51 protein-coding genes and 1 pseudogene (2 of these 52 only partly in view) are annotated in these 57,391 nt (G+C 58.1%); 32 read left to right on the plus strand and 20 right to left on the minus strand.

The window, feature by feature from the left end:
* The 6 genes from QZ862_RS18915 to QZ862_RS18940 all read right to left on the minus strand — a co-directional run.
* Positions 1-319 carry the 5' portion of a molybdopterin-dependent oxidoreductase gene (locus QZ862_RS18915; RefSeq protein ID WP_296101358.1) on the minus strand. Its footprint begins 176 nt before the window's first position, so the window shows 319 of its 495 coding nt (coding positions 1-319); the start codon lies at positions 317-319; the stop codon falls past the left edge of the window.
* 404 nt (positions 320-723) lie between these two features.
* A complete protein-coding gene (locus QZ862_RS18920) occupies positions 724-1,605 on the minus strand; it encodes a ferric iron reductase (protein ID WP_296101359.1) in 882 nt (293 codons plus the stop codon).
* Positions 1,605-3,581 carry a Fe(3+)-hydroxamate ABC transporter permease FhuB gene (fhuB, locus tag QZ862_RS18925; RefSeq protein WP_296101443.1) on the minus strand — a complete coding sequence of 659 codons (1,977 nt, stop codon included), beginning with the start codon at positions 3,579-3,581 and terminating at the stop codon, positions 1,605-1,607. Before fhuB ends, QZ862_RS18920 begins: the two co-directional genes overlap by 1 nt.
* Positions 3,582-3,591: 10 nt before the next feature.
* Entirely contained in the window at positions 3,592-4,464 is an 873-nt protein-coding gene (locus tag QZ862_RS18930; protein WP_296101444.1) for an ABC transporter substrate-binding protein, read from the minus strand.
* A 78-nt stretch (positions 4,465-4,542) separates the two neighbouring features.
* Positions 4,543-6,714: a TonB-dependent siderophore receptor gene (locus QZ862_RS18935; RefSeq protein ID WP_296101361.1), complete on the minus strand. Its 2,172-nt coding sequence runs from the start codon at positions 6,712-6,714 to the stop codon at positions 4,543-4,545.
* A gap of 212 nt (positions 6,715-6,926) precedes the next feature.
* Positions 6,927-7,808, minus strand: coding sequence for an AraC family transcriptional regulator (locus tag QZ862_RS18940; protein WP_296101362.1), 882 nt, complete (start codon positions 7,806-7,808; stop codon positions 6,927-6,929).
* 170 nt (positions 7,809-7,978) lie between these two features.
* Between QZ862_RS18940 and QZ862_RS18945 the strand changes: the two genes are divergently transcribed.
* A complete protein-coding gene (locus tag QZ862_RS18945) occupies positions 7,979-8,794 on the plus strand; it encodes an ATP-binding cassette domain-containing protein (RefSeq protein ID WP_296038583.1) in 816 nt (271 codons plus the stop codon).
* Positions 8,795-8,947: 153 nt separating this feature from the next.
* Here the strand turns inward: QZ862_RS18945 and QZ862_RS18950 are convergent, their stop codons facing one another.
* Positions 8,948-10,555, minus strand: coding sequence for a DHA2 family efflux MFS transporter permease subunit (locus tag QZ862_RS18950; RefSeq protein ID WP_296101363.1), 1,608 nt, complete (start codon positions 10,553-10,555; stop codon positions 8,948-8,950).
* 25 nt (positions 10,556-10,580) lie between these two features.
* Positions 10,581-11,735, minus strand: coding sequence for an HlyD family secretion protein (locus QZ862_RS18955; protein ID WP_296101364.1), 1,155 nt, complete (start codon positions 11,733-11,735; stop codon positions 10,581-10,583).
* A 186-nt stretch (positions 11,736-11,921) separates the two neighbouring features.
* Here QZ862_RS18955 and QZ862_RS18960 point away from each other — a divergent pair, with 186 nt between their 5' ends.
* Both QZ862_RS18960 and QZ862_RS18965 read left to right on the plus strand, forming a co-directional pair.
* On the plus strand, positions 11,922-12,950 hold the full coding sequence (locus tag QZ862_RS18960; RefSeq protein ID WP_296101365.1) for a four-carbon acid sugar kinase family protein: 1,029 nt from the start codon (positions 11,922-11,924) through the stop codon (positions 12,948-12,950).
* Between the two features lie 2 nt (positions 12,951-12,952).
* Positions 12,953-13,711 carry a FadR/GntR family transcriptional regulator gene (locus tag QZ862_RS18965; RefSeq protein WP_296019649.1) on the plus strand — a complete coding sequence of 253 codons (759 nt, stop codon included), beginning with the start codon at positions 12,953-12,955 and terminating at the stop codon, positions 13,709-13,711.
* 43 nt (positions 13,712-13,754) lie between these two features.
* On the opposite strand, the gene QZ862_RS18970 is transcribed toward QZ862_RS18965, so the two are convergent.
* Genes QZ862_RS18970 through QZ862_RS18980 form a run of 3 tightly spaced genes read right to left on the minus strand, consistent with a single transcriptional unit; the run spans position 13,755 to position 17,021 of the window.
* Positions 13,755-14,867, minus strand: a complete 1,113-nt coding sequence (locus QZ862_RS18970; RefSeq protein WP_296101366.1) for an iron-containing alcohol dehydrogenase — start codon at positions 14,865-14,867, stop codon at positions 13,755-13,757.
* A gap of 5 nt (positions 14,868-14,872) precedes the next feature.
* Entirely contained in the window at positions 14,873-15,829 is a 957-nt protein-coding gene (gene pdxA / locus QZ862_RS18975) for a 4-hydroxythreonine-4-phosphate dehydrogenase PdxA (RefSeq protein WP_296101367.1), read from the minus strand.
* A 1-nt stretch (position 15,830) separates the two neighbouring features.
* Entirely contained in the window at positions 15,831-17,021 is a 1,191-nt protein-coding gene (locus QZ862_RS18980) for an exo-alpha-sialidase (RefSeq protein WP_296101368.1), read from the minus strand.
* 332 nt (positions 17,022-17,353) lie between these two features.
* Here QZ862_RS18980 and QZ862_RS18985 point away from each other — a divergent pair, with 332 nt between their 5' ends.
* The 5 genes from QZ862_RS18985 to QZ862_RS19005 all read left to right on the plus strand — a co-directional run bounded on the left by QZ862_RS18985 (position 17,354) and on the right by QZ862_RS19005 (position 23,339).
* Positions 17,354-18,865, plus strand: a complete 1,512-nt coding sequence (locus QZ862_RS18985) for an ABC transporter substrate-binding protein (protein WP_296080451.1) — start codon at positions 17,354-17,356, stop codon at positions 18,863-18,865.
* A 96-nt stretch (positions 18,866-18,961) separates the two neighbouring features.
* On the plus strand, positions 18,962-19,876 hold the full coding sequence (locus QZ862_RS18990) for an ABC transporter permease (protein ID WP_296101369.1): 915 nt from the start codon (positions 18,962-18,964) through the stop codon (positions 19,874-19,876).
* A 12-nt stretch (positions 19,877-19,888) separates the two neighbouring features.
* Entirely contained in the window at positions 19,889-20,812 is a 924-nt protein-coding gene (locus QZ862_RS18995; RefSeq protein WP_296019633.1) for an ABC transporter permease, read from the plus strand.
* The gene (locus QZ862_RS19000; RefSeq protein ID WP_296101370.1) at positions 20,805-22,424 is read left to right on the plus strand and encodes an ABC transporter ATP-binding protein; all 1,620 of its coding nucleotides are present in this window, start codon (positions 20,805-20,807) and stop codon (positions 22,422-22,424) included. Before QZ862_RS18995 ends, QZ862_RS19000 begins: the two co-directional genes overlap by 8 nt.
* Positions 22,425-22,448: 24 nt before the next feature.
* A complete protein-coding gene (locus QZ862_RS19005; protein ID WP_296101371.1) occupies positions 22,449-23,339 on the plus strand; it encodes a dihydrodipicolinate synthase family protein in 891 nt (296 codons plus the stop codon).
* A gap of 139 nt (positions 23,340-23,478) precedes the next feature.
* Here QZ862_RS19005 and QZ862_RS19010 read toward each other — a convergent pair whose 3' ends face one another.
* From QZ862_RS19010 to QZ862_RS19020, 3 genes are read right to left on the minus strand one after another with little or no spacing between them, the layout of a single operon-like run.
* Complete coding sequence (locus QZ862_RS19010) at positions 23,479-24,120, minus strand: ThuA domain-containing protein (RefSeq protein WP_062442427.1); 642 nt, start codon at positions 24,118-24,120, stop codon at positions 23,479-23,481.
* Between the two features lie 17 nt (positions 24,121-24,137).
* Positions 24,138-25,238, minus strand: a complete 1,101-nt coding sequence (locus QZ862_RS19015) for a Gfo/Idh/MocA family oxidoreductase (protein WP_296101372.1) — start codon at positions 25,236-25,238, stop codon at positions 24,138-24,140.
* Between the two features lie 37 nt (positions 25,239-25,275).
* Entirely contained in the window at positions 25,276-26,475 is a 1,200-nt protein-coding gene (locus tag QZ862_RS19020) for an ROK family transcriptional regulator (protein WP_296101373.1), read from the minus strand.
* 203 nt (positions 26,476-26,678) lie between these two features.
* Between QZ862_RS19020 and QZ862_RS19025 the strand changes: the two genes are divergently transcribed.
* From QZ862_RS19025 to ugpC, 4 genes are all read left to right on the plus strand, one after another.
* Entirely contained in the window at positions 26,679-27,980 is a 1,302-nt protein-coding gene (locus QZ862_RS19025) for an extracellular solute-binding protein (RefSeq protein ID WP_296101374.1), read from the plus strand.
* A gap of 71 nt (positions 27,981-28,051) precedes the next feature.
* A complete protein-coding gene (locus tag QZ862_RS19030) occupies positions 28,052-28,990 on the plus strand; it encodes a sugar ABC transporter permease (protein WP_296038597.1) in 939 nt (312 codons plus the stop codon).
* Positions 28,983-29,831 carry a carbohydrate ABC transporter permease gene (locus QZ862_RS19035; RefSeq protein ID WP_296101375.1) on the plus strand — a complete coding sequence of 283 codons (849 nt, stop codon included), beginning with the start codon at positions 28,983-28,985 and terminating at the stop codon, positions 29,829-29,831. The genes QZ862_RS19030 and QZ862_RS19035 overlap by 8 nt, the downstream gene beginning before the upstream one ends.
* A 13-nt stretch (positions 29,832-29,844) precedes the next feature.
* Positions 29,845-30,918, plus strand: a complete 1,074-nt coding sequence (ugpC, locus tag QZ862_RS19040) for a sn-glycerol-3-phosphate ABC transporter ATP-binding protein UgpC (protein ID WP_296019613.1) — start codon at positions 29,845-29,847, stop codon at positions 30,916-30,918.
* A gap of 732 nt (positions 30,919-31,650) precedes the next feature.
* On the opposite strand, the gene QZ862_RS19045 is transcribed toward ugpC, so the two are convergent.
* The gene (locus tag QZ862_RS19045) at positions 31,651-32,634 is read right to left on the minus strand and encodes a YiiG family protein (protein ID WP_296101376.1); all 984 of its coding nucleotides are present in this window, start codon (positions 32,632-32,634) and stop codon (positions 31,651-31,653) included.
* A gap of 466 nt (positions 32,635-33,100) precedes the next feature.
* On the opposite strand from QZ862_RS19045, the gene QZ862_RS19050 reads away from it, so the two are divergent.
* Positions 33,101-34,357 carry an arsenic transporter gene (locus QZ862_RS19050; RefSeq protein ID WP_296101377.1) on the plus strand — a complete coding sequence of 419 codons (1,257 nt, stop codon included), beginning with the start codon at positions 33,101-33,103 and terminating at the stop codon, positions 34,355-34,357.
* A gap of 374 nt (positions 34,358-34,731) precedes the next feature.
* Here QZ862_RS19050 and pcaQ read toward each other — a convergent pair whose 3' ends face one another.
* Positions 34,732-35,664: a pca operon transcription factor PcaQ gene (gene pcaQ, locus QZ862_RS19055; protein ID WP_296101378.1), complete on the minus strand. Its 933-nt coding sequence runs from the start codon at positions 35,662-35,664 to the stop codon at positions 34,732-34,734.
* 85 nt (positions 35,665-35,749) lie between these two features.
* Here pcaQ and pcaD point away from each other — a divergent pair.
* The 11 genes and pseudogenes from pcaD to aroQ all read left to right on the plus strand — a co-directional run.
* Positions 35,750-36,535, plus strand: a pseudogene (gene pcaD / locus QZ862_RS21365) (3-oxoadipate enol-lactonase); the annotation flags it as partial.
* Positions 36,524-36,961 carry a 4-carboxymuconolactone decarboxylase gene (gene pcaC / locus QZ862_RS21370; protein ID WP_363315952.1) on the plus strand — a complete coding sequence of 146 codons (438 nt, stop codon included), beginning with the start codon at positions 36,524-36,526 and terminating at the stop codon, positions 36,959-36,961. The pseudogene pcaD and the gene pcaC, both read left to right, overlap by 12 nt.
* Before the next feature lie 47 nt (positions 36,962-37,008).
* Complete coding sequence (gene pcaH, locus QZ862_RS19065) at positions 37,009-37,698, plus strand: protocatechuate 3,4-dioxygenase subunit beta (protein WP_296076533.1); 690 nt, start codon at positions 37,009-37,011, stop codon at positions 37,696-37,698.
* A gap of 1 nt (position 37,699) precedes the next feature.
* Positions 37,700-38,320, plus strand: coding sequence for a protocatechuate 3,4-dioxygenase subunit alpha (gene pcaG, locus QZ862_RS19070; RefSeq protein ID WP_296038605.1), 621 nt, complete (start codon positions 37,700-37,702; stop codon positions 38,318-38,320).
* Positions 38,321-38,325: 5 nt separating this feature from the next.
* The gene (locus tag QZ862_RS19075; RefSeq protein ID WP_296101381.1) at positions 38,326-39,414 is read left to right on the plus strand and encodes a 3-carboxy-cis,cis-muconate cycloisomerase; all 1,089 of its coding nucleotides are present in this window, start codon (positions 38,326-38,328) and stop codon (positions 39,412-39,414) included.
* Positions 39,415-39,731: 317 nt separating this feature from the next.
* Positions 39,732-40,400, plus strand: a complete 669-nt coding sequence (locus QZ862_RS19080; protein WP_113180454.1) for an amino acid ABC transporter permease — start codon at positions 39,732-39,734, stop codon at positions 40,398-40,400.
* 10 nt (positions 40,401-40,410) lie between these two features.
* A complete protein-coding gene (locus tag QZ862_RS19085) occupies positions 40,411-41,061 on the plus strand; it encodes an amino acid ABC transporter permease (protein ID WP_296101382.1) in 651 nt (216 codons plus the stop codon).
* Between the two features lie 91 nt (positions 41,062-41,152).
* On the plus strand, positions 41,153-41,992 hold the full coding sequence (locus QZ862_RS19090) for a transporter substrate-binding domain-containing protein (protein ID WP_296101383.1): 840 nt from the start codon (positions 41,153-41,155) through the stop codon (positions 41,990-41,992).
* 11 nt (positions 41,993-42,003) lie between these two features.
* The gene (locus QZ862_RS19095) at positions 42,004-42,762 is read left to right on the plus strand and encodes an amino acid ABC transporter ATP-binding protein (RefSeq protein ID WP_296101385.1); all 759 of its coding nucleotides are present in this window, start codon (positions 42,004-42,006) and stop codon (positions 42,760-42,762) included.
* Positions 42,763-42,818: 56 nt separating this feature from the next.
* The gene (locus QZ862_RS19100; RefSeq protein WP_296038614.1) at positions 42,819-43,688 is read left to right on the plus strand and encodes a shikimate dehydrogenase; all 870 of its coding nucleotides are present in this window, start codon (positions 42,819-42,821) and stop codon (positions 43,686-43,688) included.
* Positions 43,685-44,122: a type II 3-dehydroquinate dehydratase gene (aroQ, locus tag QZ862_RS19105; protein WP_296038615.1), complete on the plus strand. Its 438-nt coding sequence runs from the start codon at positions 43,685-43,687 to the stop codon at positions 44,120-44,122. The genes QZ862_RS19100 and aroQ overlap by 4 nt, the downstream gene beginning before the upstream one ends.
* On the opposite strand, the gene QZ862_RS19110 is transcribed toward aroQ, so the two are convergent.
* Positions 44,100-44,795, minus strand: coding sequence for a TetR family transcriptional regulator (locus QZ862_RS19110; protein WP_296038617.1), 696 nt, complete (start codon positions 44,793-44,795; stop codon positions 44,100-44,102). The genes aroQ and QZ862_RS19110 overlap by 23 nt on opposite strands.
* Positions 44,796-44,913: 118 nt before the next feature.
* Here QZ862_RS19110 and QZ862_RS19115 point away from each other — a divergent pair, with 118 nt between their 5' ends.
* Entirely contained in the window at positions 44,914-46,815 is a 1,902-nt protein-coding gene (locus tag QZ862_RS19115; protein ID WP_296101445.1) for a bifunctional sugar phosphate isomerase/epimerase/4-hydroxyphenylpyruvate dioxygenase family protein, read from the plus strand.
* 252 nt (positions 46,816-47,067) lie between these two features.
* On the opposite strand, the gene mhpT is transcribed toward QZ862_RS19115, so the two are convergent.
* Together mhpT and QZ862_RS19125 are read right to left on the minus strand one after the other, a co-directional pair.
* The gene (gene mhpT / locus QZ862_RS19120) at positions 47,068-48,300 is read right to left on the minus strand and encodes a 3-(3-hydroxy-phenyl)propionate transporter MhpT (RefSeq protein ID WP_296101386.1); all 1,233 of its coding nucleotides are present in this window, start codon (positions 48,298-48,300) and stop codon (positions 47,068-47,070) included.
* A 193-nt stretch (positions 48,301-48,493) separates the two neighbouring features.
* On the minus strand, positions 48,494-48,946 hold the full coding sequence (locus QZ862_RS19125; protein ID WP_296101387.1) for a MarR family transcriptional regulator: 453 nt from the start codon (positions 48,944-48,946) through the stop codon (positions 48,494-48,496).
* A 134-nt stretch (positions 48,947-49,080) separates the two neighbouring features.
* On the opposite strand from QZ862_RS19125, the gene QZ862_RS19130 reads away from it, so the two are divergent.
* The 4 genes from QZ862_RS19130 (at position 49,081) to pobA (ending at position 54,182) form a co-directional block, all read left to right on the plus strand.
* Positions 49,081-50,493, plus strand: a complete 1,413-nt coding sequence (locus tag QZ862_RS19130; RefSeq protein WP_296101388.1) for an aldehyde dehydrogenase — start codon at positions 49,081-49,083, stop codon at positions 50,491-50,493.
* 51 nt (positions 50,494-50,544) lie between these two features.
* Positions 50,545-51,384 (plus strand): p-hydroxycinnamoyl CoA hydratase/lyase, encoded by an 840-nt coding sequence (locus QZ862_RS19135; protein ID WP_296038623.1) that lies wholly within the window; start codon positions 50,545-50,547, stop codon positions 51,382-51,384.
* 31 nt (positions 51,385-51,415) lie between these two features.
* Positions 51,416-52,912, plus strand: coding sequence for an AMP-binding protein (locus QZ862_RS19140; protein ID WP_296101389.1), 1,497 nt, complete (start codon positions 51,416-51,418; stop codon positions 52,910-52,912).
* Between the two features lie 61 nt (positions 52,913-52,973).
* Positions 52,974-54,182: a 4-hydroxybenzoate 3-monooxygenase gene (pobA, locus tag QZ862_RS19145; RefSeq protein WP_296101390.1), complete on the plus strand. Its 1,209-nt coding sequence runs from the start codon at positions 52,974-52,976 to the stop codon at positions 54,180-54,182.
* On the opposite strand, the gene QZ862_RS19150 is transcribed toward pobA, so the two are convergent.
* Positions 54,162-54,923, minus strand: a complete 762-nt coding sequence (locus QZ862_RS19150; RefSeq protein WP_296101391.1) for an IclR family transcriptional regulator C-terminal domain-containing protein — start codon at positions 54,921-54,923, stop codon at positions 54,162-54,164. The genes pobA and QZ862_RS19150 overlap by 21 nt on opposite strands.
* A 130-nt stretch (positions 54,924-55,053) precedes the next feature.
* On the opposite strand from QZ862_RS19150, the gene QZ862_RS19155 reads away from it, so the two are divergent.
* The 3 genes in view from QZ862_RS19155 to pcaF are tightly spaced (at most 10 nt apart) and all read left to right on the plus strand, a layout consistent with a single transcriptional unit that may run on beyond the window.
* Positions 55,054-55,776: a 3-oxoacid CoA-transferase subunit A gene (locus tag QZ862_RS19155; protein ID WP_296101392.1), complete on the plus strand. Its 723-nt coding sequence runs from the start codon at positions 55,054-55,056 to the stop codon at positions 55,774-55,776.
* Positions 55,773-56,474, plus strand: coding sequence for a 3-oxoacid CoA-transferase subunit B (locus QZ862_RS19160; protein ID WP_296078572.1), 702 nt, complete (start codon positions 55,773-55,775; stop codon positions 56,472-56,474). The genes QZ862_RS19155 and QZ862_RS19160 overlap by 4 nt, the downstream gene beginning before the upstream one ends.
* A 10-nt stretch (positions 56,475-56,484) precedes the next feature.
* A protein-coding gene (gene pcaF, locus QZ862_RS19165) for a 3-oxoadipyl-CoA thiolase (RefSeq protein ID WP_296101394.1) crosses the window boundary here: on the plus strand, positions 56,485-57,391 show its 5' portion. 299 nt of this gene lie beyond the right edge of the window; the window shows 907 of its 1,206 coding nt (coding positions 1-907); its start codon is at positions 56,485-56,487; the stop codon falls past the right edge of the window.

The following is a 57,391-nucleotide window of genomic DNA, read 5'->3' on the forward strand; positions in this document are numbered from 1 at the left end:
AGATATCAGCACCAACCGCATAGTCATTCAGAGCGATGATTTGCAGCTTGGTCCCGGTGACCTGCAAGGTCGCCAGAAGGTCTTTCAACAATACGCCGCTGAATCGCGTCACGCCATTATGCCACGGCGTCGTGGTTGAAAACTCAGTCTGCGGCATCTTGTCCATCATCGTCAGGTCAAGAACAGTCGAGGTTTTCTCGCCGGAACTCAAACTCTCCACCTTCAGGATCGGCTCTGCCGATAGGGCGCTAGAGTTCGAAAAATTACCAACAACCAAAAGTCCTGCCAGGGACTGAATGAACAATCGACGTGTTTGCATGTAGAGGCCTCGAGTTTCCCTTAGCAATACCGTTTAGATTTCGGCGATCAACTCAATTCGAATATGCATTTATGTTATGAGAAATAATGATTTAACGTCGTGCCTTAGTAGAATTAATTTTAGCGATTCAAACTGCTTCCCATTACGTGTTGTGCGACGCGCTTACTAGTTGAGTACATCATCAGTTCGCTAGACTGAATTGAAGGTATTTGGAGGCATCGAAGCATAGTTGCGCCTTACTTCAAGCTTAGTCGCTGACGCAAGATTGAAACGCTTCGACATCGAGCACTAAAACTAAAAACGACGTGCGATCATCGACAATAGGAAGAGCAGACCATTGCGATGGCCGGAGTATTCTTGAACGAATGTCGCAGCTCCAGGATAAAATTTGATGAACGGATAAATCAAACAATGCCAAGCTGGTCGCGTACTGCTTGGCGCAGCTCCTCGTCTCGATCTGCGGGGGCTTTCAAAACGCAGGTAGTGCAATACGCACCACCTTCCACGCAGTAAAACCGGCAGCAGCCGCCGCGTTGCTGAAAGGTTGCGGAAAACTCCTTTTGATGCCGGTCGAATATGGTGACGTCGAAATACTGGAGTTCGCGATTGGTAAGGGGCGAGCCAGGCACTTTTAGAATGCGCATCGCAGCTGCCTTGGCCGTTTCGACGATCCCGAAATGGCGCCCGGCGTCAAGAAAGCGATCGGCTATCGCGTCGCCTGCGAGACGCCAGAGGGCTGCACGCGAGAGGCGCGTCGTTGCGTGAATCCGGTCGACCACGGGGCGAAGATGCGTCTCGATTTCGCTTCTGAACCTCTCTCCGTCTTCAGGATCGCTTAAATGACCATACTGGAACCCGCGCTCGACGAAGCGGACATTGGCTCGCCGCGCTCGGTATACCTTGCCTTCGTGCCGTCGCTCGGTCGTGTAGAACTTAAGGGCGACGGATGAGAGTGACAGGTCCGGAATGAGGCCGAAGCCAACGAACAGCGGTACGGTCGTGGCAGACAGGATGTAACCGTAATCGTTCATTATGAACGCACCGGCTGTCTTAGCATCGACGCCTTCGTATCGTGATTGCTCGAAGGCGATGAAATCATCCAGAGCTGCGTCGCTGGCCCAAAATGTCTTGGAACTCGTCCAATCAGCGCTTGCCGGTCCAATCTCTGCGCGCATTTCAGGAACATAGGCTGACTGTGCTTCAAGCGCCTGCGTAAGCAAGGCCCGTTTCGGGTCCGAACCTGGTGCCGTTGCGCTCGCTCGCGATGGATTGTCATCTCTTGCCATCAGACCGAAGCCTCCCGGCGTGCAAGCAGCCATAGAAGATAAGGCCCTCCAATCAACGCCGCGAAGAGACCAGTGGGTATCTGGTAGGGATAGATGACAATGCGCGCCAACCAGTCCGCTGCCATCATGACGATAGCGCCCAAAAAGACCGTTGCCGCAAGTTGGTGATGCGTTTTTCGAAAACCGAGCAGCCGCGCAAGATGTGGTGCGACCAGCCCTGTCAGGCTTAAAGGACCAACGAGGAAAGTGGAAACGGCCGTCATCAGGGCCGCGAGAATGGCAAGTATCATGCGCGAATGTGTGAGGCTAAGGCCTACGCTGCGCGACAATCCGGTCCCGAGCGGCAGGATGGTCAGCCATCGCAACATCAGGAATAGCGGAGTTGTCAGCACCAGCAGCGATAGCATGGCGATGCTTGCCTCGAAGACACCGGCGCGGCTGGTCGATCCCGACATCCAATTGAGTAGAACATAGCTGCGCATGTCTCCTTGGGCCAACACCATGCTCACGATTGCCATGCAAAAAGCGCTGATTGCGATCCCAGCCAGCAACAGACGTTCGGCTGAAAACCCTGATTTACCTGCTATCGCAATCATCAACAGGAAGGCGACAAGCGATCCGAGCGCTATGCTGGCAAGCATCACGAAGGTGGAGGGAATTCCGGTCAGGAACAGTGCCAGCGTCAAACCAGCGCCACCGCCGCTGGAAACCCCGAGGACTTCAGGACTGGCTATAGGATTACCGGTCATGCGTTGAATGACGAAGCCAGCTGCGCCCAGCATGGCGCCTGCGCCGGCGCCGGTGATAATACGCGGCAAGCGAAAGGGAAGAAGCTCGTATAACTGCTGACCGGTCACAATGGTCCATCCGTTGTGTGTGGGACCGACCATCAGCGCCAAGCAAAAAACTAAAGCAATTCCACCAATGAGAACGGCCAGCATGAGCGCTGGTTTTCGAAGTTGTCGGGTCGTCGCGCCGGACTTGGCAGTGGTCCCGGAGAAGCTGTGGACGCGTGGTAACAGCACGAGCAATAGAGGACCACCAAGAAGCGCGGTTGCAGCGCCCGTGGGAGCCAGATCGGAGAAGCCTTGCCCGAGTAGTTGCGTAAGGCAGTCGCAAATCAACAGCATTGCGGCTCCCGTCAATGGTGCCGCCATCATGATATGTCCCGTTGTGCGCGCTCCGCAGGAACGGGCGACCGCCGGTGCAGCTAGGCCGAGGAAACCGATGACGCCAACCGCGGCTGTTACCGAAGCGGCCAGCCAGACAGATAGCAGCAAGACTGCCAAGCGCGTTCCAAACAAGGTGACACCGAGACTCCTGGCGCTGGAATCATCAAGTGCAAGCACTGTCAACGGCCGCATGAGGAGTACTGCCGCAGCAATGCCGACCAGAAGCCGCGGGGCGAGTGACAGGACGACACTCCAGTCCTGTTGGTTCAGCGCGCCAGCGCCCCAGATGTGGATCGACATAGCATATTCGCCGCGTGCCAGGATGAGCGTGACGCTCAGAGATGCCGAGATCAGCCCGACGATCATACCGGAAATCGCTACTGTGACCGGATCAAACCCACGTCGCCAACTGAGCGCCAAGACAACTGCCAGGGCTGAGAGGCCGCCAGCAAAGGCAATGAATTCGCGCGAGACTCCGAGTGAAAATGACGAAAAACTCAAAGCCAAGGTGAGAGCAAGCTGAGCTCCGGATGCGATGCCGAGCGTCGAGGCGTCGGCAATCGGATTGCGAAGGACTTTCTGCAGCAAGGCGCCCGCCAGACCAAGCGCTGCACCTGCAATCAATGCCACCGCCGCACGAGGAACGAGGCTGTTCCATAGAAGGATGTCATTAAGGCTAGCTGCATTTGGCTGGTCATTCGGCAAAAGAGGACGCGACGCCACCAGGACGATGAGGGAGACGATGCAACTGGCGAATAATCCGGCTCCATTGAGTAGCGGACGCTGTGCACCGCGTTTCGACACTTTAACGCTATCAGCCTCGGACACCGGAAAGCCCTTTTGCTAAAAATTCGGCAAAGCGGCGTGCGGCCGGAAGCGCACCGTAGGGATTAATCGAGCCCACGGTGAGCACGCGGCTTTCTCGCACGGCTGGTAGCGCTTTCCAGAACGCACTTTTCGTCAGTGCTTCGAACACGTCCTGTGGATGAGGCGGGATGAGGACGAGCCAGGCGTCTGGCATCGAGGCAAGTGTCTCTATACCGAGAGGCGCAGTCGCGGAGTAATTGGTAGCGCCTTGCCACGCATTGCTCAGCCCGAGCCGCGTCAATACCTCACCGAACATGCTGTCAGATCCGAAGACCCTGTAGTGCCGAACATCCCCAAGATTGATTGGAAGAACAGGCCTGCTTTCACCCGCTGTAAAAGCCTGCTTCAAATGATCGAGCCGCACCGCAAGATCAGTCACCAGGTCTTGCGCCGCAGGTATTGCCAGGCGCTCACCAATGGCAAGCGTTGCCTGTTCAGCGAGTGCATAAGGACTTTTGCCCGTGACATAAATCGAGTGACTCTCGACCGGTGCGATCCGGCCGATGAACGGATCGGCCCATGCGTAGAAGTTCGAGTTGAAGATCAAGTCCGGTTGGGCAAACTGAAGCGCCTCGAAATTTGGCGTGCCTCGCAGACCTATGTCGACGACGCCTGAAGGAAGGTCAGGTTTGACGACGACCTCCCTGAACTGCCGCAGTTCCGTCGCTGCGACGACATTTGCGCCAATCGCCAGGAGCGTTTCCAGAAGCGCCCAGTCGAGCGTCGCAACGCGAGGCTCCCGACCCATTGCCCGCACCTGTCCTGCTGCCGCGAGCGAGACTACGGCTGAAACAAACGTTCTGCGGGTCAGGCGTGCCAATTTCAGGTTGGTTCCAGACAGGAATGTCCTAGGGTTCAATGCGAGGATCTTCTGCAAAACTTGTGCTGAATTGTCAACTTACCATGCTTTGCCGATTTTGAACATGACCGTTCGTGCCTCGCCGTAGCCGCAGGCACCGACACCACGGCAGGACTCGACATAGGTCTTGTCGAAGAGGTTGGTAACATTGAGCGATGCGGTCCAGTTATCCTTTTTGTAGCGGATTGCTGCGTCGGCCACGGTCGATTCCGGGACTTTCAGTGTATTGGCTTCGTCGGCCCACGATTGGCCCTTGTAACGCAGACCAGCACCGATGCTCACGCCCTCCAGCAGTCCCGATGTTATGGTATAATCTGCCCAAAGCGATGCCGAATGCGCGGGAACAACGTAAAGCGATTTTCCGACAAGAACTGGGTTGGGGTCGTTCTTGGTCACTTCAGTATCCGTGTAGGCGTAGGACGCGAGCAGCTTCCAGTTTTCGTCGACATTGATCTTGCCTTCGACTTCAAAGCCACGCGATTGAACGGCGCCCAACTGGTCGGTCCATGGCGGAGCGCCGATCGCTACAGTGTTGTTCCGTTTGTTGATTTGAAAGACGGATGCCGTGACAGAAGCGTCCATAAACTCCGGCACATATTTGATGCCTGCTTCATATTGTTCGCCTTCTTCCGGCTTCAGTGGGCCTTGCAGACCGCGACCGACGAGCGGGTTGAAGAAGGTTGCGACACTTGCATATGGCGTAAAGCCGTTGTCGAACTCATATGCCAAGCCTGCGCGACCGCTCCACGCGCCATCCGTGTCATCAAAGCTGACGCCGGTTGGCATCTTATCGTTGAAATCCGTATGAACGACGTCGTAACGACCGTTCAGCGTCACCAGCCAGCCACCGCCGAACCGGACTTGGTCTTGGGCATAGAAGCCGAGCTGATTCATTGTGACCGTCTCGTTGTAGAGCGGCAAAGGCGCTGCCTGTGGCTTACCATAGACCGGATTGTTGACGTCGATCTCACCGGAACCGAAGACAGAGTTCTGGATATTGTCGATGCGATAGAGGCGGTAATCGACCCCCAACATGATCTTGTGTTCCATGCCACTTAGATCGAAAGACTTTTCGATTCGATTGTCCCACCCTAGCGTGTCAACGGCGGTGTCGCCTTCAAAGTTGATGCGATTAAGCGATGTCGATTGTGGAGCAGGCGGTGGGGGAGAAGGTACCCACAGGTAAGGATATACGAAATGCTCGTATTTGTTCAGGTGGCCGTAACGGAGATTGGAGGTCAATTTCCAGCCATTATCGAATGTATGCTCCAATTCATAGCCAGCCATTGTCTGGCTGTAACGCCCGGTGTCGATATCGGGCTCGCCCGGGAAGAAGCGGCGCGAAATTTTTCCGACGCTCGGCCAATCAACGACGGTGCCCTCGTAAGGCAGGAAGCCGTTGCCGGTGTGCAACTGATCCAGACCAGCATAGGATGCCCAGACCGTGAATTTTGTATCCGCGTCAGGTGAGATCGTCAGCTGCGGCATGATGAAGCCGCGGAAGTCGTGGGTGTAATCGGTATAGCCGTCACCGCCCCCGATCTTGCCGGTCAGGCGATACTGAATCGTACCGTCGTCATTGAGCTTGTCGGAGACGTCGAAGGCACCATATCCATTGCCGTTACTGTTGATGCCGGCCTCCGTGTAATAATAGGGAGTGTCAGTCGGCCGCTTGCTCGTCATATTGACGATGCCGCCTGCATTCGCCCCGCCATAAAGAACGGATGCCGGACCCTTCAAGACTTCGACGCGATCCAGTGCGAAAGGATCGATCTGGAAGTTGCCGAAGCCGTAGGAGAAGAGGCTGAGACCGTCGAGGTAAACGCCGCTCTGGCTCGCGTCGAAGCCGCGAATATAGTACCAGTCAGTATCCGGATCGCTGCCGAAAGGCTGGGTTGTCACGCCCGGAGTGTAGCGCAGGGCCTCATCAACCTTGTTGACGACGCCGCGGTCATCGAGCTCCTCACGACCAATGACGGAAACCGCCTGGGGGATGTCCTGGACGGGCGTGTCGCTTTTTGAGCCGGTGGACGCCCTTTTGGCGACGTAACCCTTGACCGCAGCTTCTCTTTCGCTTTCTCCACGGATGATGATTGGAGCAAGCGTCGTTGCAGCCTCTTGAGCGTATGCCGGCCATGTGCCGCAGATGGCAACCACAGCCACGCCGCACAGTTCAAGCCTCACGCCAAAGTGTCTTTCAGTCCTAGTCATTCTTGCCCCGCTACCCTAATTCTTCCGCCACACAGCGTGATGCGGCCCTGCAATAGCTGAGCAATTAACTCATATTTAGGAAAACGGCTTGGCTCGTTCTGCGACAATTGAATATTCTTGGGCGTTTTCGGAAAGGAAAAACAGATATTCACAAAACCAGCCACCCGAGCCGGACAGTCCGGATGATGATCAGGGGCAAGCTCTCCAGTTTGTCACTCCTGCCGAGCCTTACGCCAGCGAGCCGGGGTCGTGCCTACGTGTTTGCGAAAAACCTTGGTGAAATGTGCTTGGTCTGAAAAACCGGTTTCCGCTGCGATCTCTGTCAAAGGATGAGTGTTCGATGAGAGAAGTTGTTTTGCCTTTTCAAGTCTGGCTTTGGTTTGCCAGTCATGCGGGGCCATACCGGTCGAAGCCTTGAATGAATGGCTGAAATGCGATTGCGACATTCGTGTCAGTTCGGCGAGTTCGTGCAGGCGTATATTGCGCGTGCAGTTTTCCGCAATGAAATCGGTGGCCCGGCGTAGCTGCCATCCCGCAAGCGAACTCCGCTGCCGTGGCGATGTCTTCTCCAATTTCAGAACGTTGATTACAAGCGCCAGGGCGAGCCCGTCTCCGTAGAGGTCGTGCAGTGGCGCATCGTTCGTGATTTCTAAGGCGATCAGTTCAGCCAGCGCCATAACGCGCTGATCGAAGAACAAGAGTTTTGGATCGGTCAGCTTCTTCGGATCGATCTCGACCGACAGCCTGCGCACAATGGTATCCGCATCGAAATGAATATCGAGATGGCGCACATATTGCACGTCGGCAATATCGAGCCATAGCTCCATTTCTGCGGGAATGTATGAGATCGGGCTGTGTCTGTCTTGGGGTGAGCCGGATGATGTCGGAGACCACCTCATGGTCGGGCGTCCACGCCCATGTTGGTCTAGCAGAATAAATAGGCGTGGATCGCGGGCCACGTAGTGACCGCCAGCATAGGCCGCACATTCGACATCCCAGAGATCGACCGTGATGCCGTTCCAATAACGACGACGCAGTCCGCCCATGACTGAGAAGCCTTCGATTTTGTTTTCCATCCGCGGCTGGAAAGTCATAGGAGATGCTCCGCAATAAAACTTGCATCTCTTTATCAAGTTCAATATTTGCGAGCAATCCCGAACGCGTACGAGGGCGTTAGGGGGTGTTCCGATCAATTGGAGAGGCGGCTGAGCCACCGCGAAATTTGCCGGTCACGATCTCACTGAATCCCGACGGATAAAGCGCCATGCCGATACATGCAACCGGACCCCAAATAGTCGCCGCAACGTCTCCGGTTCTTTCACTCAAGGACGTCAGTTTTGCCATAGATGGACGTGTTCTGTTGCATCCGCTGACGCTTGATCTTCCCGCAGGTCAGTCTATCGCTCTGATCGGCCATAACGGTTCCGGAAAATCGACCCTCCTGAAGCTTATCGGACGTCAGCAACGCGCAAGTGGCGGGACAATCCATTTCGAAGGAAAGCCGCTGAATGGATGGGCCGATCGTGACTTCGCCCGCCGGCTAGCCTACCTGCCGCAACGGACGCCTGCGGCGCCTGGCATGCTGGTGAAAGAGTTGGTGGCTCTTGGCCGCTATCCCTGGCACGGCGCGCTGGGTCGCTTTGGCGCTGTCGATCAGGCCAAGGTCGAGGAGGCGATCACGCTTACCGGGATTGGCCCGTTCACGGAGCGCATGGTCGACAGCCTGTCGGGCGGCGAGCGTCAGCGTGTGTGGCTTGCCATGCTCATTGCCCAGGATGCCGCATGCCTGTTGCTGGACGAACCGACGTCTGCCCTTGATATCGGCCATCAACTGGATGTGCTGTCGCTTACGCAGGAACTTTGCCGCAAAAAGGGTATCACGATCATCACCGTTCTTCACGACGTAAACATGGCGGCGCGCTTTTGCGATCGCGTGGTTGCGCTCCATTCGGGGAGGCTGATCGCGCAAGGATCAGCGGAGGAGATCATGACGTCCGATCATTTGTTGCGCATTTATGATGTGCATATGGATATTCTTCGACAGCCGTCAAATGGCCGGCTGGTTGCTTTGGCGCGGTAGCCCGGAGCCGCGGAATTTATCCCGTTCGATTGTGTTCAGTGGCAAAATCGAACAAAAAATGGTTTGGCGTCCGACCGGCTACCCTAAGGCGGGCGCATGCCTTTAGGCACGGTGTGCATTATAACACACTGATTGCGGCAACTCGCCACGATGTCAGTGCATGCCTCCCAGTTTGCCATTCAAACTGACGTTGCGCAAGATGAGCGCCAAGGGCACTGCGAGCGCCGAAATGATGGCCAAGACAAAGAACACATCTATATAGGCGAGATAGCTTGCTTGAAGGCCGACCTGCTGGCCAATGAGGGCCATGGCTTGGCCTTGTGCATCAACTGTGGAGGAGCCGCGGCCCGTCAGGAAACTCTGTAAATTCTGCATGGTCTGGTGGTAGGCGGGCTCTGCGGGGTTGATATGCTCGACCAGTCTGCTCTGGTGCCACTGCTCCCGATACGCAAGCACGTTGGAGGCAATTGAAACGCCGATAGAACCGCCGGTGTTGCGCGCCGCATTGATCAATGCGGAGGCCTGATCGGTCTGGTCCGGCCTCAAGCCGTTATATGAGGCGGCAGTGATAGGGATAAAGATAAGAGGCAGGCCCAGGCCGAGAATGCATCGGGACCACACGAAGAAGCCGAAATCGGCATTTGGCGTTAGACGCGTCAGGTCATACATGGACAGGGCAATGATCGTTGCACCGATAGCGATCAGGTATTTCGGCTGGAAGCGAGAAGTCAGCTGGCCCGCCATGAACATCATGACCATCGTCACCATCCCGCCGGGAGACAGAGCCAAGCCTGCCCACGTGGCAGTGTAGCCATAATTCTCCTGTAGAACCTGCGGCACGAATTGTGTGGTGGCAATCAGGATCGCGCCGATCGCCAGCATCACGATCATACAAGAACCGAACTGCCGTGTCGCGATGAGTCGAACGTCCAACACCGGATTATTTTTTGTCAGGAGCCAGGGAATAGAGGCTGCCAGCGCTAGAAAGCAGATCGTTGACGTGATGATGATGAAAGTGGAGTCGAACCAATCCTCAATCTGCCCTCTATCCAGCACGAGTTCAAGCGAGCCGAGGAATGTCGCAACCAACACGAAGCCGACCAGGTCGAAACGAAGGCCACGCCGGCGCATGTCCTGACGTTTTTTCTCCTGTTCCTCAGATTCGTTGACAAGAAAATAGACGAGCATGAAGGCGAAGATGCCGACCGGCCCGTTAATTAGAAAACACCAGTGCCAAGAGAAGTTGTCGGAAAGCCAACCGCCGAGCGTAGGGCCGACAACTGGCGCCACCACCACCGCGATACCGAATATCGCAAATGCCTGACCGCGCTTTGCTGGCGGAAAGGCATCGGTGAGGATTGATTGAGACACTGGCACCATTCCGCCCCCGGCAAAGCCCTGGATCATACGGAACACTAGAAGAGACGGGAGGTCCCATGCCAGCCCGCACATGACAGACGCGATGGTAAACATGGCAAGGCAGACCAGATAAAATCGTTTGCGGCCATAGCGCTGTGCGATGAAGCTTGATGCGATTAGTGCGATAGCATTGGAAACGAGGTAGGTCGTGACCACCCACGACGCTTCGTCGGAGCTGACTGCCAAGCCACCAGAGATGTAGCGCAGAGCGACGTTGGCAATTGTCGTGTCGAGTACTTCCATGAAGACCGCCAACGCGACGACCACCGCCACAAGCCATGGATTGGTTGCGCGGCCACTTTCTTTCGTGCCGGTTGCGCCTGTCGCTGCTGCGCTTGCCATGTCCCGCCTCTATCTTATCTCTCGACTAGTGTCTGGGACGAACGGTGACGGTGGGCACGACCGACATTCCGGGGCCGATCGAAACGTCCTTTGGCCATTGATCGACTACGATTTTCACCGGCACGCGTTGAGTCACTTTCACATAATTGCCGGTGGCGTTCTCCGCTGGCAGCAATGAAAAGGCGGTGCCGGAGCCGGGCTGTACAGAATCGACCTTTCCATGCAAAACGTGATCGGGGTAGGCATCGATCGTCAGTTCAGCGGGCTGACCGGCGCGCATGTCAGCCAGTTGCGTCTCCTTGAAATTTGCAGTCACCCAGATCTCATCGGGAACGAACATCGCGATCGCCTGACCTGCCTGGACAAACTGGCCTTTGGCTCCGCTAATCTTGACGACGCGTCCGGGTTGAGCTGCCGTCAGCGTCGTATAGAGAAGGTTCTGGTCGGCACTTTCCTTTTGGGCCTCGGCTTGTTTCAGACTTGCCTGGGCACTTGTTCGCTGTGCCTCCGCCGCCACCTTGTTTTTCATTGCCGAACTGATGTTCGCTTGTGCCTCAGCATATGCAGCCTGAGCCTGTCGCAGGTTCGATTCCGCCTGTTGAGATGTTTGCAGGCTACCGGCACCGCCCTGCTGCAACTGCCGCTGGCGGTCGGCTTCGTCTTTTGCAAACTGAAGCGCGGCGGCCGACGATGTTTCGCGCGCCTTGGCCTCTTCGATTGCAGCGGAAGCAACGTCAATTTGCGCTGCCGCATTCGTGATCGCGGCTCTGGCGGATTCCACCTGCGCCTGCGCCTGGTCGACGGCGATCTGATAATCGCGCGGCGCTATTCTCGCGATCACCGCTCCTGCCTCCACATGCGCATTGTCTGCTGCAGCGACATCGTCGAGATAGCCGGACACCTTCGCCGCCAGGGAGAAGCTACGCGCATCGACAAATGCATCGTCGGTTGTCTCGTAGGGATGAAAATAGATGAGCCAGATGAAATATCCGCCAATCCCAAATGCGATGAGGGCGAGAACGATACCTGCTGCCCAGAACGGATGGCGCCTGATCAATGAAGGCTTTTTCTCGTCATTGTTTTGATCCTCTCCGGAGGCGTCGTTCTGACGCTGTCGATTCTCCGGATCGCCGTTTTGCTTCGCTTCGTCTTGGGGAGCGGCGCGTTGAGCTTGATCCACGATTTGCCTCTGGAAACAGTCTGAAGGGTAGCCTTAACGCAGGCCATCGGCAGATGTTCCATACCGACCCCCAACGCATACGGCGCTACCTGTTTCCAGTCAGGATTAATTTGTTATCGGATTGTTGCATCATACTGGAAAATAGACCATATTTTGAAAAAGAAGATAACAACACGGAGTATCGCAGTGCTCGTCATCATCGCCGACGATCTCACTGGAGCATTGGATACCGCTGCCCCTTTCGCGGCAAGGGGGCTTTATACGGAAATCGCCCTGACCAACGAGGCGGTCACCGGAGCGCTTGCGCTGAAGCCAGACGTGCTTTCCATAAACCTGGCATCGCGCGAGAAGCCAGCATGCGAAGCCTATAAGACAATGCGCGAGCTCATGACGTACTTGCCGCCAGCTGTGCGTCTGTTCAAGAAGGTCGATTCTCGGTTGAAGGGAAACATCTCGGCTGAGCTGGATGCAATCGAGTATCGTCGCGCCTTGGTGGCACCGGCTATTCCTGCATTCGGCCGTTTCGTCAGAAATGGTCACGTGGATGGTTTTGGCGTCGAGACGCCGATCTGCGTCGCTGACGCCCTCGGTCGCCACGCCGAACGCTCGACAATTGCCGAGGCGGGTACCCCGGAAGATTTGCTGTCTGCTCTTGACGACTGCGAAGGTAATGGAATCGACCTTTTGGTTGGAGCACGGGGCCTCGCGGAGGCTCTTGCTGATCGCATGACCCACTTCGCCAAGGCAGAGCTTGTCACACCGCCGGCTGGTCAGGGGCTTTTCGTTATCGGATCACATGATCGCATCACCGATGCGCAGGTGGAACAATTGCGGCAACTGCAGGACGTTGCCTATCTTCCCGCACCAAACGGCATTGTCGAGCCTAAAGGCTTGCTGTCATCACCAGCTATCCTCGTTCAGGCAACCACGGGGCCTTCAACGCTTAGACCTGAAGAGGTGGCTCACAACCTTGCGCAAAGTGTCCATCCAGTCTTAACCTCTGGCGCTCGGACCATGCTTTTGTGTGGCGGCGCCACCGCCGAAGCCGTTCTTGCGACAATGGGCGTAACAAGCTTTCAGCTGAAGGGCGAATGCATGCCGGGTCTTGGCCTGGCCTACGCCAACGGGCAATGTATCATCTTGAAATCCGGCGGATTCGGAGAGCCTGACACTCTCAAGAAACTCGCCGAGCAACTTTTCGACGGCAGGAACTGAGGATGGGATTGCAAAGCGGAACAGCGCGCAAAAGTTTGGCGGACCTCGTCTTCGAGCGCATGCACAGAGCCATCAAGTCGGGCTCCTATCAATCCGATGAACGACTGCCAACCGAGCACGATCTCGCGATTGAATTCGAGGTATCGCGTCCCATCATCCGTGAAGCGCTTCGACGTCTGCGGGATCAGGGCCTGATATATTCTCGCCGCGGAGCAGGAAGTTTCGTGCGCTCGCTCGGCATGAAACAGCCGCTGGGTTTCGGGCAGTTGGAGAATGTTGCAGATCTTTTGAGTTGCTACGAATTCCGTTTGACGCTCGAACCTGCTGCTGCGGAAGCTGCCGCAGCACGACACACACCGGGCACGCTTCTCGCGATCCGAGACGCCCTCGAATTGATGCGGGACGCGACGAACCGCCAGGCTCACCGCGAAGATGCCGACTTCCAGTTTCACCTTGCTATCGCACGTGCGGCAAACAACACCTACTTTTCGACGGCGATGGAAGCATTGAAAGACCACATCGCTGTGGGCATGCGCTTCCATGGTGTATCGGTCAAACGCGACAATGCCGGTCTATCCCGCGTGTTTGCCGAGCATGAAGCGATCGCTGACGCTATCGCTACAGGCAAAGGTCCGAAGGCCAAGGAACTTATGCATGCGCATTTGACGGGGTCCCGGGCGCGTCTCTTCCAGACGAGTGCGTCGCTTGCCAATCTGACCGAGGGATCGGCAGTAATTGCAAGTTCGTCCGACGCGGAATGAAAAAGGGGCCGTGATGGCCCCTGTTTCGTTGAAATATATATAATTAATATGCCGACTTGTAGATCGACAGAATATCGTCTGCGGTCATATCTGCGGGATTGTTATCCATAAGTCGGCGGTTCGCATGGGCTTCCGCTGCATATGCCGCCAGATCGGGTTCCTCCGCTCCGTGGTGCGAAAGCCGCATCTCGATGTTGAGGTCCGTGCAGAAACGCTGGCCATTCTCCAGAATACCCTCGGGAGAATTTGCAGAAAAACCAAGGGCTTCCGCGACTTCCGCAGTTTTTTCCCGGACGACCGGCTGGTTGAAAGCAAGCACATGCGGGAATACGATAGCGTTTGCCAGACCATGCGGTAGACCCAGCCGAGTGCCGAGCGGATAAGCGATGGCGTGACCGGCAGCCGTATTGACCGGACCCAGACAAATGCCACCGTAATAGGATGCGAGCATCATGGCTTCGCGCGCTTGCGTATCGGAGCCGTCCTTGACGGCGCGGGCAAGATATTTCCCGACGAGGCGAAATCCCATTCGCGCAAAGCCATCAATCATGGGATGCGCCCTCTTGTTGGTGAAGGCCTCAACGCAATGCGCCATGGCGTCGACGCCGGTGGCCGCTGTGACTGCAGGCGGCACGCTGAAGGTCAATTCCGGATCGAGAACCGCGATGTCGGCGATCATGTAAGGGCTTTCGACTGCGATCTTTGCGCCCTTGACCGGATCTGTGATCAGAGAGCGGATGCCCGCTTCCGAGCCTGTGCCCGCAGTTGTTGCCACTTGGACAAGCTGCGTGTTTCGTCCAGCGACGCGGTTGGGGCCCGCGACATCGGCAAGCGATTGTTCGCTATCCCACAAAACCGCAACCAGCTTTGCTACGTCAAGGACCGATCCGCCACCCAGACCGATGACTACCTGCGGCTTGACCCTGCGTGCGACAGTAAGTGCAGCCTCGAGCGTCGCAACATCCGGTTCTCCGGGGATGGCATCGAAGACTTCTACTTTCCCGGCAAGTTGAAGACGGTCGACAAAGCCCGCGGTGATGGGCGTCGCGATGACGAGCGTCGCCTGAGCATTGCCAACCAGACCTCCGACCTCGCCGATCGAGCCTGCGCCAACGATCAGCCTTCTGGGCTGGTGAAGCGTAATGAAAGCAGTCATCGGCATTATCCTTTTTCTGTCCGGCCATCGACCAGCTTGCGGGCATAGGCGATGGCCGAGTTCATGTTGCCATGATTTGCGATACCCCTGCCGGCAATGTCGAAGGCTGTTCCGTGGTCGACGGATGTTCGATCGATCGGCAGTTCGACGGAGACGTTGACGGCGGTATCGAAGGCGACCAGCTTGATCGGGATGTGGCCCTGATCGTGATATTGGGCGACCACCAGATCGAAGGCGCCCGAATAGGCGCGGTGGAAAACGGTATCGGCTGAAATCGGGCCATCGACGTTGATGCCCTCGGCCTTGGCAGCGGCGACCGCCGGGGCGATCTGATCGTCATCTTCCGTACCGAACAGTCCGTTTTCACCGCAGTGTGGGTTGATACCGGCGACCGCAATGCGTGGGTTCTCATATCCGATACGCTTCAAGTGCTTGTTGCCGGCGCGGATGGTGGCGAGCACGCGTTCTGTCGTCGAGCGGCGGATCGCTTCCTGAAGCGACACGTGGGTAGAAACGTGTATGACTTTCAATCGTTCGGAGGCGAGCAGCATGTATGCAGCGCTTGATCCGGTCAGACTGCGCAGCATACCAGTATGGCCGTCATAGTGATGACCAGCCGCGTTCAATGCTTCCTTGTTGATGGGGGCTGTGACGATGCAGCCAATCAAGCCGGCTTCTGCATCGCGCACAGCCCTCTCGATAAAGCGGAAGGCAGCGTCACCCGCAATTGGACTGAGCTTGCCCCAGGGAAGCGGTGCGCCTTCCACGTCTATGTCCACGACATGGGGCTCGAGATCGATGCTAAGGCCCAGCGCCTGTCGGGCAGCTTCAAGCGTGGCCAGGTTTCCGTAAATTCTGGTTGCCATACGATCTTGCGCCGACATCTCGGCCAGGGCGCGAACCGAAATTTCGGGGCCGACGCCGCAAGGGTCGCCCATCGTGATGCCGATAATGTCGCTCATGTCAGTCTCCAGTGCCTGTCCGGTCCCAGCCTGCGGGGAGGTGGACATATTTGATCGCGCGTCGATGATAGGTGTAGGCCAAGTGGAGGCTTCCATCCGGATCCGCCAGCAGCCACGGATAGGACATCTCGAAGTTACGTCCGTCGATGGAATCGTTCGACAGGCAGGTGCCCGGCCCATCTTCGATCATAATGCGTTGCGGGAAGGTCTTGCCACCATCTTCCGAAAGACAAACGCTGACCGGCGCACGCGGAACGCCCCATACCGGGACGATACCGCCTGCGGGGTCAGCATCCGGCCGGGCGTCATCTTCGCCAAGTTCGTCATAGAGCGAAGTGCGACGGTCGCTGGATGCTTCGTGGTTTACCGGATTGCAGATCAGGGCAATACGACCGTCATGAAGCGTGATCGCTGCCAGCGAGGAATTGTTGTTCGGCAGGTCTGTTGCGACGGGAACGCTCCAGCTACGCCCTTCGTCGGTACTGTCCGTCCTAAAAACGAAATCGGCCTGGCGTCGACGGAAGAAGGCAGTGAACCTGCCTGTGCCATCGGATACAGGTGACATATGTACGCAGCCAGTCGATTGCGGCAATTCCTCCAGGCGCCAGTTCCGGCCAGAATCTTCACTGATGCCGACAGCTGCCGTGTCATGGCTGCCATTCCATTTCTGGCCGGGACGCTGGACGCATCGGAATATCGGCAGAAGCCATGCGCCGTCCTTGCGGACCATCAGCGGTGCGCGAACGAAGCTACCGCGTGGCAAGTCCAGGTAGCGACCATCCGAGGCAACAAGCCGGGTTGGGTCGATGGGGTCGTTCACCACCTCCGCCATGCGAATGCGGCACTCATCCTGATTGCCGGAAGGCTGGGAGGTATGGAACAGAATGAGCCGCCCGTCGGGAGCCTGAAACAGTACCGGGTTTTGTTCTGAATGATCGGGGTCGGAACTCAAGCGCTGCGCCGGACCCCAGCTAGAGGCATTTTTCCGTAGAACGGATGCGTAGATGGAAATGTCGGATTTGCCTTCGAGAGAGCCACCGAACCAGGCACAAATCAGCGAACCTTCTGCAGTGCGATGCAGGAAAGCGGCATGGTTCTGAATCATGGGCGAAGGCAAAAAGGCAACAGTCCGCCCGTCTTCGGCTTGAGTCAGTCCACCCGTCATCTGTTGCGCTATCTCGTCTGGGGTCATGATGAGCTCCTCTCGCTTCCGGAAATCAGCCAAAATTCGAAAGTTGTCAAGTTTATTTATGTCCTAAAACAGCGAGATATTCCGATTTGCATTTTTTAAAATATTGAAAATAAATAAAAAAATAAGATTATGTTTTTGTTTTATATTTTACATCGTAATTCTATTTGACAAGATGGGGCTGTGCGTAGATGCTCAGCGCCAACCTGGTCGATGAGGGCTCAGGATGTCTGTCGGTGCGTTTCGACACATTCAAGCTTCTGGAAGGCGGATCTTGCTCGCTCATCCATGTCGTCGCCTGTCATGTATGGACTTCATCTGGGAGGAGAACAAAGATGAAAAAGACTGCTGTTTCATGTGCCTTGGCGCTAAGTACGCTGGTGATGCCCGCGGTGACGCCGGCCTATGCGGGATCTGGCCCGATCAAGGTCGTGCTGGCCGAAGAAGCGGACCTGCTTGAGCCCTGCATGGCGACGCGATCGAATATTGGCCGTGTCATCATGGAGAATGTCAGCGAAACGCTGACGGAGCTCGACGTGCGCACTGACAAGGGTGTCATGCCGCGCCTGGCGGAAAAGTGGGAGCAGAACTCCGATGGCAGCTGGCGCTTTCATCTCCGTCATGGCGTGAAGTTCTCTGATGGCTCAAGCTTCGATGCCAAGGATGTCAAGCACAGCTTCGACCGCATCATGAGCGACAAAAATGCCTGCGAATCCCGCCGTTACTTCGGGGGCATGAAGGTGACGCCTTCTGTCGTCGATGATTACACCATCGACTTCAAAGCCGATCCCGTCCAGCCGATCCTTCCTCTTCTGATGACGCTCGTCACGATTGTTCCAGAAGAGACGCCACTCGAATTTATCCGCGAGCCAGTCGGCACCGGTCCCTACAAGCTCACCAACTGGACGCCTGGCCAGCAGATCGTCCTCACCGGCCGCGACGACTATTGGGGCACCAAGCCCGAAGTGACGGAGGCCACGTATCTGTTCCGCGCCGATCCGGCTGTCCGCGCAGCCATGGTTCAAGCCGGCGAAGCCGATCTATCTCCGTCTATCTCTCAGCTCGATGCGACGAACCCGAAGACTGACTTCTCATATCTCGATAGCGAGACGGTCTATCTTCGCCTTGATCACAACATTGCGCCGCTCAACGATGTGCGCGTTCGCCGCGCGCTGAACCTGGCCATCGACCGTCAAGCGTTCCTCGGCACGCTGGTTCCAGAAAGCGCGGTGCTTGCAACGGCAATCGTCCCGCCAACCACGCTTGGCTGGAACAAGGACGTCAAGGTGTTCCCTTATGATCCCGACGGCGCCAAGAAGCTACTCGACGAAGCCAAGGCAGATGGTGTGAAGGTCGATACGCCGATCACCATCATCGCGCGCTCGGCCAACTTCCCGAACGTCACCGAAATCATGGAGGCCATTCAGCAGCAGTTGCAGGATGTCGGCTTCAAGGTTGACCTGAAATTCGTCGAAGTCGCAGAACATGAGCGCTATTATTCGAAGCCCTTCGCCAAGGATCGTGGTCCCCAGATCGTCGCTGCCATGCACGACAACTCCAAGGGTGACCCTTCATTCTCGATGTTCTTCAAATATGCTTCTGACGGCACGCAGTCGGGCTTCTCCGATCCGAAGGTTGATGATCTGATCAAGCGCGCTTCAGCTGCCGTCGGAGATGATCGTGCCAAGCTCTGGTCGGAATTGATCGCCTACCTGCATGACGACGTGGTGGCAGATGTGCTGCTCTTCCACATGGTCGGCTTTGCCCGTGTCTCTGAACGTCTCGACTTCAAGCCGACGATTGCGACGAACTCGATGCTCCAGCTCTCCGAGATCAAGATCAAGTAAGATCACATCCAGCCGGAGATGGCGGCCAGTGCCGCCATCTCGCTTGAACGACGCGCGGCAGAGTGATGCCGCTGCACAGGTTTCTTCGAGGACGCCATGCTGAGTTTCATCCGAAAAAGGGCCGTGGCCAGTCTGATCTCGTTGATCGGGCTGATCGTCATGGTCTTCTTCCTCTCTCGCCTGACCGGCGATCCCGCAGCGCTTTTCCTGCCAGTCGAAGCTTCTGCCGAGTTGAAGAACCAGTTTCGCGAATTGCATGGCCTCAACGATCCTTTGCTTGTCCAATTCGGTCGCTATGTCGGTGACGTGCTGACCGGCGACCTTGGGGAGTCGCTGCGCAAGGCGCGTCCCGCGCTGGATGTCGTGCTTGAAGCTTTCGTCTGGACCTTGTGGCTCGCCGTCAGCACCATGACGCTTGTCACGGTCGCGGCGATTGTCGTTGGCTCCTTCGCCGCCTTCCGTGTCGGTGGGTTTTTCGACCGCTTTTCGTCCATCGTCTCGCTGATCGGCGCGTCTGTGCCGGATTTCTGGCTGGCAATCGTTGCGATCGTGGTCTTCGCCGTCAATCTCACCTGGCTACCGACATCGGGTACGGGCTCAATCTGGCATTGGATCCTGCCGATCGGCGTGCTTTTTGTGCGCCCCTTCGGCATCATCGTTCAGGTTGTGCGCGGGTCCATGATCACCGCGCTGTCGTCTGCTTACGTAAAGACGGCGCGCGCCAAGGGCGTCAAATCCGGTCCGATCATCTTCATTCACGCGCTTCGCAACGCCATGCTGCCCGTGATCACGGTGCTCGGCGATCAGGCGGCAAGCTTGCTTAACGGCGCTGTGATCATCGAAACAATCTTTGGTTTCCCGGGTGTCGGCAAGCTGATGATCGATTCCATCCTGCAGCGCGACTTCAACGTCGTTCTCGCCGCCATTCTGGTCACGGCGGTCGCGATCTTCGTCATGAACCTCCTGATCGATCTCGCTTACGCGTTTCTCGATCCACGGATCCGGCATTAGGGAGGGACGACAATGACTGACGTCACGACTGCCACGGATATCGCGCACGAGCCACCCTTCTATCAGCGCATGTTCCGTATGCTTCTCGCCGACAAGTTCGCTCTCGCCGCTGCGATCTTTCTCGTCTTCATCATCATTCTGGCAGTGATCGGCCCGAGCTGGCTTGGCGATGTTGCGACGAAGCAGAACTTGCGTGGCCGAAACGCCGCACCCTTCGACTTCGAAAAGGCGTGGGTCTGGTGGATGGGCGCCGACGCGCTCGGCCGCCCGCTTCTCGCCCGCATCATCGTTGCCACCCAGAACACCTTGATGGTGGCGGCGGGTGCGGTATTGATCTCATCGATCATCGGTACCGCTCTTGGCTTGATCGCGGGTTTTTCTTCGGCAAGGGTCAATCAGGTGATCATGCGGCTCGCGGACGTGATCATGTCATTTCCGTCGCTTTTGATTGCCGTTATCGTGCTCTACATCCTGGGATCGTCGATCCTCAATCTGATGCTGGTTCTGGCGATAACCCGCATCCCTGTCTATCTGCGCACCACCCGCGCCGAGGTTCTGGAAATTCGCGAACGCATGTTCGTGCAGGCGGCACGAGTGATGGGCGCTTCCAACAAGCGCATTCTGTTTCGCCACATCCTTCCCGTCGTGCTGCCAACGCTGACGACGCTCGCCACGCTTGATTTCGCCTATGTGATGTTGGCCGAGAGCGCACTCTCCTTCCTCGGCATCGGCATCCAGCCACCAGAAATCACCTGGGGTCTAATGATAAGCCAGGGGCGGCAGTATCTCACCAACGCATGGTGGCTCTCTTTCTGGCCGGGACTGGCGATCATTCTGACCACCATGTCGCTGAACCTCCTGTCCAACTGGCTGCGCATTGCTCTTGATCCCGTGCAGCGCTGGCGTCTGGAAATGAAGGGCCACAAGAATGGCTGAACATTTACTCGAAGTTCGCAATCTCTCGGTCGAGTTCCACACCGTCAACGGTGTGGTCAAGGCGGTGCGCGACATCTCCTACCATGTCGATCGCGGTGAAACTCTGGCGATCCTTGGCGAGAGCGGCTCCGGCAAGTCCGTCTCCTCATCTGCCGTCATGAACCTGATTGACATGCCGCCGGGTCGTATCACCTCCGGCCAGATCCTGCTGGATGGCGTGGATCTTCTGACCATGCCGCCAGCCCAACGGCGCGAGATCAATGGTCGTCGCATTGCGATGATCTTCCAGGATCCGCTGAGCCACTTGAACCCGGTCTATACTGTCGGCTGGCAAATCCGCGAAGCGCTGACGACCCACGGTACCGATGATGCCAAGGCAAAGGCCGAGGCGCTCCGACTGCTTGGTCGTGTCGGCATTCCGAGCCCGGAAACCTCACTCGACAAGTACCCGCATGAATTTTCCGGTGGCCAGCGCCAGCGCGTGATGATTGCCATGGCGCTCGCCTTGCGTCCGGATATCCTGATTGCCGACGAGCCGACGACGGCGCTCGATGTCACAGTACAGGCCGAGGTCTTGGCGCTTCTCAAGGAGCTACAGCAGGAAACCGGCATGGCCGTGCTGATCATCACCCACGATCTCGGCGTTGTTGCCGAAATCGCCGATCGTGTGGTGGTGATGGAAAAAGGCGTGCTGGTCGAATCCGGCGCGGTGCGCGACGTCTACAAGAACCCGCAACATGCCTATACGAAGAAGCTGATCGCCGCTGCACCCGGCAAGGGTGAGATGCATGCGCCGCTGCCGGGTGCCGAGCCTGTGCTGAAGGTACGCAACGTCCGCAAGACTTACGGTGCTTTCGAAGCGCTTAAAGGCGTTTCCTTCGACTTGATGGCTGGGGAGACCATGGCCGTCGTTGGCGAAAGCGGGTCGGGAAAATCCACGCTCGCACGCATTCTGCTCAGGCTGGACGAGCCCGATTCCGGGGAAGCTTTCTGGAAGGGCAGGGACCTCTTCACTCTCTCGCCTGCAGAACTTTACAAGCTTCGTCGCGATCTGCAGATGGTGTTCCAGGATCCCACGCAATCGCTGAACCCACGAATGACGGTTTATCAGCTGATTTCCGAAGCCTGGGTCATTCACCCGGACATTCTGCCGAAGACGAAGTGGCGTGAACGAGTGGCGGAACTTCTAACCCAAGTCGGCCTCGGACCGGAACATATGGGCCGCTACCCGCATCAGTTTTCCGGCGGCCAGCGCCAACGCATCGCGATCGCACGGGCGCTCGCGCTCGAACCGCAACTGATCATCTGTGACGAGGCGGTCTCAGCACTCGACGTATCGGTGCAGGCGCAGGTCATCGCGCTGCTCGACAAGCTGCGCAAGCAAATGGGGATTGCCTTCATCTTCATCGCCCACGATCTTCCAGTCGTTCGCGACTTTGCCGACCACGTCATGGTCATGCAAAAGGGTGAGGTGGTCGAGATTGGCACGGTGCGTGAAATTTTCGAAACGCCGCGTCAGCCCTATACGCAGGCCCTCCTAGCCGCTGGGCTCGACCCGGACCCGGATGTGCAGGCCGCGCACCGCGCTGCTCGCCTTTCGCACGCATCCTGACTTGGAATTTAAGGAGTACCTATCATGTCTAAAAAGGCCTTCGTCGCGCTCGTCACGTGCTTCAACGAGGACGAAACCATCAATTACGAGGCCACGCGGGCGCAGGTGCGTCGCCAAGTGGCTGCTGGCAACAACATCATGTGCGCTGGCACCAATGGCGACTTTTCCGCGTTGACCTTCGATGAGAAGGTAAAGCTTGCCGAAGCTGTGGTCGATGAAGTCAATGGTCAGGTCGATGTCATCGTCAATGCCGGCATGCCCGCGACATTCGAGACGGTGAAGCTGGCACGCGAATTCGACCGGATTGGTGTCAATGCTATCGCAGTCATCACACCGTTCTTTATCGCCTGCACGCAGGACGGCCTGATCCGCCATTTCTCCACAGTAGCCGATGCGGTGAAGACGCCGATCTACCTCTACGACATCCCGGCGCGCACGCAGAACCACATCGAGCCGGAAACCGCCCGTGCTCTCTCGGCACATGGTAATATTGCTGGGATCAAGGATAGCGGCGGGGCGAAAGAGACGCTGGAAGCCTATCTATCCGTTGCCCGTGATGTGTCCGGCTTCGAAGTGTACTCCGGTCCCGATCACCTGGTGTTGTGGGCGCTGCAAAATGGAGCGGCGGGTTGTATTTCCGGGCTAGGCAACGCCATCCCTCAGGTGCTTGCCGGTATTCTCAACGGGTTCAATGCTGGTGATATTGCCGAAGCAGAACGTCAGCAGGCCTTGTTCACCGCTTTTCGGACCGATCTCTACGCTTTGGGATTTGCTCCGGCTATGGTCAAGCGTGCGCTCTACATCCAGGATGCATCTGTCGGTGCGAGCCGTCAGCCTGCGCTTTTGCCCGATCTGGAGCAGGACGCGAAAATAGCCGAAATCCTGCAAAAGCACGGGTTCATTAAGGCCCGTTGAAGCGGTGACAACCGCACATGCGCACTTTCGGAAAACAACAACAGGCGCGCACTCGTCAAGTTTTGCTCGATAGTTCCGGAATGCTGCGCCGCCGAGGAGGCCGTGCATTCGCGCACGGCCCAAATACCTTTTCGGTAAACTAGCGGGCGGCCCAGTTTGCGCCACGCCGGAAAATCTCCCGCATCTGCGGGACGGCAAATTCCTTTGCCTGATGGCCGAGCGATGAATAGAAGACACGACCTTTCCCGTAGTTGCGCTTCCAGGCAACCGGCATGACGACACCGTCGATCCACCAGGCGTGGTCTCCGGTAAAGGTCGTCGTCGCCAGCACCTCGTTCGAAGGGTCGACGTGCATGTAGTACTGCTCGGACGTGTAGGGGAAATCGGTGATGCCGGCCATGATCGGGTCTTCCGGCTTGGTAATGTTCACGGTGTAGTCGATGATGTTACCGGGGTGGGCAACCCATTGTCCGCCGATCATGAATTGATACTCGACGCATTCGCGAAAACTGTCGCCGGCGCCGCCATGATATCCAGCAATACCGACACCATTCTCGACGGCGGTGGCAAGATTCTTGATCTCTTCCTTTTCGATCTTGGACATGGTGACGATCGGAACGACGAGGCTCAGATCGTGAACCGAAGGGTCGGCGAAGGCTTCGGTACTATGTTCGACATAGACCTTGAAACCTTCCTCTTCGAGCAGGTCCTTGATGATGACCGAGCATTCCTCTGGCTCGTGGCCGCTCCACCCGCCCCAGACAATCAGTGCTTCACGCATTTTATTCCTCCTCAGAATTATTTGCCGATCCGACCGTCGACAAGCGACTCGGCCAGCGGGGCCGGGCGGTCGACGACGGTGGTGATGGAAACGGTTGTGCCGGTGTCCGATGCGGTCTGGAACGCTTCCATGACCTCGAGGACATGGAGCGCCAGATCGCGGTTAGCTCTGTGTGGGCGATTGGAGCGGATGGCGTGGGCCATGTCGGCAACGCCAATCGATCGGTAGTTCCCGTCTGCATAGGGCGACGACAGGTCCTGGGTCTCGAATTCGCCACCCTTTTTGAGAAGCTGAACCTCACCTCCGAAGTGGTTGGGATCTGGCACCAAAAGCGTTCCTTCCGTGCCGTATAGTTCAAGCGGGACATGCTTGTGTCCAGCCACGTCGAAACTCATGCCGACCTGAACGACGGCACCGTTTTGGAATGCCAGCGCGCCCGCGACATGGGTCGCCACATGGACCGGGATTTTTTCGCCGTTACGGGGCTCGCTGGTGATCAGGCGCTCTGAGCGGGGCGAGAAGGCAAAGCCTGCAACTTTAGCGACGGGTCCGAAGAGGTTGACGAGGTCGGTGATGTAATAGGGGCCCATGTCCAGCATCGGTCCGCCGCCAACTTCGTAGTAGAAGGCGGGGTTGGGATGCCACCGTTCGTGTCCTGGGCACATGAAGGTCGCCGTGCCGCCGACCGGAGTGCCGAGAACGCCCTGATCGATGAGCGTCCGTGCCGTCTGATGACCGCCACCGAGGAAAGTATCCGGCGCCGCACCAATGCGAAGCGTCTTGCTTTTCGCCGCTTCAGCGAGCTTTTTGCCCTCAGCGAAGTTGATGCCCAACGGCTTTTCGGAATAGGTGTGCTTTCCGGCATCCAGTGCTCTGAGACCCACTTCGACATGTGCCTTGGGGATCGTCAGGTTGACGATGATCTCTATTTCCGGATCCGCCAGCAGTTCCTCGACGCTTCGCGCGGCGACATTGAATTTCTCGGCCTTTGCTCTGGCCATGTCCGAATTCATATCCGCGACACCCTTGATGTCGAGGATGGGGAACGATGCCATCGCCTTCAAATAAGCGCCCGAGATATTCCCGCATCCGATGATGCCGATGCCGACCTTTTGCATATTCTTCTCTCCCATCATGCTTTCGCCCGCTCACTCCTCAGAGAGCTGGGCCTGTGGTGTTCCAAGGCGATTCGTAAAGTTCGTAAAGCGCGACAGCCGCAGCACCCTGTGCCCAGAGTTCGTCGCTACAATCGTCGAAAACCAGTTCCGCCACGCCCTGAAGGGATGGCGGTACGGAAATCTCGTAGGCGCTTCTGATGCTATCGATGAACGGGGCACCGAGGTCGAGGCTGGAGCCGACGAAGATGACGCGCGGCGGCGCAAACAAGGTCACGATATTGGCGAGCGTCAGGCCTATCGCCGCACCCGCACGTTGGGCGGCGGCGATAAGATCGTTATCCTGCGCAAGCACCAGCGCCTGCGCATGTTGGATGCCCCGCCCAAGCCGGATAGCCTCGGCAAAACGCCCGTCAGCCGGTCTTGATGCGAGGATCGCGTTTTCGCCTGCCTGGCTTGCCAGCCGAACCGTGCCTTCCGGGTTTGCGACGAGCACGAGGTCGCCGAGATTGTGGCTAAGGCCACCTGCGCCGCGGAAGAGATCGTTCCTGTGCAGCACGCCGAGTCCGAGTGTCTGCTCCAGGGAAATCAGCACCATGTCCTCGAGGTCGCGCGCCTTGCCGAACCAGTGGTGGCCAAGTGTTACGGCATGGGCATCGCTCTCGATGATCGTGGGAGTTCCGAAACGCGAGGTCATCTCGCCGGCAAAATCGATGTTGACTTCGCGTAGCACCGGGCTGAAACGGATTTTACCGGTGCGATGCTCGATTACACCGGGCAAACCGAGGCAGACCCGATCGACGTCCTCAAGCGAAAGCCCTGCATCGACAACGCATCGACGAACGCCGTCTTCGATCAGGTCAGCAATGACGCCGATGGGCTGGCGATCGATGCGGATTGGTAGCGACAGCGACGACAGCACGTTACCGCAGAAATCGGTGACGACGAAGACCATGCGGTTGGCAGCGATCTTCGCACCGACCACGCGCGCGGCATCTGGATTGAGTTCAAGCATGACGCGTGGACGACCGCGCGCGCCTTCTGTTCTTATATCCCCTAGGTGGCGCGACAGGATGAGCCCGTCATCCAGTAACGATGCCGTTATCGCCGAAACAGTGGTGGTGGAGAGCTGGGTTCTTTCGCTGATCTCTACGCGTGAGATGGGGCCGTGACGACGGATCGTGTCGAGGACGTTCAAGCGATTGATTGCACGCATCAGTTCGGGGTCGGCAGTCTTCATGGGTCCAGTCGCAGCGAGCTTGAGCAGAGCAAATCCGATGTCCTATTAATATCGGATCACGGATTAAATAGCGTCAAGATCGGCACCCATGTCAAGCATTGCTCGGAAAAATATTGGCGATGCCTTGACAGTCATCCAATTCTTATATGAATTAATTCGGATTGGGGAATAAATGTGAGGAAGTCCCCGGGAGGATCACCATCATGACGTATATGCACGCAGGCGCAAGCCTGGGCGGCAAGCTGATAACGCTTGCCTCAACCACAGCCATTACCTTCTTGCTCGGCGCAGCGAGTGTTTCTGCCGCAACGGTCGTCAAGTGGATGCATGTTGAACTCGATCCGAAATCCGTGGCCGTCTGGGAGGAGATTGCCAAGGATTACGAGACCAAACATCCTGATGTCGACATCCAGCTACAGTTCCTAGAAAACGAAGCCTTCAAGGCAAAGCTTCCGACCCTGCTACAATCAAATGACGTGCCCGACTTCTTCTACAGCTGGGGTGGTGGCGTGCTTGAGGAGCAGTCGAAAACCGGTGCTCTGAAAGATCTCACCGAAGTTTTCGATGCCGATGGCGGCAAGATCAGAAACGCCTATAACCCGGCGGCCATCGACGGCCTGTCTTTCGATGGCAAAGTCTGGGCCGTGCCTTACCGTGTTAGCCTCGTCAGCTTCTTTTACAACAAGGAGCTGTTTTCCAAGGCTGGCGTGAAGGCGGAAGATATCAAGACGTGGGATGATCTCGGTGCCGCTGTGAAGAAGATCAAAGAGGCTGGCATCGTTCCGATTGCCGGTGGCGGTGGCGAGAAATGGCCGATCCATTTCTACTGGAGTTACCTAGTCATGCGCAATGGAGGCCAGTCGGTCTTCGAGGCGGCAAGCAAGGGCGAGGGCGAAGGCTTCATGGATCCTTCCATCATCAAGGCCGGTGAGCAGCTTGCCGAATTTGGCAAACTGGAGCCGTTCCAGCCTGGCTATCTCGGCGCTACCTGGCCTCAGGCGCTTGGCGTCTTCGGCGACGGAAAAGCTGCGATGATCCTTGGGTTCGACAATACCGAAGCCAATCAACGCAAGAATGCAGGTGATGGTAAGGGTCTTTCCTCCGACAATCTCGGACGCTTCGCTTTCCCGATGGTCACGGGCGGTGCGGGTAAAGCCACCGATACTCTGGGCGGCCTGAACGGATGGGCGGTGACGAAGAATGCTTCCAAGGAAGCTATCGATTTCGCCACCTTTCTCACCAACGCGGATAACGAGAAGAAACTCGCCGCAGCCGGCATGATCTTGCCCGTTGCAGTCGGTGCGAGTGAAGCGGTGAAGGATCCGCTTATGGCCGATTCCGCCAAGCAACTTGCGGCCTCCACCTGGCATCAAAACTTCTTCGACCAGACGCTCGGTGCCGCCGTCGGCCGCGTCGTCAACGATATATCCGTCGAGATCGTCTCCGGTCAGATGACGGCCGAAGAGGGTGCACAGCAGATCCAGGATGCTTTCGAGCTTCGCTGATCCCGCCTGAACGATAGGCGTCGTCAATGTACGGCGCCTATCGCCACCGCGTGAATACGAAAGCGGATAAAATGACCAATATTTCCATGAACGCTGCGCCGGCGCTGGCAAGCCCTGTCGTAAAGTCGAAACGGAAACGGAGCTCCGTTGCGCATGACCGCGCGCTGACCTTGTTGATATTCCTGCCCCCGGCGCTCTTGTTGTTCACCCTCTTCGTTATCCTGCCGATGGGAGAGGCGGCCTGGTACAGCCTGTACCGTTGGAATGGCTACGGTACGCCGAGCGAGTTCATTGGGCTGAAGAATTTTCAGGTTCTGTTTGGCAATGCTGCCTTTTCGCAAGCGCTGATCAACAATGCGCTGATCATCGTGATTTCGATCTGCATACAGATCCCGCTGGCAATCTGGCTTGCGACGATGTTGGCCCATCGCATTCCGGGCGTCGTGGCTTTTCGTCTCGTTTTCTTCCTGCCGTACGTTCTGGCAGATGTCGCGGCAGGTCTTATCTGGCGCTTTGTCTATGACGGCGACTACGGGCTATTCGCTGCCATCTCAAACTTCTTCGGCTTTGCCAACCCCTATGTGCTGGCGGATAAGGATGTCGCGATCTATGCCGTCCTCGCCGTTATCGTCTGGAAGTACTTCGGCTTCCACATGATGCTGTTTATCGCCGGGCTGCAATCGGTGGACAAGAACGTGCTGGAGGCCGCTGAGATCGATGGGGCAAGCGGCTGGCAGAAGTTTAGGTACGTGACGCTCCCGATGCTCGGTTCGACTGTCCGGCTATCGATCTTCTTTGCCGTGATTGGCTCGTTGCAGCTCTTCGATATGATCATGCCGCTGACCGGCGGCGGCCCATCCAATTCTACCCAGACGATGGTGACGTTCCTTTACACATATGGCGTCATGCGCATGCAGGTTGGGCTTGGAAGTGCTGTCGGGGTGGTGCTGTTTATTATCTGCGTCACGCTTGCCTTCGGTTACAAAAGGATCTTCATGCGCCATGACTGATACGTCCACATCCGTCCGCGTCAGCGTGCAGACGAGGATCTACCTCTATATGTCGCTAACCCTTATTGCCGCCATCGTCCTGATACCGCTGCTCACGACCGCGCTTGGGGGCTTCAAGACGCTCGGTGATCTGCGCGTCAATCCTTTCGGTCTGCCAGCGGAGTGGCAGTGGGCCAACTACGGCGATATCCTGCTCGGAAAGCGCTACTGGCTGCAGATTTTCAACTCGCTCGTCATTGCCGTTCTGACGGTGTTTTTGACGCTCGTCGTTTCGGCGATGGCAGCCTTCACCTTCGCGCATGTGAAATTCTTCGGCTCCAACTTTCTGCTCAATTACTTCCTGTTGGGACTGATGTTCCCTGCCGCCACAGCCATTCTGCCGCTCTTCATCCGCATTCGCGATCTCGGGCTGCTTGACACCTATTGGGGCGTTGTGCTGCCGCAGGTGGCATTTGGTCTGGGGATGAGCATCCTGCTGTTCCGCAACTATTTCAGAAATCTGCCCGACGAACTCTTTCAGGCAGCGTTTGTCGATGGCTGCGGCTACCTGAAATTCTTCTGGCATATCTCCATGCCGCTTTCGCGGCCCATTATCGCGACGGTCGGCATCGTTTCCTTCGTCGGCAGCTGGAACAGCTACATTTTGCCACTCATCATGCTCAACTCGGAATCCAAATACCCTTGGCCGCTCGGCATTATGGTCTATCGCGGTGAGTTCGGCACGGAATGGCAGCTGGTCCTTGCCTTCATCACCATGACGATCCTGCCAACCATCATCGTGTTCTTCTTAGCGCAAAAACACATCATCGCGGGTCTGACGGCCGGCGCCGTCAAGTCCTGAGGAGGAGAAGACAATGGCATCTGTGGAACTGAAAGATATTCGCAAATCCTACGGCTCGCTTGGCGTCATCCATGGCATTTCACTGGAGATAGCCGATGGCGAGTTCATCGCGCTCGTCGGACCTTCCGGCTGCGGAAAGTCCACGCTGCTGCGCATGATTGCGGGACTCGAGGAAATCACCGAAGGTGACATCCTGATCGGCGGCAACATCGTCAATGAGATGACGCCGCGCGAACGCAACATCGCTATGGTGTTTCAGTCCTATGCGCTTTATCCGCATATGACCGTGGCCGAAAATATGGGCTTCAACCTGAAGATCGCGGGCCAACCCAAGGCAGTCATCGAAGAGCGCGTCACCGAAGCCGCCCGGATGCTGGACCTCGCCAATCTGCTGGATCGCAAACCGTCGCAGCTTTCCGGCGGCCAGCGCCAGCGTGTGGCGATGGGGCGGGCTGTCGTGCGCAATCCTGCGGTCTTTCTCTTCGACGAGCCGCTTTCCAATCTTGACGCGAAACTGCGCGTGCAGATGCGCAGCGAAATCAAAACCCTGCATCAGAAGGTCGGCACGACATCGATCTATGTCACACACGATCAGATCGAAGCCATGACCTTGGCGGACCGCGTCGTTGTCCTCAACCAGGGGCGCATCGAGCAGCAGGGAACGCCGCTCGAGCTTTACAAGAAACCCGCCAACCTGTTTGTCGCCGCCTTCATCGGTTCACCTGCGATGAATCTCATCGAATGCATCGTGGATGGCGAAGATGGCGCGCCCGCTGCGAGATTGGATGACGGAACAGCCATTCGCATTGCGACCGATCGCAAAGTTAAGCGCGGGCAATCGGTGACGATTGGACTACGTCCCGAGCACTTCGCCATGGGCGGCGAAGGCGACGTGACGGTGTCCGGAAACACCTTGCTGGTGGAACCGACGGGTGCGCAGACCCATGTAGTGTTTGATCTTGCCGGACATCACGTGACCGCGGTGGTTGACGGCGAACAACTGGTGCGAACGAATTCGCTGTTCGCCGCTAACATCAATCACGAGCGGGTTCATGTTTTTGACAGGGCAAGTGGATTGGCGCTTTGAGGCTTGGGCAAATGCATGTGGCCAAGCCGCCCTCGCTAGCCGCCGCTTGCCGGTGATGTCAGCATAATCGAAGTTAATTTCGAATTTCTTTTTCGATCCAGGCGCGTCCATCGTGGAAACGCGTATTAGCGGGCTGCGCCAAAAGATCGATAAGCCTTCGAGACAGCTTTGATTCAGACCATCCGCAATATGGGATGCCGGATCCGTGCGCCTCACGGATCTTTCGTCCGGCCGCTCTTTTCGGACCTCCGCCAAGGTTGCCATAGACGTTCTAGTTTCCATGAGCCTTGGCGGTACTCCGTAGAAGCATGCGATGGGCTGTTTTCTCCAGACTCATGATCTTGCTGACAACCCGGCCCTATGCTTCCATGGGCGGCGCCGATGACCATAATGCGATACTTCGAAAAACGGCTTGCCGCATCCTGCTGTCCGGCAAGATGTGAAAAGAAGGGATATCAGATTTGGTATTCCCGCTGGTGGCGATGATGCTCATGCGCAGAGCGCTATCGCTTAGCGAACGGATAGAACGGCTGAAGAACTCACCTTCACCCATGCCGGGACGGTGCAGCCTCCGTCCCGTACGTTATGATTAGCGCCGAATGAAGAGGCTGTAACGCACTCATTGGTTTACAAGCACAATTACCAACCGAAGTGCATTATCACCGGCGCTTCCAGGCAAACCGATCTGGGGATCGCTGTTTACGAGCAGCGACTAGTCGGATCGTCGCCACCTCAGCACTGGTTCATATTAAGGCGGCTGATCATATTGTTATAGTCCTGCAGCAGCGAGTTGGCATCCTCTTGCTCGCGCGATTGCATCATTTGGAACTGGGAGCGCTGCTGCTTGTCCTTTTCGTAGCTACCCTCTTCGGTCCTGTTGACGATCTGTCTGCCAGTGGAGAGATAAGCATTGGCTTTGGACATGATCGCCGAGCAGCCCTCGTTGTTTTGCTCTCGGATTTTATCGTCATAGCCTGTCGCCATTGCGTTGAACTGATCGAGAGACGTCTTGAACGCGTCGCGCTCGTCGCCCAGGCCGGATCCGCTCAGGAAGCCGGACGCGAATTTCATGCTCTCCTTGATCCTGTAGACCATGCCGATCCGGAAATAGGCCAACGTGTTTTTTTCCGCGTTATCGAACGCAGACTTGATACGTGCGCGATCTTTGGCTTCGATCGCGTTATCGTAATTTTCCTGGGCCATCGCCAGGGCTTCCATGGCGGAAGTGTAGGCTGGCTGGATCTCGCGCCCGTGCGCAGACTTGTCGCCAAGATAGGCTTTTGACCCGATGTAGTTTGCCATATCGCGGTCAAGAGGAATCGCGTTTTTTAGCGCGTCGCTATAGGCCTTCGCTGGCCCGTCGATGTCAGCCATGTCGGGCTTCATCGTTCGTGCCTTATCTAGATTGTCTTTGATCTGGCTCATTGTCGAGGAGGAAGGGAAGAGAAGATCGTCCTCCTTCTTCTTGCCGTCGAAGACTGGCTTAACAACGCTCTGATAGGTCGCCAGATCTTCTGCGTAAGGGCGGCGAACCGAGTTTGCGACCTCCACATATGCGTTATATTTTTGAATTTCTTCCTGGTCGCTAGCCGTTCGCACCCCTTGCGTATGGTCCGATTGGCTTGATGTGCTGTCATCGCAAGCTGAGAGAAGAATTAGGGCCGCCGCAAGGGACAGAGAGCGGATCAGGGATTTGCAAGCTCGATTTAATGTCATTTCAGTCCTCATTTCCATTCCGAGAAGATCTTCAGTTTCACTTCAGTGCGCAGAGCATCTGCCGTGTGACTTCAGTATCCACCCAGGTCAAAGCGCCTGCCGGGTATCGTGATGTGAAGGTGCAAAGACGGATCGCTTTCTGGACCGATCGATTTTTTTAGGCAAGCCTAATGAACGCTTATGGGTGCCAGATATCCGCTAATGGATTGTTTTGGCGTTATTTACGCGGCAGGGGCGATGGGGAATGTGATCCCCATGGCATGCTGTTCCAATGCGTGAGCGACGCGAAATTGCGACCGAGACAATAACGCCGTGTGCAAAGGAGGTGAATCGAAGGGAAGATGCATTGACGACTGGTGGGACCTGTTGCTGATGACGAAGATGTGATGTATCCGGTTCGGTCGAACGAGCCGGATTTCCGCGCTGCCAGGCCATTGCGCCTCTTACGACAACAAGGACGAGCCATATGACCCAGAATGCGATCGTATGGGGTATTGCGGGGCTGACAGCAGCTGGCGTGATTACCAGGCCATTCCGCTGGCCGGAGGCTATCTGGGCCGTTGTTGGCGCGGCTCTCCTCGTCGCCTTCCAACTGATCGCACCTGCGGATGCGTTAGCAGGTGTCGCCAAGGGGACTGATGTTTATCTGTTCCTGATCGGCATGATGCTTTTATCAGAGCTTGCGCGTCGCGAAGGTCTTTTTGATTGGGTTGCCGCCATTGCGACATCCTACGCCAAGGGTTCGCCGAAGCGCCTCTTTGTACTCGTTTATCTGGTGGGCCTCGTCGTCACGGTTTTTCTTTCGAACGATGCGACGGCTGTCGTCCTGACGCCTGCCGTCTATGCGGCATGCCGAGCAAGCCGGGTTCGCGATCCGATGCCCTACCTCTTGATCTGCGCCTTTATCGCGAATGCCGCGAGCTTTGTGTTGCCGATCTCCAATCCGGCTAATCTCGTGATCTTTGCTGGCGGTGAAATGCCACCTCTGTCGCGTTGGCTGGCGACGTTCCTGCTACCGTCAGTGGTTTCCATTGTCGTTACATTTATGTGCCTCTACTGGACGCAGCGGCGTGCTTTGTCGGAGGAAAGTCTTGCTGCTGCTGCAGAGCGACCGGTCCTCAGTCGAAGCGCAAGTCTCGCAGGATGGGGGATCGTGATCACCGCCATTGTCCTTATCGTTGCGTCTGCGCTCCATGCTGACCTCGGCGTCCCCACCTTCATTGCCGGAACGATCACGACTGCTCTCGTTCTGTTGCTGACCCGCCAAAGCCCGATCGAGACGATAAAAGGTATCAGCTGGAGTGTCCTGCCATTGGTGGCAGGTTTGTTCGTGATCGTCGAAGCGCTTGACCGGACGGGTGTTACGACCACTCTCGCCAATCAGTTGGTGTCTCTGTCCTCTGTTTCAGAAGGCTACGCAATCGGGGTGGCCGGGACATTCGTTGCCGTCATCTGTAATCTCGTCAACAATCTGCCTGCCGGATTGCTCGCAGGTAGCGTGGTTCAGGCGGCACATGTATCGGACAAGGTCGCTGGCGCTGTCCTGATCGGCGTTGATCTGGGTCCCAATCTGTCCGTCACAGGCTCTCTTGCGACAATCTTGTGGTTGTCGGCACTGCGGCGCGAAGGCCTTGATATTAGCAGCTGGAGATTTCTCAAGCTCGGCGCGGTTGTCATGTTTCCAGCGCTAGTCTTGTCGCTAGCGTCGCTGGTTCTGGTTTGATGGCCGTGAGTTCTCTTCCTTTGCTCGAGATGGTCACCATCTGGGAACCGCTCGTCACGCCCCTTGGCAGTTTGCGATCGGCGTATTCGAAAGTTAAATGATCTAGCGGCGAGCCCAACCGTGCAGCAAGAAGTCGGACTTGCACAGTTGCTGTTCACGTCTCTATGTCGTGGACAGCTGTTGAAACTGTAACGTGGGCATGAGCACGAGGTAGGAAAGCCAGTCTTAGAGCTTTGCCGCGTGCCAATATCGGCTCAGCTCACAAATGGTCGAAGCCTCTGGACTTTGACGGTCGCTCCTGACCCGAACAACTGCCCATCCAATAACCACCCGAATTGAGCCGTTCGCTCCCGCGGAGGTGATGGCGGTTGAGATCACGCCACACGCCCAATCGTGGCGGCTTCACGTATCGCCTTGATCATCATGGCGAGTGAGGTGGAAATTGCCGTATCCGTCCGCATTGTTAGCCCTACGGGCCCGCTCGTGTCGGAGGTGTCGAATGGCAAAACGGCAAGAGTGCCTGCTGCGACATCGCTGAACACCACCCCTTCCGAGATGATCCAGACAGCATCGCTCATGCGGACATAGGCACGGCCAAACGAGTCGGAGACGGTTTCGATCTGCGTTTGCGGCATTGCTATGCCCTGTGCGATCAGGAACTGCTCGACTATCGGTCTGATCACCGAATTGCGGGTGGGCATCAACATGGGATAGGTTGAAAGTTCGGTGAAGATATTGGCATTGCGCGATAGCAGTCGATGCCCGGGACGAACGACGAAAACCACCCGTTCCGAATAAAGATGCTCGAAGCTGAGACCGGTCATTTTTTCCGGAGCGGCAAGTCGTCCTACGACGAGGTCCAGATCGCTCTGGCGCAGTTGCTCCAGTAGGATCGCGTTTTCTCCGGTTACAATTTTGACGGGGGCCGGGGTTGCGTCTGCAAGAAAGTGCGTCATCGCCTCGGGCATGATGCGTGCCGATACCGTCGGCAAGGCGCCGATGCGGACAGGCGGGTCTGCCTGCGCCGCTTCCCGCGACACGGCATCGACCGCCTGGCGAAGGGCGGTCATCGTGGTAGCCGCATGGCGCAGGAAGATCTCGCCGAGACGCGTTGGGCGAATACCGCGACCTTCGCGTTCGAAGAGAGCGACACCCAGCACGTCCTCGAGTTCTCTCACCGTTTTGGTGACTGCTGGCTGGCTGATATGAAGCACATCGGCTGCCCTCACGACGCTCTTTTGCCGCGCCACCTCGATAAAGGCCTGCAGATGACGGAGTTTGATACGTGGATCGATAAGAGAAACCATAACCACCAAGTTATGTAAGGTGCTAAAAATCTCATTTTACTTAACCTGAGCTATCTTGCAATCTCCTACCTAAGAGGAGTGTGAGATGAATTTCCTTAATGTTGACGACACAGCAATCCACTACCGGACCGTGGGTATGGTGCCGGGAAAGCCGGTCATTGCCTTCGTCAATTCGCTCGGTACCGATTTCCGGATCTGGGATTCCGTCATGCACGAACTGGGCGACACGTATGCTTATGTGCTGCATGACAAACGTGGCCACGGGCTTTCTGGGGCTGGCGTTACGCCCTACACGATCGAGACTCATGCGCACGATCTCCTCGCTCTTCTCGATCATTTGAAGATTGAAAAAGTTATCGTCTGGGGACTTTCGGTGGGCGGGCTTATCGCGCAGTCGCTGGCAATAACGCGGCCTGAGCGCATCACCGCTTTGATCCTGTCTAACACTGCCCACAAGATCGGCACTGCCGAGATGTGGAATGCGCGTATCGATGCCATCAAAGCTGATGGGTTAGCGAGACTCGTCGATCCGGTGATGGAGCGCTGGTTTACCCCGGCCTTCCGGCGGAGCGACAATCCGCTTTACGCTGGCGCCCGAACGATGCTGGCCCGCCAGTCGGCGGAGGGCTATAGCGGCACCTGTGCGGCGATCCGCGATGCCGATTACACCGAGGCCGTGACGCACATTGCCGCGCCGACCCTCTGCGTTGCCGGCGATCAGGATGGCTCGACGTCGCCTGATCTGGTTCGGACGATGGCCGATCGTATTCCCGGCAGCCGGTTCGTCGAGATCGCCGATTGCGGGCACATCCCCTGCTTGGAGCAACCGAAGGCCTATGCGGCTGCGGTTGCGAACTTCCTGAGGCACCTTTCCTTCACCAATTCCGCAGCCTCGGTCGGCGATCGTTACAGCCAAGGCATGGTGACCCGTCGTGCCGTGTTAGGCGATGCGCATGTGGATCGCGCGAGCGCCTTGGCTACAACCTTCGACCAACCTTTCCAGAGATTGATCACAGAAAGTGCCTGGGGCACGGTCTGGTCGAGCGATCGGTGGACAAAGAGGGATCGCTCCAACGTGACCATCGCGCTTCTTGCCGCACTTGGGCAATATGAGGAGATGGCGATGCATGTGCGGGCGACCGCCAATACCGGTGCGAGCGAAGACGACATTCGCGAGGCGCTGATGCATGTGGCGATCTATGCTGGTGTGCCCGCTGCCAATCATGGTTTCAAGATCGCCAAGCAGGTGCTGGCCGATCGAAACGCATCCTCCGCGCAAAAGGAGCAGACGACGTGAGCAAACACCCTCCGGAAACCGGCCCCTTCTTTGCCCGTGATCGGGAGATGCAGCCGCAGGCCTATACGCCCTGGTACAAGACCTCGATTTTGCGCTCGCCGCAGCGTGCGCTGATATCGCTCGAGGGCACCAAGAGTGAAATCACCGGCCCGGTCTTTGGCCATGGGTTGCTGAACCCGCTCGATAACGATTTGATCCTGAACTACGCCAAGCCCGGCGAAATGCCCATCGGACCGCGCATCCTCGTGCATGGCAGGGTGCTGGACCAGCGGGGAGCCGGCGTTGCCGGCGCGCTTCTGGAATTCTGGCAGGCCAATGCCGGTGGGCGTTATCGCCACAAGAAGGAGAGCTATCTCGCCGCCGTCGATCCGAATTTCGGCGGTGTCGGTCGCACCATCACCGACGAGAATGGCTATTACTGGTTCAAGACCATTCAGCCCGGTCCCTACCCGTGGCCGAACGGTGTGAATGACTGGCGTCCGGCCCATATTCATTTCTCCGTCTTCGGTCATGGTTTTCAGCAGCGGTTGATTACCCAGATGTATTTCGAGGGCGATCCGCTCATCTGGCGTTGTCCGATCGTCAAGACGATCCCGGATGGGGATGCCATTCGCCGGTTGATCGCGCCACTCGATATGAATGCGACCATTCCCATGGATATGCGCGCCTACAAGTTCGACATCGTGTTGCGTGGGCGCCGCTCCACCTTCTTCGAGAACCGCCCGGAGGGGAACTGACATGGTGCAGCCGCTCGACTATCTGAAAGAAAGCGCCTCCCAGACGGCGGGTCCATACGTCCATATCGGTTGCACACCGAATTTCGTTGGCATCAACGGCGTCTTCGAGCGCGATCTCGGCTCGGGCAAACTCTATGACGATCAGGCCACCGGCACCCGCATCACCATTCGCGGCACTGTCTCCGACGGCGGCGGCTATGCACTGAAGGATGCGTTGGTCGAGATCTGGCAGGCCGATGCTCAAGGGCTCTATAACAGCCCGAGCGAGACAGTTGGCGCCGCCGACCCGCATTTTGCCGGTTGGGGCCGCTCACCAGGCGATATGGATACCGGTGAGTTCCTGTTCGAAACGATCAAGCCCGGCCGCGTTCCATACAAGGATGGACGCTTCATGGCGCCTCACATCACCTTCTGGATTGTCGCGCGCGGCATCAATATCGGTCTGCATACGAGAATGTATTTCCCCGAGGAGGGTGCAGCAAACGCAGCCGATCCGGTGCTCGCCCGCATCGAGCACAAGGACCGCGTTCCAACGCTGATCGCAAAGGCGGATGGTGAGAATGCCTATCGCTTCGACATTCGCCTGCAAGGCGATGGCGAAACCGTTTTCTTCGATATCTGACCGCCATGAGCCTCTCGCCCTTCGATCATCCTTTCCTCTCCGGCCTCTTCGGCGATGCCGAGATCGCTGCGCTGTTTTCCGCAGAGGTCGATATTGCTGCAATGATCCGCTTCGAGAGGGCGCTGGCACTGGCCGAGGCAGATTGCGGAATTCTCGCCGTCGATATTGCCCAAACGATCGACGCCGCGCTTGGCAGCTTCGTGCCAGACATGGCCGGGCTGGCTGAGGGCACTGCGCGTGATGGCGTGGTCGTTCCTGCGCTCATTCGCCAGATGCGCGGGGCGGTCGGTGGAGCGGCTGCGGAGAAAGTGCATTTCGGCGCGACCAGCCAAGATGTCATCGATACCAGCCTTATGGTGAGACTAAAGGCGGCGAACGACATCATCAAGGCTCGGTTGGGCGAGGTGATTGGCGATCTCGACGCACTTTTGAAGAGCGACGGTGATAAGCCGCTGATGGCGCATACGCGGATGCAGGCCGCAATCGAGATAAAGGCCGCCGACCGAATCGGCGCCTGGCGATCGCCGCTCGAACGCACCCAGTCCCGGCTCGCTCTTTTTGCCACCGATGGATTTACCGTGCAGTTCGGCGGCGCGGCGGGAACGCTCGAACGCTTTGGGAACGATGGGCCGGCCTTGCGGGCTGCACTTTCCGCCCGTCTTGGCCTTCACGACCGTGGGCAATGGCACAGCCAGCGTGATATGATCGCCGAGTTCGCGGGGCTCCTGTCGCTTGTCACCGGCAGCCTCGGCAAGATCGGGCAGGACATCGCCCTGCTCGCCCAAGCGGGCACCGAGATAAGTCTTGCTGGTGGGGGCGGGTCTTCGGCCATGCCGCACAAGCAGAATCCGGTTGCAGCGGAACTGCTGGTCACGCTGGCGCGCTTCAACGCAACGCAAGTTTCGGCGCTTCATCAGTCGCTGGTGCATGAGCAGGAGCGTTCGGGTGCCGCCTGGATGCTAGAGTGGATGACGCTGCCGCCCATGGTATTGGCGACCGCCTCCGCGCTACGGACTGCGCGCCGACTGCTAGGCGACATCAGACGCATCGGGCGAGAGCCTGGAGAGAACAAAGGCATCACAGCCGAGGAATAGCCTGCGATTGAGGGTGTTGGAGCATAATCGCTGCGTGCTGCTTCATGGTTCATGATGCATTGGAATCATTGAATAAATAGAAACAAAATCGCTCCGAAAATCAGTCGTGAAAGCTGCATTTTCATTCTCCTTGAGCGTTGACTTTAAAATGAACTAACTGGTACAAACATTCATGTGTCGGATCTGGAGAGGCTTGGGAGAGCTCTTCTTGAAACACTATCCGGCAGGAACAAGGGAGCGTTCAAAGCCCAAGTGCGGAGAACGGGAGACGACCGAACGGCGGGCTAATGCCTTAACCGGAAGGTTGCGGAGGAACCATGTCATACAGTCTCGATTTCTCGGCGGTCATCGATCGCCTTCCCGAGCTGCTCGTCGCGTGTCTCGCCACCATTGGGCTTGCGATTGCCGGCATGTCGCTGGCAACGATTATCGGGGTCTTGGGCGTTGTGGCGCGTCGGTCGCGTTTTAAGCTGTTGCGCGGCTTCGTCATCGGCTTCGTAGAGCTGATCCGCAACACGCCCTTCCTGGTCCAAATATTTTTTATCTTCTTTGCCCTGCCGCAGCTTGGTCTGCGCCTTAATCCGACAGTGACGGCCATCGTCGCGCTGGCGCTTAATGGTGGCGCCTATGCGATCGAAATCATTCGCGGGGGTGTGGATGCCGTCCCAAAGGGGCAGGTGGAAGCAGGGCTCGCGCTTGGCCTCGGTCGCGCGCAGATCTTCCGCCACATCATTCTGAAGCCTGCGTTGCGGGCGGTCTATCCCTCGCTTACCAGCCAGTTCATTATGCTGACGCTGACGACCTCCGTTTGTACGTCCATTGCAGCTTACGAGCTGACCTCCGTGGCGCAGAAGATCGAGGCCGATACCTTCCGCTCCTTCGAGGTCTATTTCTCCATCACGCTGCTCTACCTCGTGATTTCCTCGCTGATGATGGGCGTCTTTGGTCTCATCTCGCGCATCTCTTTCAGCTACCCGGTCAAGTGAGGAGACGATCATGGCAAGCATAGGCCCCAACGAACTGTTCTTCCTCATGCAAGGCCTGAAGTGGACCATCGCATTGACCTTGATCGGCTTTGCTGGTGGTGGTGTCTTTGGGCTTCTCGTGGCCTTGGCCCGCACCGCCGAAGCCCCGTCGATGCGTCGGGCAACCGCTGGTTATATCGCTGTCTTTCAGGGGACGCCGCTCCTGATGCAGCTCTTCGTGGTCTATTACGGCGTGGCTCTGCTTGGCTTCAATATCGATGCCTGGATTGCAGTCGCCATTGCTTTCACACTGCATGCAAGCGCGTTTCTCGGTGAAATCTGGCGCGGTGGCATACAGGCCGTTCCCAAGGGCCAAACGGAAGCAGCCCGCGCGCTTGGCCTGCATTACAGGTCTATCATGAAGGACGTGGTCCTGCCGCAGGCGTTGCGCATTTCGCTGCCGGCCACCATCGGTTTCCTGGTGCAGCTCATCAAGGGCACGTCGCTTGCTGCCATCGTCGGCTTTGTCGAATTGTCGCGCGCCGGCCAGATCGTCTCCAACCAGACATTCCGCCCGCTCACCGTCTTCGCCATCGTTGGCCTCATCTATTTCCTGATCTGCTGGCCGCTCTCTCTTTGGGGTGCTGGCGTCGAGAAACGCCTTCAGACCGCCGCTCGATAGAGCGTCGTGAAAGACCCGTCGATTTTCCGGTCGATGGTGGAGGAGATCTACTTTCGTGACCATGCATTCATCAGTTTACAAGGAGGAGAATATGATGAAATCCAGCATGACTTTCGGTCGCCGCAGCGTACTTGCGCTCATGGCCGCCGCTGCCGCTCTGCCCTTCATGGCTCCGGTCGATGCCGCGGCTGGCACGCTTGAGGAGGCCAAAGCCAAGGGCAAGGTTGTTATTGGCATTCAGGGCGACAACTCGCCTTGGGGCTTCGTCAATTCTAGCGGGGTCCAGGATGGCCTAGACGCGGATATTGGCAAAGCCTTCGCCAAAAGCCTCGGTCTTGAAGCCGAGTTCGTACCGCTCGCCGTTGCCAACCGTATTCCGGCGCTCATGACCGGTAAGGTCGACGTGTTGTTCGCAACGATGGGCATGACGCCGGAGCGCGCCAAGACGATCCAGTATTCGCAGCCCTATGCCGGCAACGTTCTGTCGGTCTATGGGCCCAAGGACAAGAAGATTGCCGGTTTTGACGATCTGAAGGGACTGAATGTCGGGGTACCGAAGTCGAGTGCCATGGACACCGCCATCACGGCGGGCGCAGGCGACAAGGCAAGCATTCTGCGCTTCGACGACGATGCCGCCAATATTCAGGCGATCGTCTCCGGTCAGGTCGAGGCCGTAGGCGGCAACCAGTTTTATGGTGATCGTCTGAACGCTGCAGCACCGGGCAAATACGAATCCAAGTTCGACCTGACGACCCTTTACAACGGCGCGGGCACCCGTCCCGGCGAGAAGGACTGGAACCAGGCCATCAACACTTTCCTCGAAAAGATCAAGACCGATGGCGAGTTGCAGGCGATCTATACCAAGTGGATGAAGCGCGAGGTTCCGAAGTTCCCGGAATCCATGCCTGACGTCCCCTTCACCGTGAAGTAAGGGAGGTTTCCATGCCGCAATCCGCCGTCCAGGCTCCGCTGATTGCCCTTGAGGGCGTCGGAAAGTGGTATGGAGCCTACCATGCCCTAAGGGATATCAATCTGACGGTTCGCAAAGGCGAGAAGATCGTCCTTTGCGGCCCGTCCGGCTCCGGGAAATCGACACTGATCCGCTGCATCAACCATCTGGAGGAAATCCAGGAGGGAAAGATCACCGTCGAAGGCACCACGCTGACCTATTCTGCCCGTGCCATCGATGCCGTGCGTCGGGAGGTCGGTATGGTGTTTCAAAGCTTCAACCTCTTCCCGCACAAGACCATCATGGAAAACTGCACGCTTGCGCCCATGCGGGTGAAGGGGCTCTCCAAAGGGCATGCTGAAGAAACCGCACGCAAATATCTTGCTCGCGTGCGCATTCTCGATCAGGCCGACAAGTATCCCGCCCAGCTCTCCGGCGGCCAGCAGCAGCGTGCGGCAATCGCGCGCGCACTCTGCATGAAGCCGAAGGCGATGCTCTTCGACGAGCCAACCTCGGCGCTCGACCCGGAAATGGTCAAGGAAGTGCTGGATACGATGATCGGCCTTGCCCGCGACGGGATGACGATGATCTGCGTGACCCATGAAATGGGCTTTGCCCGCCAGGTGGCCGATCGCGTGGTCTTTATGGCGTCGGGCGAGATCATCGAGGAGGGGCCGCCGGAGGACTTCTTCCGCGATCCAAAACATCAGCGCACGCGCATCTTCCTCGGTGAAATCTTAGCGCATCACTGAAGCAAGCGGCGGGATGGCCCGCCGCGCCTTTCACGCCGCATAAACGGTCCAGATCCATGACAGAACGAACCGCCTATCAGGTCGGCCTTATCGGCGCCGATATCCAGCTTTCGAAATCGCCGGCGCTCCATATGCGCGAGGGCCGTGCGCACGGCCTCGACTATACTTACGAACTCGTGGACATCAATGTTCGCGATGTGACAGAGACCGCGCTGCCCGACCTTCTGGCGGAACTGGAAGCCCGCGGCTTTGCCGGGACCAACATCACTCATCCCTTCAAACAGGCGGTGATTGCCCATCTGGACGAGCTTTCCGAGGATGCCCGCATGCTGGGCGCCGTCAACACCGTCGTCTTCAAAGATGGCAAGCGCATCGGTCACAATACCGACTGGTACGGTTTTTATGAAAGCTTCCAGCGCGGTCTGCCGAATGCCCGGCGCGACCGGGCGCTGCTGATCGGTGCAGGTGGCGCCGGCGTTGCGGTCGCCCATGCCGCATTGAAACTCGGCATCGGCAGGCTAGATATCTTCGACCAAGACGTCGACCGTTCGGCGCGGCTTGCGCACGACCTCAACATCCGCTTTGGCGAGGGCCGGGCGATGCCAGCTAAAACGCCAGCAGCCGTGCTCGGCAATGCCGATGGCCTTATTCACGCGACGCCTGTTGGTATGCCGGCCCATCCCGGCATTCCGGTCGATCCTGGTCTGATTATGCCGCGCCACTGGGTTGCGGATATCGTCTATATGCCGCTCATCACCAGGCTGATCGAGACCGCTGCAGGGAAGGGCTGTCAGACCCTGCCGGGCGGTGGCATGGCGATTTTCCAGGCTGTCGGTGCATTCCGGCTGTTCTGCGGGCGTGAGCCGGATGCGGAGCGGATGAGCGCCCATTTTGCCGAAATGTTTAAAGCGGAGGCGGCTGCATGAGCCTGTTTTTCGTTCTCAACGGACCGAACCTTAATCTGCTCGGGCAGCGTCAGCCGGAAATTTACGGCCGCGAGACGCTTGCCGATGTCGATGCGGCGTGTCGCGCCGTAGCGACGGCCTCAGGTCATGAGCTCTTCTTCGCCCAAAGCAATCGGGAATACGAGTTGATCGACTGGATCCACGAGGCACGCGGCAAAGCTGCCGGCATCGTCATCAATCCTGGCGCTTTCAGTCACACGTCGATTGCCATCCTCGATGCGCTGAACGCCTATGAGGCGCCGGTGATCGAGGTCCATATTTCCAACATCCACAAGCGGGAGGTGTTTCGCCACCACTCCTATGTATCGATGCGCGCCGATGGTGTCATCGCGGGTCTCGGTATCGACGGCTACTGCGTGGCGCTTCGCCATCTCATCGCTCGTCAGACCCTATAGCGTCGATATGTTGTGGCCTCACCACGTAGCGCAGGACCATTTCAGCCACGTGGCGCGCCAGCGTTTGCTGCGCTTGCGGTGTGAAAAGGTCTTCGCCGAAGATGGAGGAGAAGGTCGGAGCGTTGGAGACGTTGAAGAAGGACAGCGCACTGATCTGCCAGTGGAGCTCCAGTGCCTCTATCCCTTCACGGAAAACACCGCTCTCCTGACCGCGCTTCAGCACCGCCTCCAGCGCGGCAATGGCGGGACGGTTGAGGCTTCGGATGGTCTTCGACATCTGCACATGCCGGCCGTGATGGATGTTTTCGATCATGACCATGCGGATGAAGGCCGGATTGCGGCGGTGATGCTCGAAGGTGTAGCGACAGAGTGCGTCGAGCGCGGCCATCGGGTCGAGATGATCCAGTGCCAGATTGCTCTCGCCGCCGCGCACCTTGCTGTAGGCCTCTTCCAGAACGTGCTGGTACAGGCCTTCCTTGTCGCCAAAATAATAATAGATCATGCGTTTGGACGTTTTCGTCCGTGCTGCGATCTCGTCTATCCGCGCCCCGGAAAGACCGTTCTGGGAAAACTCTTCCATCGCGACCGCCAGTATGTCGCGCCGCACGCCCTCCGGATCGCGCTTTGCCGGACGCGCCTTCTTGCCCTCAGTGGTCGTCGCGGTGCTCGTCATGTTTCCCCCGGATGCTTTGCATCCGCGTTTTTCCACGTTCCATATTAACCAACTCGTACATAAACACGAAAGGTAAGGCAATATGGCCCAGTACCAGACAGACAAGCAAAGCGTAATGATGCGCACGTCGATGGCGACGGTGTCGATCAGCGGCGAGTTTCCTGAAAAGCTGGCAGCGATTGCCCGTGCTGGCTTTGACGGCGTCGAGATCTTCGAGAATGACTTTCTGACCTATGATGCCTCGCCACGCGAGGTGGCAAAGATCGTGCGCGACTACGGTCTGAACATCACGCTTTTCCAGCCGTTTCGAGATTTCGAAGGCATGCCGGAGCCTCACCGCAGCCGCGCCTTCGAGCGGGCGGAGCGTAAGTTCGAGATCATGCAAGAGCTTGGCACTGATCTTATGCTGATTTGCTCGAATGTATCGCCGATCTCGCTTGGCGGGATAGACCGGGCAGCAGCTGATTTCCACGAACTCGGGGAGATGGCCGCTCGGCATGGTGTGCGTGTCGGTTATGAAGCGCTTGCCTGGGGACGCCACATCAACGACCATCGCGACGCATGGGAAATCGTGCGGCGGACCGATCACCCGAATGTCGGCATCATCCTGGACAGTTTCCACACCTTGTCCCGCAAGATCGATCCCAATTCGATCCGCTCCATTCCCGGCGACAAGATCTTCATCGTGCAGCTTGCCGATGCGCCACTCTTCGACATGGACCTCCTCTACTGGAGCCGCCATTTCCGCAACATGCCGGGCGAGGGCGATCTGCCTGTCGTCGATTTCATGCGTGCTGTGGCAGCCACCGGCTATAACGGCCCGCTCTCCCTCGAAATCTTCAACGACCAGTTCCGTGGCGGATCGGCGCGCGCCTTGGCCGAGGATGGGCATCGTTCACTCGTCAATCTTATGGACCGCGTCCGCCGCCGTGAGCCCGATATCCGCCTCTCCATGCCGGCCATGCCGGACCGGGTCGAGGCAAAAGGGGTGGAGTTCGTCGAGTTCACCTCGGCGCCCGAGGAACAGCAGACCCTCATCGATCTTCTGCAAACTCTGGGCTTCCGACGCGCCGCCCGGCACCGCAACCGCGCTGTCGATCTCTACATGCAGGGCGATATCCGCATCCTGATCAATACGGATGAGAGTGGCGATAGCTTTGCTGGCGCTTCCTATGCCGTACATGGCACTAATGCCTATGCATTTGGCCTCAAGGTCGATAATGCCGAGCAAGCGCTTACCCGTGCTAGCGCACTCGGCGCGCCTGTCTTTTCCGAGCCGCGGAAGCCCGGCGAGGTCGCGGTGCCCGGCATTCAGGGCGTCGGCAACGGCGTCATCTACTTCCTCGATGATCATGCCCCGCTCGCCGGAATCTGGGAGAGCGAGTTCGAGCCATTGGTCGATGGAGCAGAATTGCCCACTGCGCATCTGACCCGTATCGATCATCTTGCCCAGACAACCCATTACGACGAGATGCTGACGTGGCTTTTATTCTACACGTCGATCTTTTCGACCCGCCGCACACCGATGGTCGACGTCGTCGATCCGGGCGGACTGGTGCGAAGCCAGGCGGTCGAAAGCGAGCCGCGACCGCTTTTCCGCCTGACCATGAACGGCGCGGAGAACCGTAAGACCTTTGCGGGCAAGTTCCTTGCCGAAGGCTTCGGCACCAGTATCCAACATATTGCATTTGCCAGTGACGACATCTTTGCGACTGCCGAGGCCCTGAAGTCCACAGGCTTCCAGGCGCTGCCGATCTCGCGAAACTACTATGACGATCTCGAGGCGCGCTTCGGTCTTGAGCCGGATTTTTCCGATGCGCTCCGTGCCGCCAGCATCCTTTACGACCGCGACGAAAGCGGGGAGTATTTCCAGATCTATAGCCGCACTTTCGGCGAAGGGTTCTTCTTCGAAATCATCGAGCGACGCGGCGCCTATAACGGATATGGCGCCATGAACGCGCCGTTCCGCATTGCCGCCCAGCGTCGGCTACTGCGACCGGAGGGCCTACCGAAGCTATAGTCGTTTCTTGTTGCAAACACACAGACACCGCGGTGCCAGCGGTGACGCGGATCGTGGTGTATCGCACCGGAGTTGGTAGAGAACGGCATTGCAGCTTGGAACGATGCTTTGACATCGCAGTGCTATCGAGGATGCTGTGCGGCAAATGCCAATGAGGAGCACATCTCTTGCGAGATCACACTCCTCATCGAGGCAAGATATTTATTGATTGCTAAGGACGCCAACCTCTACGCGGCAAGGTTTGCGATCCGATCAAGCCTGGCCCAGGCGTCTTGACATCTCCTCCCGTGTCTTCCCGCTACGGTGCAGGATGAGGATCACGGTGGTAGTGCCGCAGATGGCCGCGATGGGCAGCAGCGTGTAGAGAAGTTGCTGCGGACCCATGCCGCTTGCCAGGAGCCAACCAGCGACGAGAGGCCCGACGATCGAGCCAAGCCGACCGACCGAAACGGCAAGGCCGACACCAGTACCGCGCACTTCACTCGGATAGCATTGTGGGGCGATACCATAGAGCAGCGCCTGCACGCCGATGACCGTCGCGCCGACAAAAGTGCCAGCCGCCAGCGCCGCCGCGACATTGCCCGCGGGCAACATGGCAAGAGACGTGATCGCCAGCATCAGCCCGATAAAGCAGAGTGCTGCGGAAAAGGCAGGTCTGTTGCCGTCCAGCAGCCGCCCGCCGAGGATCGCACCGGCTGCGCCGCCGATATTGAAAACGATCTGCACTGTCGACGCCGTTTCACGGGCAAAGCCAAGTGAAACGAGTATCTGCGGCAGCCAGTTAAGAAGCAGATAGACGACGATGAGGCCGAAGAAGAAGGCGGCCCAGAGCAGCAGCGTCTGTGGCAGTGCGCCTGGCGCCATCAGCACGTCGCGACGACGCGCAGGTACCTTGGCATCGCGTGTCACGCGGAACGGTCCCATCATGAGTTGGAGCGGCAGGACCAACAGCAACGGCAAGATGCCGCCCACCAGGAATATCGAGCCCCAGTCGTCATGCAGGCCAAGTAGGGCGATGAGGCTGGCGAGTGCGCCACCAAGCGGCACGCCTGCATACATGATCGCGACTGCCCTGCCGCGCCGCTCGGGCGCAACGGATTCAGCGGCAATGGCGATGAGATTAGGCAGCGCGCCGCCAAGGCCGACGCCGGTCAGAAACCGCATCGCAACCAAATGCTCGAACGTATCGGAGAAAGCCGTGCCGATCGAAAACAGGCCGAAGACGACCAGCGACAGGGCAAGGCCGTTGCGCCGTCCAAAGCGATCGGCGATCACTCCCCCGCACAGCGCGCCGAGCACCAATCCGAAGGTTGCCGATGAGAGGAAAACGCCCAGCTGTGACGGTGAAAGCCCAAAGGCGGAAACAAGTTTCGGCACGGCAACACCCGCGGCCTGAAGGTCGAAGCCTTCGATAATCGCGGCGAGAAACACAAGCACGAGCGCGCGCGTTCCCGTCCCCGCATGAACATGCGTGGCATTCGTCATGATATTCTCCTCCCAAAGGCCGCCTCAGCGGCAATCATGCTTTCATTCGGCCTGCGTCTGACGCTGCCTCAGCGATATCTCCCGCAGTCCTCCCAAGCCCGTCCTCTGCGAGTAAGGGCTCGTTCCCTTTAAAGCCGCCGCTCTAAGGCGATGGCTAAAACTGTAACCGTGCTTTCCGCCCGTTCGGATGGCGTCACGCGCCCTTCCAGATGCGCGACAATAATTGGCGCAGCACTTCGCGTTCTCTTGGCGTCAGCGCACTGAATGTACGTTCCTCCTGCGCCATGACACGCGCGCGCCATTCGGCGACGGCCTCAGCACCTGTTTCACTCAAGTGCAGATGCTGAATGCGCTGGTCCTCATCATCGGCGAGACGTTCGATCCATCCCTGGGTGTCGAAATGCGCAAGGATTGGTGCGAGATTGGCCCGCTGCAGCCGCGCCTGCCGGCCGATCTCAGCGGCGGTGATACCTGGGGCCTCATCGATCAGGCACAGCACCGTGAAAGGAATGGGCTTGATCTCGTCGCCCAGCGCCTCGGCAAAACCCGCCAGATCGAGGATCGAGGCTCGACGCAGATGGTAACCGAGAAGGTCGTCCATAACAGGCGCTCTCACCGCTTCAATGTCCCGCACCTTCGCTTTCACGCTTCGCCCTTTTTAAAATTCGTAAAAATTGCCTCTTGTCAGTTTCATATCGCTATGGGATATAGCAGTAAATCGCTATTTCACATAGCAATGTTTAAGGTCGGGAGCCTTGAACGCTCCAGGGAGGAGACACCATGACATCGACATCTAACCTGTTTCGACGCATGAATCCGATCAGCGGCGAGGTAGCTAGCGAAGCGCCGGCGCAAACGCCTGATGAGGCCCGCGCTGCAGTCGATGCGGCCGCGCGCGCTATGCCGGCCTGGGCAGCCCAGGGGCCGAATGCGCGCCGCGCTGCGCTTTTGAAAGCTGCCGATGCCGTGAGTGCAAAGGGCGACGCCTTTGTGGCGGCGATGATGGCTGAGATCGGTGCGACCGAGGCCTGGGCGCGCTTCAACGTCATGCTTGCCGCATCGATGCTGCGCGAGGCCGCCTCCCTCACCACTCAAGTTGCCGGCGAAGTTATACCCTCCGACAAGCCGGGCTGCCTTGCCATGGCTATCCGTGAACCGGCAGGTGTCGTGCTCGGCATCGCACCCTGGAATGCGCCGGTCATCCTTGGTGTGCGTGCGCTGGCAACTCCGCTTGCTTGCGGCAATGCCGTGGTGTTTAAGGCAAGTGAACTGTGCCCGAAAACCCATGGCCTGATCGTCGAGGCCCTGGCGGAGGCCGGATTGCCGGACGGGCTTGTTCAGCTTGTTACCAATGCGCCGAAGGATGCCGCGGAGGTGGTTGGAGCGCTTATCGATCATCCGGCTATCCGACGTGTGAATTTCACCGGCTCTACCGCCGTCGGACGCATCGTCGCGATGCGAGCGGCACAAAATCTCAAGCCCTGTGTTCTGGAACTCGGCGGCAAGGCGCCTCTTGTGGTGCTGGACGATGCGGATCTCGACGAGACCGTGAAAGCAGCAGCCTTTGGATCTTTCTTCAATCAGGGCCAGATCTGCATGTCGACGGAACGGATTATCGTCGTCGATGCGGTGGCTGACGCCTTCCTTGAAAAATTTGCCGCCAAGGTGCGGACGCTCACCGCTGGCGATCCGCGCCGGGGTGCGGCACCGCTGGGCGCGGTTGTGGATATCAAAACCGCCGAGAAGCTGAAGGGGCTGATCGACGACGCCGTTGCCAAGGGCGCAAAGGTGATTGCGGCGGGCGAGTCGGACGGCGTACTCGTTCCCGCCCATATCGTTGCGGATGTGACAGCGCAAATGCGCCTCTATTCCGAGGAGAGCTTCGGGCCTGTCGTCGCGGTCATCCGGGCGAAGGACGAGGCGGACGCCATCCGCATTGCCAATGACAGCGAATACGGCCTGTCGGCTGCCGTCTTTACCGGAGATGCGGCCCGCGGCCTGAAGGTCGCCCGACAGATTCGCTCTGGGATTTGCCATGTCAACGGCCCGACAGTGCATGATGAAGCGCAGATGCCCTTCGGCGGCGTCGGGGCTTCGGGCTACGGACGCTTTGGCGGCAAGGCGGGCATTGCGGAATTTACCGAGCTTCGCTGGATCACGGTCGAGACCGAAGCCGGACGCTTCCCGATCTGATTTCATGTCGAGCCTTTCTCGCCACTAAATCATTCAAAAGGAACCAATTTTATGACCGACAATAGCAGCAAGACGGACGTCGTCGCCGTCGAGATAGGGGACGGCATTGCCTGGGTCCGTTTCAACCGCCCGGAAAAGCGCAATGCGATGAGCCCCGAGCTGAACCGCCGGATGATGGAGGTGCTGGACGAGCTGGAATTCCGCGAGGATGTCGGTGTTCTTGTTCTCAGCGGCGAAGGCACAGCCTGGACGGCTGGCATGGATCTCAAGGAATATTTCCGCGAAACCGAGGCCAAGGGTCTTGCTGGCGTGCGCCAGAGCCAGCGCGAGAGCTATGGCTGGTGGCGTCGTCTACGCTGGTACCAGAAGCCGACCATTGCCATGGTCAATGGCTGGTGCTTCGGTGGCGGTTACGGTCCGCTCTTCGCCTGCGATCTGGCCTTTGCGGCGGATGAGGCCAAGTTTGGGCTTTCCGAGATCAACTGGGGCATTTTGCCGGGCGGTGGCGCAACCAAGGTAGCGGTAGAGCTGATGCCCTTCCGCCAGGCCATGTATCACGCCATGCTGGGTGAGCCTATCGACGGTCAGAAGGCCGCTTCCTGGGGCCTCGTCAACGAAAGCCTGCCGCTTGCCTCTCTGAAGGGCCGGGTGACCGAGGTTGCCAAGGTGTTGCTGGCCAAGAACCCGGTCGCGCTTAAGGCCACCAAGGATGCGGTGCGCCGCGTCGGCGTCATGACCTATGACGACGCTGAAGATTATCTCGTGCGCGCCCAGGAGGCCGCCAACTCCTACGACAATGAAGGTCGCAAGGAAGGCATCCGCCAGTTCATCGACGAGAAGACATACAAGCCGGGCCTCGGCTCTTACGACAAGAGCAAAACCCACAGCTGATAGCGGTTTTACTGGGAGGAGGACCAACATCATGCACAACTGGCTAGCCCCCGATCCGGTGGGCCTGCATGCGCAGGCGCGCCCAGAAAAACTCGCCCTTGTCGATCTGGCGTCCGGGAGGCGCTGGACCTATCGGGGCCTCGACCGGGCGATCGAGCAGGCAAGAGCCGCAATCGACGCGCTCGGCCTCGGGCCAGGTGACAGGCTCGCGTCGATTGCACGCAACTGCGCCGATCTTGTGATTGCGCAGCAGGCCTGTCTGCGATCTGGCCTTATCTTCACGCCACTGAACTGGCGGCTCGCGGCTGCCGAGATCGATGCTATTCTCATCGACTGTACCCCCGCGCTGATCCTGGTCGACGGATCGTCGGCAGGTTTCACGGTGCCGGATGGCGCAAGACTGCTTGATATCGCAGCGTTTACCGCGCGTTGCGTAAGTGCGGCGGCAGGCGAACGAGGCTCTCCGCATGATGCCAACCGGCCTTGCGTCCTTCTCTACACTTCCGGAACGTCCGGGGTGCCGAAGGGCGTCATTCTAACCCCCCAGACACTGTTCTTCACCGGGGTTAATTTCGGCGTGCTAGGGCAGGTGACATCTCAGTCTGTCTTTCTTGCAGAATCGCCCTTCTTCCATGTCATTGGCCTTGTGACCTCGGTCTGGCCACCACTGGTTCAGGGCGGCACGGTGCTCGTTTCATCCGGCTTCGATCCGGTTGTGACCAATGCCCGGCTTGCAGACCGCGCTCTCGGCATCACCCATTATTTCTGCGTTCCGCAGATGGCCACCGCATTGAAGGACGCTGATGGCTTCCAGCCGGAGAATTGGTCGCTTGCCGCACTTTTCACCGGCGGCGCTCCGAACCCGCCCGCCAATATCCGCTGGTGGCTCGAGCGCGGCGTTGCCATGGTGGACGGCTATGGCATGACCGAGGCCGGAACGATCCTTGGCATGCCGCTCGATCCGGCGCTGATCTCTGCTCATGCCGGCGCCGTCGGTCAAGCGGGGCCTGCCACTGCCATTCGGATAATCGATGGCGATGACCGGGACGTGCCGGATGGAACCGCTGGCGAGATTATCGTCAAAGGTCCGCACGTCACGCCCGGCTACTGGAACAAACCGGAGGAGCACGAGACCGCCTTCACCCCGGACGGCTGGCTACGCACCGGCGACATTGGACTTCGTGACTCCGATGGTTTCGTAACCATCGTCGATCGCCGCAAGGACATGTTCATTTCGGGCGGTGAGAACGTCTATCCGGTCGAGATCGAGAGCGTTCTTGCCGAACACCCCGCCGTTCTTCAGGTGGCTGTCGTCGGTGTGCCCGACCCACGCTGGGGCGAGACGGGCCATGCCTTCGTCATCCTGTCGCCGGGACACGAAGACGCCGAGGGCGAGCTTCGTGCCCATTGCGAGGCGCGGCTTGCCCGCTTCAAGGTGCCAAAGCACTTCCGGATCGTCACGGAACTTCCCCGGACCAGCACGGGTAAAATCCGCAAGAATAAGCTCCGGGAGAGCCTTTTCGCCTGAGCGTCCCATAAATCCGCATCGAGCAGCGCCGCCAAATGGCGCAGCCAGTTAGGAGACAACCATGCGCACACAAGTCGCTATCGTCGGAGCCGGCCCCGCCGGACTTATCCTTGCCCACCTCCTCCACGCCTCCGGTGTCGAGACAGTGGTGATTGAGCGGCAGACCCGCGCCTATGTCGAGGGGCGGGTGCGAGCGGGGGTTCTGGAACAAGGGACGGTAGACTGCCTGTCCCGCCTCGGGCTTGATCAGCGCTTGCGCGAGGAAGGACTGCGCCATTCCGGCACGCATCTATCCGCCGATGGCGATGATTTCCGTATCGATCTCGAACAAGCCTCGGGCGGTGCCTGCGTCACGGTTTATGGCCAGCAGGAGGTAACGCGCGACCTTTTCGAGGCTGCGGAGGCGCGGGGCCTGAACATCCTCTTCCAAGCAAGCGATGTCGCTCTCCACGACATAGACACCGAGAAGCCTTTCGTGACCTGCAGCACGCCGTCCGGCGAGGTCCGGGTTGATTGCGATTTCGTGGTTGGCTGCGACGGGTTCCATGGCGTCAGTCGTCAAGCGATCCCCAGCCACGTGCTGCGCACATTCGAGCGGGTCTATTCTTTTGGCTGGCTCGGCATTCTCACCGAGCGCCCGCCTGTTAGCGAGGAACTTGTCTATGCCAGTCACGAGCGTGGCTTTGCGCTTGCCTCTATGCGCTCCATGACACGCAGCCGCTATTACATTCAATGCGACATGAGTGAGCGGCTGGAAGACTGGCCGGACGAGCGCATCTGGGATGAGTTGGCTGTGCGTCTCGGACCCAATCTCGGCGCAAGGCTTCAGCGCGGACCTTCCTTCGAAAAGAGCATCGCGCCGCTACGCAGCTTTGTCGCCGAACCAATGCGTTATGGCCGATTGTTCCTGGCGGGAGACGCTGCCCATATCGTGCCACCGACCGGGGCAAAGGGCCTCAATCTCGCAGTCTCTGACGTGACCATGCTGGGCGAGGCGCTGGCGGAGTTCTACAGCGAGCGCTCGGCTGCGGGCATCGATGCCTACTCGGCGCGGGCACTGGGGCGCGTCTGGAAGGCTGAGCGTTTTTCCTGGTGGTTCACCACCCTTACGCATCGTTTCCCCGAAACGGGGGCTTTCGAGCGGCGGATGCAGGTGGCCGAACTCAGCTATCTGCGAAGCTCACCGCGGGCACAGGCGAGTTTTGCCGAAAACTACGTCGGTTTGCCTTTGGAAGGAACGAAGGCGCGCTTAGACGAGAAGCCCTTTTAACTCCATCTGCACCGCAGTGAGCGTAGGCAGATAGCGCTCGACCAACTCCTGCATGGACCCCGCGGAGGCGGCGACACCGACATTGAGGGCCGCGACCGTCTTACCTCGCACGTTCCTCAGCGGCACGGCCAGCGAACGCAGGCCGACCTCGACCTCCTGATCGATTATTGCATAACCACGGGCCGCGGTCTCTTCGATCTCCGCCAGAAGGGCATCGATATCAGTCAGTGTCATCGGTGTGCGGGCGGTGATCGCCGAGCGTTCCAGTAGGACGCGACGATCTTCTACTGTGAGAGAAGACAGAAGGACGCGGCCCATGGAGGTGCAATAGGCGGGTAGCCGGGATCCGGGCATCAGCGCAATCGACATGACACGACGCTGGGCGGCACGTGCGACATAGACGATCTCGGTGTCGTCAAGGATCGACACGGATGTGCTTTGTCCGATGTCTTCCGACATTTGATCGAGAAAGGGTTGCACGATGCGAGGCAGGGGCATTGTGGCAAGACAAGCTGTACCGAGGCGCAGCACTTTTGGTGTGACCGTGAAGAATTTTCCGTCATAGGCGGCGTAGCCAAGTTCGGCCAGCGTCAAAAGGCAGCGTCTTGCTGTCGCGCGATCAAGCTCGGCGATGTCTGCTGCTTCGGAAATCGACAATCTCGGTCGCTCGGCGCTGAAAGCTTCGATGATGCTCAGCCCCTTGGCGAGCCCGCCCATCATATCGCGTTCCTTCACAGTCATATGTCACCCTTTCAATGATGTGCGATAATCGAACAAATATCATATATCGCACAAATGGACTTGATGTCGAGCCGCGTTGGGATTTACCTGAGCCTCAGGCGGAAAAGACAAGGCTGCTGGAGGAAATGATATGGATAAGAGGATCGACAGCCTGGCGAATGCCGTGGCTGACATCGACGACGGCGCAACAATCATGATCGGGGGTTTTGGCGGCTCCGGCGCGCCGATCGAACTCATTCATGCCCTGATCGATCGCTTCAAGGCGACAGGCAAACCGTCGGGGCTCACGGTCATCAACAACAATGCCGGGAATGGTCGTATCGGTATCGCGGCGATGATCGATGCGGGCATGGTCAGCAAGATGATCTGCTCCTTCCCCCGCTCATCCGATCCCCGCGCCTTTACGGATCGCTATCTCGCCGGCGAAATCGAGCTGGAACTGGTGCCACAGGGCACGCTTGCCGAGCGCATTCGCGCTGGCGGTGCAGGCATTCCGGCCTTCTATACGCCGACAGGTTTCGGTACCGAACTTGCCGACGGCAAGGTGATTGCCGAGTTCGATGGTCGCAGCTATGTGCAGGAGCGCTGGTTGAAGGCCGATATAGCCTTGGTCAAGGGGCATCTCGGCGACACGCATGGCAATCTCACCTACCGGCTGGCCGGGCGCAATTTCAACCCGCTGATGTGCATGGCGGCCAAAAAGACTGTCGCGCAGGTGTCGAAGATCGTGACACCCGGAGAGATCGATCCAGAGCAGGTGATCACACCGGGCATCTTCGTCGATGGGGTCGTGGAGGTGAATAATCCTCAGCAGGAAGAAGAACTGATCCGAGCAGGAGTGGCCTACGCATGAGCGACGCAACCAGCATCGACGTCCGCGACGATATCAAGCTTTCCAATGCGCAGATCGCCTGGCGCGCCGCGCAAGATATTGCCGATGGTGCCTATGTAAACCTTGGCATCGGCTTTCCGGAAATGGTCGCAAAGTTCCAGCCGAAGGGCCGCGAGGCGATTTTTCACACCGAGAATGGAGTCCTGAACTTCGGTGAAGCGCCGCCCGCTGGTGAGGAAGACTGGGACCTCATCAATGCCGGAAAGAAGGCGATCACCCTGAAACCCGGCGCGGCCTTCTTCCATCACGCCGACAGCTTCGCCATGGTGCGCGGCGGCCATTTGGATGTGGCGATTCTCGGGGCTTATCAGGTTGCGGAGAATGGCGATCTTGCCAATTGGCGTGTCGGCTCCAAGGGCGTGCCTGCCGTGGGCGGAGCGATGGACCTTGTCCATGGTGCAAAACAGGTGGTGGTCATCACCGAGCACGTCACCAAGGATGGCAAACCGAAGCTGGTCGAGCGCTGCACGTTTCCTCTCACCGGCGTCGGCTGCATCACCCGTATCTACACCAGCCATGCCGTTATCGACATTGTGAATGGCAAATTCGTTCTCCGGGAGAAGCTTGCCACCATGACCATGGAAGAGCTTCAGGCCATGACGGGTGCGAAGCTCCATATCGATGGTCAGGTCGCCGACCTTGTGGTCCCGGACCTGTAAGGAAAAAATCATGACCGAAGCCTTTATCTGCGCCTATCTCCGCACGCCCATCGGCCGTTTCGGCGGATCCCTATCATCGGTCCGCGCTGACGATCTCGGTGCAGTGCCGCTCACAGCATTGATGGCGCAATATCCGACTGTCGATTTCGAGGCTGTCGATGACGTCATCTATGGCTGCGCCAACCAAGCGGGCGAAGATAACCGCAACGTCGCGCGCATGTCGTTGCTGCTGGCAGGTCTGCCGGTTTCTGTCACGGGTACCACGATCAACCGCCTGTGCGGTTCCGGCATGGATGCCGTCATTACCGCCGCTCGGGCGATAAAGTCGGGCGAGGCCGAATTGATGATCGCAGGCGGCGTGGAATCGATGAGCCGCGCGCCCTTCGTTCTACCAAAGGCGGATTGTGCCTTCTCGCGTAATGCGGAAATCTATGACACCACCATCGGCTGGCGCTTCGTCAACCCGCTGATGAAGACGCAATATGGCGTCGATTCGATGCCGGAAACCGGCGATAATGTCGCCATCGACTTCAATATCTCGCGCGAAGATCAGGATGCCTTTGCCGTGCGAAGCCAGGCAAAGGCTGCCGAAGCGCAGGCCAATGGCCGCCTGGCAAAAGAAATCACGCCGGTCAGCATGCCACAGAGGAAAGGCGATCCTATCCTTGTCGATCGCGATGAGCATCCACGTACGACATCGATCGATGCGCTCGCCAAGCTGAAGCCCGTCAACAAAATCGAGGGCGCGACGGTGACAGCCGGCAATGCCTCTGGCGTCAATGACGGCGCGGCAGCACTCATCATCGCCTCGGAAGCCGCCGCCAGAAAGCACGGACTGACACCTATAGCCCGCATTCTGGGTGGCGCAACGGCAGGCGTTCCTCCGCGCATCATGGGTTTCGGCCCGGCTCCGGCAT

The sequence above is a fragment of the uncultured Agrobacterium sp. genome (assembly GCA_913777615.1).
Classification (GTDB): Bacteria; Pseudomonadota; Alphaproteobacteria; order Rhizobiales; family Rhizobiaceae; genus Agrobacterium.

What these genes read in the sequence shown, in the direction of transcription:
- QZ862_RS18920 (WP_296101359.1), bottom strand. Translation starts at nt 1,605, where the DNA reads ATGGCAAGAGATGACAATCCATCGCGAGCGAGCGCAACGGCACCAGGT.
- QZ862_RS18935 (WP_296101361.1), bottom strand. Translation starts at nt 6,714, where the DNA reads ATGACTAGGACTGAAAGACACTTTGGCGTGAGGCTTGAACTGTGCGGC.
- QZ862_RS18940 (WP_296101362.1), bottom strand. Translation starts at nt 7,808, where the DNA reads ATGACTTTCCAGCCGCGGATGGAAAACAAAATCGAAGGCTTCTCAGTC.
- QZ862_RS18945 (WP_296038583.1), top strand. Translation starts at nt 7,979, where the DNA reads ATGCCGATACATGCAACCGGACCCCAAATAGTCGCCGCAACGTCTCCG.
- QZ862_RS18950 (WP_296101363.1), bottom strand. Translation starts at nt 10,555, where the DNA reads ATGGCAAGCGCAGCAGCGACAGGCGCAACCGGCACGAAAGAAAGTGGC.
- QZ862_RS18965 (WP_296019649.1), top strand. Translation starts at nt 12,953, where the DNA reads ATGGGATTGCAAAGCGGAACAGCGCGCAAAAGTTTGGCGGACCTCGTC.
- QZ862_RS18970 (WP_296101366.1), bottom strand. Translation starts at nt 14,867, where the DNA reads ATGACTGCTTTCATTACGCTTCACCAGCCCAGAAGGCTGATCGTTGGC.
- pdxA (WP_296101367.1), bottom strand. Translation starts at nt 15,829, where the DNA reads ATGAGCGACATTATCGGCATCACGATGGGCGACCCTTGCGGCGTCGGC.
- QZ862_RS18980 (WP_296101368.1), bottom strand. Translation starts at nt 17,021, where the DNA reads ATGACCCCAGACGAGATAGCGCAACAGATGACGGGTGGACTGACTCAA.
- QZ862_RS18985 (WP_296080451.1), top strand. Translation starts at nt 17,354, where the DNA reads ATGAAAAAGACTGCTGTTTCATGTGCCTTGGCGCTAAGTACGCTGGTG.
- QZ862_RS18990 (WP_296101369.1), top strand. Translation starts at nt 18,962, where the DNA reads ATGCTGAGTTTCATCCGAAAAAGGGCCGTGGCCAGTCTGATCTCGTTG.
- QZ862_RS18995 (WP_296019633.1), top strand. Translation starts at nt 19,889, where the DNA reads ATGACTGACGTCACGACTGCCACGGATATCGCGCACGAGCCACCCTTC.
- QZ862_RS19000 (WP_296101370.1), top strand. Translation starts at nt 20,805, where the DNA reads ATGGCTGAACATTTACTCGAAGTTCGCAATCTCTCGGTCGAGTTCCAC.
- QZ862_RS19005 (WP_296101371.1), top strand. Translation starts at nt 22,449, where the DNA reads ATGTCTAAAAAGGCCTTCGTCGCGCTCGTCACGTGCTTCAACGAGGAC.
- QZ862_RS19010 (WP_062442427.1), bottom strand. Translation starts at nt 24,120, where the DNA reads ATGCGTGAAGCACTGATTGTCTGGGGCGGGTGGAGCGGCCACGAGCCA.
- QZ862_RS19015 (WP_296101372.1), bottom strand. Translation starts at nt 25,238, where the DNA reads ATGCAAAAGGTCGGCATCGGCATCATCGGATGCGGGAATATCTCGGGC.
- QZ862_RS19020 (WP_296101373.1), bottom strand. Translation starts at nt 26,475, where the DNA reads ATGAAGACTGCCGACCCCGAACTGATGCGTGCAATCAATCGCTTGAAC.
- QZ862_RS19025 (WP_296101374.1), top strand. Translation starts at nt 26,679, where the DNA reads ATGACGTATATGCACGCAGGCGCAAGCCTGGGCGGCAAGCTGATAACG.
- QZ862_RS19030 (WP_296038597.1), top strand. Translation starts at nt 28,052, where the DNA reads ATGACCAATATTTCCATGAACGCTGCGCCGGCGCTGGCAAGCCCTGTC.
- QZ862_RS19035 (WP_296101375.1), top strand. Translation starts at nt 28,983, where the DNA reads ATGACTGATACGTCCACATCCGTCCGCGTCAGCGTGCAGACGAGGATC.
- ugpC (WP_296019613.1), top strand. Translation starts at nt 29,845, where the DNA reads ATGGCATCTGTGGAACTGAAAGATATTCGCAAATCCTACGGCTCGCTT.
- QZ862_RS19045 (WP_296101376.1), bottom strand. Translation starts at nt 32,634, where the DNA reads ATGACATTAAATCGAGCTTGCAAATCCCTGATCCGCTCTCTGTCCCTT.
- QZ862_RS19050 (WP_296101377.1), top strand. Translation starts at nt 33,101, where the DNA reads ATGACCCAGAATGCGATCGTATGGGGTATTGCGGGGCTGACAGCAGCT.
- pcaQ (WP_296101378.1), bottom strand. Translation starts at nt 35,664, where the DNA reads ATGGTTTCTCTTATCGATCCACGTATCAAACTCCGTCATCTGCAGGCC.
- pcaH (WP_296076533.1), top strand. Translation starts at nt 37,009, where the DNA reads ATGCAGCCGCAGGCCTATACGCCCTGGTACAAGACCTCGATTTTGCGC.
- pcaG (WP_296038605.1), top strand. Translation starts at nt 37,700, where the DNA reads ATGGTGCAGCCGCTCGACTATCTGAAAGAAAGCGCCTCCCAGACGGCG.
- QZ862_RS19075 (WP_296101381.1), top strand. Translation starts at nt 38,326, where the DNA reads ATGAGCCTCTCGCCCTTCGATCATCCTTTCCTCTCCGGCCTCTTCGGC.
- QZ862_RS19080 (WP_113180454.1), top strand. Translation starts at nt 39,732, where the DNA reads ATGTCATACAGTCTCGATTTCTCGGCGGTCATCGATCGCCTTCCCGAG.
- QZ862_RS19085 (WP_296101382.1), top strand. Translation starts at nt 40,411, where the DNA reads ATGGCAAGCATAGGCCCCAACGAACTGTTCTTCCTCATGCAAGGCCTG.
- QZ862_RS19090 (WP_296101383.1), top strand. Translation starts at nt 41,153, where the DNA reads ATGATGAAATCCAGCATGACTTTCGGTCGCCGCAGCGTACTTGCGCTC.
- QZ862_RS19095 (WP_296101385.1), top strand. Translation starts at nt 42,004, where the DNA reads ATGCCGCAATCCGCCGTCCAGGCTCCGCTGATTGCCCTTGAGGGCGTC.
- QZ862_RS19100 (WP_296038614.1), top strand. Translation starts at nt 42,819, where the DNA reads ATGACAGAACGAACCGCCTATCAGGTCGGCCTTATCGGCGCCGATATC.
- aroQ (WP_296038615.1), top strand. Translation starts at nt 43,685, where the DNA reads ATGAGCCTGTTTTTCGTTCTCAACGGACCGAACCTTAATCTGCTCGGG.
- QZ862_RS19110 (WP_296038617.1), bottom strand. Translation starts at nt 44,795, where the DNA reads ATGACGAGCACCGCGACGACCACTGAGGGCAAGAAGGCGCGTCCGGCA.
- QZ862_RS19115 (WP_296101445.1), top strand. Translation starts at nt 44,914, where the DNA reads ATGCGCACGTCGATGGCGACGGTGTCGATCAGCGGCGAGTTTCCTGAA.
- mhpT (WP_296101386.1), bottom strand. Translation starts at nt 48,300, where the DNA reads ATGACGAATGCCACGCATGTTCATGCGGGGACGGGAACGCGCGCGCTC.
- QZ862_RS19130 (WP_296101388.1), top strand. Translation starts at nt 49,081, where the DNA reads ATGACATCGACATCTAACCTGTTTCGACGCATGAATCCGATCAGCGGC.
- QZ862_RS19135 (WP_296038623.1), top strand. Translation starts at nt 50,545, where the DNA reads ATGACCGACAATAGCAGCAAGACGGACGTCGTCGCCGTCGAGATAGGG.
- QZ862_RS19140 (WP_296101389.1), top strand. Translation starts at nt 51,416, where the DNA reads ATGCACAACTGGCTAGCCCCCGATCCGGTGGGCCTGCATGCGCAGGCG.
- pobA (WP_296101390.1), top strand. Translation starts at nt 52,974, where the DNA reads ATGCGCACACAAGTCGCTATCGTCGGAGCCGGCCCCGCCGGACTTATC.
- QZ862_RS19150 (WP_296101391.1), bottom strand. Translation starts at nt 54,923, where the DNA reads ATGACTGTGAAGGAACGCGATATGATGGGCGGGCTCGCCAAGGGGCTG.
- QZ862_RS19155 (WP_296101392.1), top strand. Translation starts at nt 55,054, where the DNA reads ATGGATAAGAGGATCGACAGCCTGGCGAATGCCGTGGCTGACATCGAC.
- QZ862_RS19160 (WP_296078572.1), top strand. Translation starts at nt 55,773, where the DNA reads ATGAGCGACGCAACCAGCATCGACGTCCGCGACGATATCAAGCTTTCC.